This is a genomic window from Maribacter forsetii DSM 18668, assembly GCF_000744105.1.
In the GTDB taxonomy this organism is placed as follows: Bacteria; Bacteroidota; Bacteroidia; order Flavobacteriales; family Flavobacteriaceae; genus Maribacter; species Maribacter forsetii.
In genome coordinates this window covers 1,787,815-1,845,485 of sequence record NZ_JQLH01000001.1, presented here as the reverse complement: position 1 = coordinate 1,845,485, position 57,671 = coordinate 1,787,815, and the positions used below count along the sequence as shown (strand labels likewise).

Below are 57,671 nucleotides of genomic sequence, written 5' to 3'. Positions count from 1 at the left end.
TCTATCTTAAAAGGCTCGCAGGCAACACCAACAGCAACATTTGGATCAGGAGTTGCAGTTAACCAGTTTGGAACAATATCTTCTGTAGAAGCCATCATTTGGGTTGCAATCTGATTTAAAATCTGTCCTTTGTATGGAATTCCCTTGGGCATCACCACATCAAAAGCAGATAACCTATCAGTGGCCACCATGACCAACATATCGTTATCTAAAGTGTATACCGATCTTACTTTGCCTTTATAGACATTTTTCTGACCCGGGAAATTAAATTCAGTTTCGTAAATAGTATTCTTTGACATGTAAATTCTTAATTGTGGTGTTCTATAGTTTTATAAGCTTCAATAACTTTTTTCACAAGTTTATGACGGATTACATCTTTATCATCTAGATAAATAACCTCTATACCTGGCACATTATTTAAAATGAGCAGTGCCTCTTTTAAACCTGAAATTGTTCTTCTAGGCAAGTCAATTTGCCCTGGATCACCCGTAATCAGGAATCGTGCATTTCTACCCATTCTAGTTAAAAACATTTTCATCTGTGCGTGGGTGGTATTCTGTGCCTCATCTAAAATAACAAAAGCGTTATCTAAAGTTCTACCACGCATAAATGCCATTGGTGCAATTTGTATGGTACCGTTTTCAATATAATGCACCAATTTTTCGGCAGGAATCATATCTCTAAGGGCATCATATAAAGGTTGCATATAAGGATCTAGTTTTTCTTTTAAATCGCCAGGTAAAAAACCAAGATTCTCACCAGCCTCAACAGCCGGTCTCGTCAAGATAATTTTCTTTACCTGTTTCTCTTTCAAAGCCTTTACCGCAAGTGCAACCCCAGTGTAGGTTTTACCCGTACCTGCCGGACCAATGGCAAAAACCATATCGTTCTTTTTAGAGGCATCTACCAAACGACGTTGATTAGCAGTTTGTGCTTTTATCAGCCTACCGCTAACACCATGAACCAAAGTTTCTCCACTATTCTTTGATGATTTTAATTCATCATCCTCAGAACTTGTCAAAACTCTTTCTATACTGTTTTCATCTAATTTGTTGTATTTAATGAAATGCTGGGTCAACATATCAAACCGCCTCTCAAACTCTTCCAGTAGTTCTTCATCTCCAAAGGCTTTGATTTTGTTGCCACGGGCTACAATTTTCAACTTCGGAAAGTATTTCTTTAATAAATCAATATGTTCATTTTGCTGCCCAAAAAACTCTCTCGGGCTAATTTCGGTAAGTTCTAGAATTATCTCGTTCAAACAGTCGGTTTTATAATGATTTATAGTTAGCGAAGATTAGTTTCTAGTCGCTATTTTTTGTTTAATTTTGTATATCAAATTTAAGCAAATTTTAAGTTCGACTAACCAAAAACATATCAACATTGCTGTATGGCAATTATCACCCTCACAACAGATTTCGGATTAAAAGATCACTTTGTAGCTGTATTAAAAGGCTCCATATATACAGAATTGCCCGATGCTAAAATTGTTGATATTTCGCATGACATCATGCCCTTCAACATTCACGAATGTGCTTATATACTCTCAAATACTTATAATAGTTTCCCAAAAGGAACCATTCATATTGTTGGTGTAGACTCTGAAGAAACCCCGGATAACAAGCATATTGTAGCATTAGTAAACGGACATTATTTTATTAGCGCAAACACCGGTGTCATTGGACTCATCACCTCTGAAATGACTCCGGAAAAAGTATTTGAAATAAATTTACCAGATTCTATTGCAAACTCATTCCCTGTATTAAATGTTTTCATACAAGTTGCCTGCCATATAGCCCGCGGCGGCACATTAGAACTTGTGGGCAAACCATTTACCGAATTGAACGATTTAAGAGAATTTGCACCGAGAATAGTTGAAGACGGAAAGAAAATAATTGGCAGTGTCATCTATATTGATAACTATGGAAATGTAATTACCAATATTCGTAAAAATTTATTTGACGCTTATCGTAAAGACCGTGATTATACCGTAATGGCCCGTAATCATAAAATAAAAACGATCCATAAAGCTTATAATGAATTTATAGACTATAGTTTAGAGAAGAGTCAACGTAAGAGTGCGGGAGACCTGCTTGCCATATTTAATTCATCCAATTATATAGAACTGGCTATTTACAAAAGTAATTTAACCACAGTAGGTGGTGCTTCTACCTTATTAGGATTGGATTATAGAGATACTATTATGGTAGATTTTGAATAGCATTAGCAAATTCAATTTCAAGAATATTTAAGCGTATTTTTAAAATATAGGAAGAGGTCAAAAGTTAATAACTAATGCCTGAAATTAATTAATATGATCTTAATGTAGTAATACCTAGTATTATACACTACCTTAATAGATAACAAACTGTTAATAAGTTTGTTTCCTTAAAAAGGTCAATTAAAATATCTTTGTTGGTAACGAAAACTGCCAACAATAAGGAGTTTAAACCTATTTTTCTTGATGAATTCAAGGAAAATATCAATAAATATTAAAGAATGAAATTTATAGTTTCAAGTACCTATTTGCTAAAACAACTTCAAATATTAGGAGGTGTAATCAACAACAGTAATACGTTACCTATTCTGGATAATTTTCTGTTCGATTTGCAGAAGGACAAACTAACGGTCTCAGCTTCCGATTTGGAAACCACCATGAGTTCAGTTATAAAAGTAGATTCTGACAACGAAGGTACTATAGCTGTACCAGCAAGATTGCTTTTAGAAACTTTAAAAACTTTCCCTGAACAACCACTGACTTTTGTTGTTGAGGATAACAATACAGTAGAAATCAGTTCTAACCACGGTAAATATGCGCTTGCATATGCTGATGGAGCTGAATTCCCAAAAGCAGTTGAATTAACAAGTCCAAGTTCAACAACATTACTTGGTGATATTTTGGCAACAGCGATTAACAAAACAATATTTGCTGCAGGTAATGATGACTTAAGACCTGTAATGAGCGGAGTATTTTTTCAATTTTCTCCAGAGAACTTAACGTTCGTTGCTACTGACGCACATAAATTGGTGAAATACCAACGAACAGATGTAAGAGCTTCTCAAGTAGCGGAATTCATTATGCCTAAAAAACCTTTGACTTTATTGAAAGGTATTTTAGCTGGTAGTGAGTCTGATGTGCTTATTGAATACAATGAAAGTAATGCAAAATTCAGTTTTGATGAAACTGAATTGATTTGTAGACTAATAGATGGCAAATACCCTAACTACGAAGCGGTAATACCAAAAGAAAACCCGAACAAACTTACTATTGCAAGAAATCAGTTTTTGAGCTCAGTAAAAAGGGTTTCTATTTTCTCTAATAAAACAACACACCAAATACGTTTAAAGATAGCAGGTGCAGAACTAAATATATCTGCTGAAGATCTTGATTATTCTAACAAAGCAGAAGAAAGATTGACATGTGCTTACCAAGGTGATGACATGCAAATTGGTTTCAACTCTAGGTTCTTAACCGAAATGTTGAACAACTTAGGTTCTGATGAAGTTTCTTTAGAAATGAGTTTACCAAACCGTGCAGGTATACTTACCCCAACAGATGGTTTGGATGAAGGTGAATTTGTAACTATGTTAGTAATGCCTGTTATGCTTAACGGATAGTACTAAAAACTATAAATAAAAAAGGGTCAGTTATTCAACTGACCCTTTTTTTTATGCTTTATATCTTGTTTACGATATAAACCGTATGGTTCCAAAATAACTAGGAGATTCTCCGTTACTTGCTTTTATGGCATTTACTGCAGGCATCACAATTGATAAGATACCGGCAAAAATCAGCAATAAGATTCCGAGTCCGAATAATAAGATACCAGGAATACCAATTACTAAATATAAGATCAGGGTTAACTGAAAGTTAATGACAGATTTACCATGCTCATCCATACCAATAACAGAATCTTTGGTTGTTAACCAAATCACCAGCGGCACTATAAGTCCGCCAAATCCTGTTATAAAATCTAAATATTGAGACAAATGAGTAATGACCAACAAATTACGGTCTTCACGAACAACTACTGCGTTTTTATTTACTAGTTCCATTTTTGATTGATTTTAATGATGAATACTATAAATAAGACGCACAAACCCCATAAATGTTACAAAAATTAGAAATTATAATTTTCTATTTAGCTTTTTAAGTTTTTCCTGCTCTTTCATTATCTTCATTTGACTCTTAGCAATCTTATCTTCTTTTTTCTGAATATCAACCGGAGAAAGTGTTCCTTTAACCTTCCCTTTTTCCAACTGACTTTTTAATTTTTCAATTTGTTTCTCTTCGCTGGAAATAGACTTTTCTTTAGACTTAATTTGCTTTTTCAACTTCTCTTCCTTCTTCTTAGCGGCAGCTTCTTTCTTTTCTTTTTTAGCTTTTGCTTCAGCCCTATCAACCTTCTTTTTAACATCATCCATTTCCTTTTCTTGGTCAACCGTAATTTCGGTAGAAGAATTTGGAGTTTCACTTTGAGCAACAGCTAAAGAGCCAACTAACATAAACACTAATAATACAAGTACTTTTTTCATTTTAAGATTACATTTTATAACATGCAAAATTACTATATAATTGAATACTGAAAACAAAAGGTGTTTAAATTAAGAAAACTACAACAGTTATAATTGATTATTTTTGCATGATGATTCAAACCGATACTATAATAGCATTAGCAACTCCAGCAGGCGCAGGAGCAATCGCAGTTATAAGACTTTCAGGACCCGATGCCATTACCATTGCTACTAAACAATTTGAATCGGTTTCAGGTAAAATTCTTGAAAACCAAAAAAGCCATACCATACACTTAGGTTATATTAAGGATGGAGAAAATATACTAGATCAAGCACTCGTTTCCATATTTAAAAATCCATATTCTTATACAGGAGAAAACGTGATAGAAATATCGTGCCACGGTTCACCATATATACAACAGCAAATAATTCAATTGTTTCTTAGAAATGGTTGTAGAACCGCAGATGCAGGTGAGTTTACCCTAAGAGCCTTTTTAAATGGTAAGATGGATTTAAGTCAGGCAGAAGCTGTTGCCGATTTAATCTCTAGTGATAACGCTGCGAGTCATCAAATAGCTGTTCAACAAATGCGTGGGGGTTTCAGTAATGAAATAAAACAATTACGAACAGAGTTGCTGAACTTTGCTTCATTAATAGAACTAGAACTCGATTTTTCTGAAGAAGATGTAGAATTCGCAGACCGTACTCAATTTAAGGAACTACTTACACGCATTCAAAAAGTATTGCAAGGTCTAATAGATTCTTTTGCAGTAGGAAATGTAATTAAAAATGGTATTCCAGTGGCTATTGTAGGCGAACCTAACGTAGGTAAATCTACCCTTTTAAATGCGTTTTTAAATGAAGAGCGCGCATTGGTATCTGATATTGCCGGAACAACCCGAGACACTATAGAAGATGAAATATCTATTGGCGGAATTGGTTTCAGATTCATAGATACCGCAGGAATTCGTGAGACCCAAGATGTTGTAGAAGGCATGGGAATTAAACGAACATTCGAAAAAATAGAACAGGCACAAGTAATTTTACTACTGGTTGATGGATCAAAGATTTTAGCTGACGATAAGAAACTCAAAAATATTGTCATCGATTTTGAGAAAATAAAAAATCAGAATCCGCTAAAACCTTTAGTATTGCTTGTAAATAAAGCCGATACCCTTTCTGAGGATGAGAAGAATAAAATCGGCACCTATTTAGATGATGTAAAATACCTATCTGCAAAAACTGGAGAAGGTGTAGAAGAATTACAAAATAGCCTTTTAGAATTTGTGAATACAGGAGCTCTACGCAATAATGAAACGATAGTTACCAATACCCGCCATTATAACTCCTTACTAAAAGCATTAGAAGAAATAGAAAAAGTTCAATTTGGAATGAAAGCAGAACTTTCAAGCGATCTCATGGCAATTGATGTTAAGGAAGCTCTTTACCATTTAGGAGAAATCACAGGCCAAGTGACCAACGATGAGTTGTTGGGAAATATATTTGCTAATTTTTGTATCGGGAAGTAAAACATCACTTATTTTTATTGATACGTGTAAAACGCTATTTATAATTCTTTGTATTTTAAATAAAAAAATAGGGACAACTATATATCGTTATCCCTATTTGCAATTAAACTAACATGCTCAAATAATATTTTCACATTTAATGGAAAACCCAACTAAAATCATTCGATTATTTGTCCTCTAGACAACAACACCTTTTTCAATTGCGTATAATCAACATTTTGTACTGCAGTATTCTCATCTATTGCCATAACGGCCGCCGCAGCTGCCGATTGTCCTAATATCATGAAAACTGGTTCCATTCTAATAGAGCCAAAAGCTATATGACTTGATGAAACACAGACGGGAACAAGTAAATTTTCACATTCGCTTTTTTTAGGTACCAACGAGCCATAAGAAATAGTATATGGACCGTTAGTTTCTACTCCAATATCTCCTTCGTTTTGTACAAATCCATCGGGTTTTATATAACGTTGTGCATTGTGAGAATCCATAGTATATGAACCTAATCCTATTGGGTTAGGAGTCTTACTCTTTTTTAATAGTTCATTCTCTGTCATTACAAATTCACCTACCATTCGTCTTGCTTCTCGAACATAAATTTGATGTGGCCAGTTACCATTATCCACAAATTCATCTTTAGCTAACCCCCATTTTTGCATTTCCATTTGAATATTTTTTGGCACTCTAGGGTCATTTGCTACAAACCATAAAAGTCCTTTTTGGTATTGCTCGTGTTCTTTTATAATCTCTTTTCTTCTTTCATATGAAGCCTCTGGATAATCATAATTCATACCGATATTGTCGCTACTAAACGGTCCATGATTATTTGTATCTGTCTTATGATTGGGAATGGCATCAAACTTATTGAACCATTCATTCCAACCTGAATCAAATACACGAGCAAGCAATTCATATTGCATTGGGTCATAACCTTCAGGCTTTGGAAAAGGTACTCTATTGGCTTCATGATTAGTCATACAAGTACGAAAACAATATGCTTGAATCTTATGGTCCCCATCATGTTTCTTACCTGGTGCTTTACTGGAAACCCTAGGTAACAAACCACTAGTTGAATCCCCTGGTATTATATAAGGGGATATATTAGATTGAAACCAATGTTTATGATGTAAAACACCTGTCTGCACTCCATTCCATTTTTCTCCATAAACATCTTTGCCTTCCCTACCTACATGATAACTTACTCCAGCAGCAGCCATTAAATCACCTTCGTAGGTTGCATCTAAAAAAACTTTAGCTGAGTATGTTTTACCTGTCAACGTAGAAATTGATTTAATAGTTCCGTCTTCTACAAGTACACCATTCTCCCGATCTAACCATTCATCTCTATAAACCCTAATTTCATTCTCTTTAATTAAGTCTTCAAATACATTTTCTGCAACACGAGGTTCAAAAATCCACATAGTCCTATTTTCTCCATCCATGGCTGGTGTACCTTGTCCTGTATTTCCATATTCACTTTTAGGTTGCCATTTCCAAGCCTCATCAGTATTATAATGCTTATAAATTCTTTGATAAAATTCTCTTGCAAGTCCTCCAATTACACTTTTATCACCAGTATCAGTCCATCCTAATCCTCCAGAGGTCAATCCTCCCAAATGCTTATCTGGAGAAACAACTATAACCGATTTCCCAGAGCGTTTTGCCTCTACTGCTGCCGTTATTGCCGCTGAAGTTCCCCCATAAATAATAATGTCTGCTGTAATTGTTTCTTTTACATCTGTAGATTTATCCTCGCATGAATACAAAATCAAAGTTGAAATCATCAACACTACCATATGAAGTACGAAACGGCTTATACTTTTCATTTGTTTTGATTTTTAGAGTAGGTATTGGATGTTATTTCAAGTAGTTCTTTTTTCATTTCTTCTACCAATTCAAAATGCTCGTTAATTAAATCATTAGATTCAGATTCATCCTCCGCCAGATTATATAATTGACCCTGTAAATCATTCTCGTTTGGCTGAACATATTTCCAGTCCCCTTTCCGCAATCCCATTTGACCATTGGAAGATTGTACTACGACAGTATTTCTAATATTATTTTCCTTTCCCAAAAAGTTTAAAGATTGATCATAACTATCTATCGCAACATTCTCTGGCAAGTCATAATTGACAAGAGCTCCCAAAGTTGCCATTACATCGTTTAAAGCAAAAATCTTATCCGACTTCATACCTGTCGGAATTTTACCTGGCCATTTTGCTATAAATGGCATACGCACCCCGCCTTCCCATATTGTCCATTTAGACCCTTTAAGATTACCATTTGGATGATGCTCTTCTGGGTCATTATGTTTTTCTTTTACACTTGCTAAATCATTACTAGGGTTGGCATTATTTTTATATATACCAGTTCTTTCAAATTGCGACCCATTGTCACTAGCAAAAAGTATTAGGGTATTATCCGCCTGTCCAGAACTCTCAAGTGTATCTAATATTTGACCAATATAAGTATCCAATTCAGCAACATAATCACCATAGGTTCCAGCTTTTGTTTTCCCAATAAACTCATCACTTACCGACAATGGAATGTGTGGTACATAAGGAGCAAAGTATAGAAAAAACGGATTTTTATCTGTTGACCTGAATCTCTGACTTAAAAATGCGATACTTTTTTTAGTAAGTAGTTTTAAATACTCGTTAGATGGAATAATTTCAATATGTTCCTTACCCTTGGCTGCATCTATATTATAAAATTCATGTTGTAAGGCCGCAACTATATTATTACCTTCCATTACCCAGCATTCACTCGCACAGCTAAACCCGTACCAATTTTCAAAACCTTTATCCACTGGACCATTTTCAATTGGTTTGCTCAAATCGATATTTTTACCATTATTTTCTGATTTAAACTGACCGTATCCCGCTGGTTTAAGTCCGTCCAATGTTGGAAAATTTGCTCCTAAATGCCATTTTCCAAAACCTGCCGTCATATAACCCGCTTCCTTTAGCATTTTAGGAAGTGTTAATTGACCATCGCTTATCATGGAAGGTTCATAATTTGCAAGTACACCGGATTTCTTCCAACTTCTAAAAGGATATGTACCGGTCATCAACGCATATCTTGATGGTGTGCAAACCGAGACAGGACAATAAGCATTGGTAAAACTGATACCTTCAGATGCCAATTTATCCAAATTGGGCGTAGGCACTAAAGACTGATCATTATATGAACCCAAATCTCCGTAACCAAGATCATCGGCTAATATTAAGATAATGTTTGGCAATTTACTTGATTCCACTTTTTCCTCTTTACAAGATGTAAAAACCAATATACATAACGCTAAAACACTACTAAAGCAATACTTTCTTAACCAAAATTTGGTGGCTTTTTCATTAACAATTTCTTTTAATGGCTTCATAATTAAAACAATTATAATTTGATTAATTATTTAAGGTGTTGACCATTTTTTAGTAGAATGGATTTCAAACTTTCATAGGGTACATTCTGAACTGAATTGTTTGAATCAATTGCCAACGATGCAGCAGTAGCCGCTGATTCACCTAAAACCATAAATACCGGTTCCATTCTAATAGAACCAAAAGCTATATGGGTGGAGCTTAGGCAGACCGGTACAATTAGATTTTTACATTCTTCCTTTTTTGGTGTCAAAGATTTGTAGCTTATAGGGTATGGATCAAAGCCATGCGCTTCAACGTTACCTTCATTTTGAACAAAACCGTTAGCATCTACGTAACGTTGTACATTATGCGAATCCATTGTATATGCGGCTAGCCCAATGACATCCTCTACCACTTCAAGCCCCTCACAATTACGCTGTGTCATAACATAATCGCTTACCATACGTCTTGCTTCACGTATATATAGTTGTTGCTGCCAACCATCTTCTCTCTCAAATTCATCTTTGGTTGTCCCCCATTTTGAAGCTTCATCACGAACCTCTTTAGGAATTCTGGGGTGATTGGCCAACGTCCACATTAAGCCCATTTGGTAATTGCGGTGATCTTCTACTATTCTTTCTCTTTCAGCGTATGAAGCCTCTGGATAGTTATAGTTCTTTCCGATATAATCGGTAGAAAATCCAAATCTGTTATTCGAATCGGTCTTACGATTTGGCATACTAGAATTTATTAATGGCAATAGAGGTCCACCTTTATAGTACATATCTCGTACTGACCCTTCTCTAGCTTCATAATTGCGAAATAACAGTTCATAGTTCAACTCATTATAATTATCTGGTTTTATAAAAGAAATTCTATTCTCAGGATGGTCGGTCAAACACATTCTAAAACAATAAGCTTGAACCTTATCATCTCCATTTCCGTCGACCCCGGGTTTTTCATTTATATTCGGTAAAAGTCCGCTCTTAGGATCCCCTTTAATAATATAAGGATCTACTTTTGGTATAAAATTATGATTAGCTGCATTTTTAGAAATTAATTTGGTCAATGAAACATTGTAATTATTGGCCTGAACACCGTTCAAAGTTTCACCGTATTCCTCATTACTCTCACGACCAACAGTATAGCTAACACCAGCGGTAGCCATTAAATCCCCTTCATAAGTAGCATCAAGAAACATTTTACCGACGAATTTCTTTCCACTTTCCATTGTAATAGAAATGATTTTACCATGTTCCATTTCTACACCAGAATCTCTATTCAATCTTTCATTGTATACTAGTTTTACCTTCTCTTTTTTTAACATCTGATCATAAACCGATAATGCTGCTGAAGGTTCAAAAGTCCACATGGTAGGTTCCCCTTCTTGCGTTCGTGTTTGTCCGCCATCCTTGTAATCGGATTTATCTTCCCATTTCCAATTACTTGAATTGTCATAGTACTTTTTAATGTTCTCATAAAACTCTCTAGAAATTCCTCCTATTGCCTGCTTGTTACCAATATCCGTCTGTCCTAAGCCTCCTGTAGTTAAACCTCCAATTCGGCTTGTTGGTTCAATAAGTACGACTGATTTATTCATTCTACTCGATTGAATTGCTGCAGCGATACCAGCTGAAGTACCCCCATAAATAACTATATCATATTTTTTTGTTTGTGCGTTCAAGCCTTGAAACATTAATATGAGTGTGAAAAATTTTATTAGTTTGGTCATATTCTTTATTAATTAGTAGTATTCTATATGTTATTTTCAAAAATCTTATTCGATTAGAAATTTTTGGTTTTAATTTAAGAGCTGAGCACTCTTTTATAGTCCAGCTTTTCAATTACAAATTAATAATTGACTAAAAAGCGGATCAACAGCTTTGAGTGACCCATCATATTTAAAATATATTTGAACAATTAGAGATAAAGAATACAGGCCGGACTAAAGACCTGTATTCCTAACCCTATTTAAATATTAGTAACCTGGATTTTGATCAGCTTGATTAATTGCCGGGTTGTTATTGATTTCATTTTCAGGAATAGGCCATAAAAAACGCTCATCAATAATATTCTTACCAGCTGCCGTAAAAGCTTCCTTAACAGATCCAGTACGTTTTAAATCAAACCAGCGTCTACGTTCTAACAAAAACTCATATGCACGTTCTTGTAAGACCGCATTTCTAAAATCAATGGAACCCATACTAGAAGAATAATCTTCTGAAGAAACTGTGTTCAAATCCAAACCATAAGCTCGTCTTTTTATAATGTTCAATCTCTCCGTAGCAAGCACTGTTGGACCTCCATTTGCATTATTTGCCGCTTCTGCATAAATTAAATAAGCTTCTGCAAACCTATAAATAGGCACACTATATACATTTTGTCCAGAAGAGTTAGAAATGAATTTCTTGAAAAGTACCGGTAACGTTTCTGGTAAAGAAACCCATGACCCATCAAAATTCTGATACTCTGTATATAAATTAAATTCCTTTCGTAAATCGTTATCGTCCCAACTATCACCAATAAAAGAATTTGTATCGGGAAGCCATGCAAAGTAACCTGTAGATGAATAATTATATGGCAATGCCTGACCTCTATGTATATAAGTTGGAATGCCAGAAGTTTTTGTTTCAGAATGATGTACTGACATAATATCTTCTGTACTTGAATCTACAGCAAACACCTTATAAAAATCATCTGGGCTTTCAACTTCAACAAGGCTAAAAGGACCATTGACAATTACATCATCAGCCTTTTCAGCTGCTGCTTCCCAATTTTCCAAAGTCAAATAAACGTGGGCCAACAACATCTTTGCCCCCCATTTAGATGCCCTACCTGTTTGTGATCCTATTTCACCAAGGCTGTTTTCAGCAGCCAAGGCATCAGCAACAATTAATTCATACACCTTACTTTCTGACTCCCTTGCAGCTTCTACAGTACTCAAATCTACACTTTCACTAGTCTTAATAGGGACTGCACCCCAACCACGTACCAATTCAAAATAACATAAAGCTCTCAAGAAATGTGCTTCTCCAAGGATCTGCTCTTTTGCATCGGCATCTATATCTTCGATTTGCGAAACATTATCTAAAACCGCATTCGCTCGATTGATTGTAGTATACAGGGATGACCAATTTGAAGCACACCTTCCAATACTCGTTTGATCTAATATTTGATCCCAAATAGTAATGGGAGCTTGTGACCCTCTACCCAAAATAAAATCACCATGAAGCTCTGTCATCAAATAATGATTCATTCCAAAAAAGTCACTTTGCAAGCCAGCGTAAACACCAACAATTGCAGCTTGTGCATCTTCTTCTGTATTGTAGAAGTTTGCCTTAGATACAAAATCTTTAGGTACTTCCTCCAATGTCTTTTCACAAGCAGAGAAAGACATGATTATTATTAATCCTAAAACTATATTTTTCATAATGTTATGTCTTTTTAATTAAAATCTAAATTTCAGACCAATCGCATAAATTTTGGCGCTAGGATAACTACTTTGATCATGACCAAAACGTAATCGATCGCTAATATTACTTGAATCCGTCCCTCTTGAGTTAGCTTCTGGATCAATACCAGAGTAATTTGTAAAAGTGAATAGATTTGTACCAGAAATATATAATTGAAGCATATCAAAATCACTAAGCCCTATTTTAGAAACAGGAAAGTTATATGCCAACCTCATCGATTTTACTCGCAGATAACTAGCATCTTCAATAAATCTATCTGAAACTGTTATTTGAGTAGCACTACTAATTTTTGGGTATTTTGCGTTGGGATCAGGATTTTCCGCAGTCCAATAATTTCCAATAATATCTCTAAATTGATTGTTACCTCTTTGGAAAGAATTTAAATGTGTTCCGTTAGTTGCATTGAATAATTCATTTCCTTGAACTCCCTCTAGCATCACATTCAATTCGATACCCTTATAACTAAAGTTAGAAGTTAATCCGTATATAAAATCTGGATGATAACTACCCAAAATCACACGATCCAATGAATTTATCATCCCATCAGGAACACCATCAGCACCACTAACATCTTGATATTTTATAAAACCATTCTCATCCAAACCATCTTCAAGAAGTCCGTAAAAAACACCTAATGGTTCCCCTTCTCGCGCAATATTCGCACTTGGCCATACCGAAGCTTGAGCAGCCCCAAAAATATCACTGTCACCAGCAAGCTCAATCACTTTATTTCTATTAGCAGAAATTTGTGCAGACACATCCCATTTAAATTCTTTTCTCAAAATATCTGCATCAACACTAAACTCAACTCCCGAGTTTTGGATTTCTCCCAGATTTCTAAGAATAGAGCCAAACCCGACACTTGATGGAAGTGGTACCGAAGCAAGCAAGTCTTTTGTATTCTTTTTGTAATAATCAAATACAAACCTTAATTGATTATTGAATAGATTCAAATCAAAACCAACATCTAGTTGCCCTGTAGTTTCCCATTTCAATTCACTATTAGAAATACCGGCAGGGTAAAACCCGATAACGTCTGCTTGATTTTCAAAGATGAACTTTGCTGAATTCAACCTATCTAGCGATTGATAAGGACTGAGCGCGGTGTTACCTGTAATACCGTAACTAGCTCTTAATTTCAAGTTTGAAATAGTTGAACTATTTTCAAGAAAGGCTTCATCTGAAACACGCCAAGCTAAAGCAGCTGATGGAAAATATCCCCATTTATTATTTGCGCCAAACCTAGAGGAGCCATCAGCCCTAATACTAGCGGTAAACATATATTTTCCATCATAAGAATAATTTACCCTAGATAGAAACGAAGCTAATGTCCAATCAAAATACCCAGACCAAGGATTCCCAATAGTTTCAGCAGCAGCCAAATTATAATTCTCGGTAATATTATTAGAAAAGCCACTTACATAAATACCAGAGTACCTGTTCATCTGCGTTTGATAGGTAGTACCACCTATTATGTTCAAACTATGTTTTTCATTAAATGTCTTTGAATACGTTAAAACATTCTCTGTTAAAAAAGAATTGAAATAATTATTACCTTCTTGAGCAGAACCTCTATCGTTTTCATACACCGTTGGTGTAAATAACTCACTACGTGTATTTCTATATTGTAAGCCTAATAAAGTCTTAAAAGAAAGGTTAGGCGTAATTTGAAAATCGAAAGTAGCGTTTGCTAATACACTATTAGCGAAACTAAGATTCTTATTTAGTGTAGATAATAAAGGGTTTCTCATATCAGCAGATCCAAAATTATAAATCTGACCAATTTGAGTAGGAAGTCCATCTTCATCATATAAAGGTAATGTAGGTGGTGCCGAAGCAGCAGCAGAAAGCATTGATGTACCTCGATATCCATTGTCTACATTAACCGATTGAGTCTCACTTCTTGACAACTGAAGATTAATACCCATTTTTAACCAGCTTTTCAATTCTTGATCCAAATTAACTCTAACAGAGCCTCGTGTAACTCCTGAATTTTTTATGATTCCTTCTTGATCATAATAATTACCAGAAATAGAATATCTACCTTTATCTGAACTACCAGAAAAAGTGATTGTATGGTTCTGTACAGGTGAAGTTCTAAAAATGGCATCTAACCAATCAGTTCCTGGGTTTTGAATTTCATCAATATTAAAATTTGGCTCTAAGCCTTCATTTTTTAACCATTCATTTGCTATAACGGCATATTCCTTTGCATTGAGTACATCATATTGATTTATAGTTTGTTGCATACCAAAGTAATTATTTACTTCAATTTTACTTTCTTGATTTTTTACACCTCTTTTAGAAGTAATTATTACTACACCATTAGCGCCACGTGAACCATAAATTGCGGTAGCAGATGCATCCTTTAAGATATCAACCGATTCTATATCTGCTGGATTCAAGTAGTCTATACCACTGGTAACAGGAAATCCATCCACTACATATAACGGTTGATTGTTACCTATTAATGAATTCCCTCCTCTAATACGTACCTCAATTCTAGAACCAGGAGTACCTGAGTTTTGAGTAACCCTTACACCAGATGCACCTACTTTAAGCGCCTGTGCCATATTGAAAACGGGAACCGATTCTAGGGTTTCAGTTTTTACCTGAGAAACCGACCCAGTTAGGTCTGCCTTTTTCATTGTACCATAACCAACCACAACAACCTCTTCTAAGCCCGCTGCACTTTCTTGAAGTACAATATCAACATTACCTTTCCCTTCTAAAGCAACCTCTCTAGTTGCATAGCCTAAATATGAAAATATTAAGGTTGCGTTTTGATCAGAAACCAAAATGGAAAAATTACCATCAAAGTCTGCCGTTACACCATTGGTAGTTCCTTTCTCAACAATGTTAGCACCTGGTAAAGGAACACCATCAGAATCTACAATGGAACCGGTCACCGTTTTTTGATAGGCTTCGACTTTTTCGTCTTGTCCCCTAACCCTATTTAGCTTTGAATCTTTTTTCAAAAATATTTTACGATCTTTTATTTCGTAAGTAATGTTTTGATCGGTAAAGAGACTTTTAAGAATGTCATCAATTGGAACACGTTTAAACTTTACAGTTACCTTTCTATTTAAATCAACGGTATTTGTCTTAAATAAAAATTTAAACTCACTAAGGCTTTCGATTTCATCTAATACCTCACGAACAGTTGAATTTTCTTTCGCTATAGAAATTTTTGTTTTTTGAGAGTAGGTATTGGCCTGCATCAAAAAACTTATTGTCAAGAAAAAAAGAAGCGATAACTTCATTTTTAGGTCATAATTTAAGCGCCGAGAGAGAAACCCCTTCGACATTGGTGGTTTTTTCATAATTTTGAGTGTTTATTTGTGATTACGCTTTAAGTGTGATCATTTTTATAATCGGGAAATGTTCCAGCATTTTCCGATTTTTTTTCGTCCTCTCGAAATATTAAAATGATCTAATGATGTTTGTTGATTTTAGCTCATTGTATTTAAGTTTTAATTGATTATTATTTTATTCTCTACTATTTGATATTCAATTTGATAGACTTTATTGAAATAACTAAACACTTCTTCTATTGTCTCGTGTTTAGTTTCAATTGTTGCATTAAATTTCTCGTTAGCTAGCACTACATTATTGTTAATTATGACCACATTATAATGTCGTTCTAGTTTTTGGATTATATTTTCGAAAGAAACATTTCGAAAAACAAGATTTCCCTTCATCCAAGAGGTATAAAGCGCTGTATTAACTTTTTGATTGATTATATTTTTATCCGTTTTATTGAATACGCCCATATAACCCGGTTCTAAAAAGACTTCTTCTATATCTTTCTTACTTTCTTTAGAAAACAAACCAACAGAACCTTCAACAAGAACAACCTCCGTCTGCTTATCTTCGTCATAATTGGTCACATTGAATTTGGTACCATATACCTTAACATCTAAATCTTGAACATTTACTACAAACTGTCTATTGTTTTCGTGTATTACATCAAAAAAAGCTTCCCCTCTCAGAACAACTCGTCTAATAGCATCTTTTTCGAAAACAGTAGGATATGTTATTGAACTGCCTGCATTTAAATGCACCCTAGTACCATCTGACAATACAATTCCAAATTGTTTACCATTAGGAACACTCAATGTATTATATTCTAATATTTGGTTTTCCTGCGGTTCATAAATTAATTGATCATCTTTCTTGTTGCCGATAACCTCACCCGAAGTTCCTACAATTTTAGCAGTACCTGTCTCCGTTATTACCTGCTGTTCACCGTTGCCCAACTCTAGTACTATAGAATCTTCTCTTGGTACAACAACATCAGCTGTTTCATTGACCAATAATTTATTTTTCATTAAAAATCCAAGTCCTAAAAACAAAACCGCAATAGCAGCATACTTAAAAAAAGATAACATTCTAATTTTAGTACTTTGCTTTTTGTCCTTATTAATTTCCTCTAAGAGTTTTTCTTTTACTTTATCAAATTCAGAATTGTTCATAGCCAAGTTTATAGAGAAATGGGTTTTAACATATGATTTAAAAATCTTTTGATTCTTATCATCTAATAACCAATTATTAAGAATATCCAAATCTTCTACATCAGCTGACTGAGTAAAATATTTAATGATTCGATTTTCAATATCTTTTGATATCATTGATTGCTTCTCTTTTAATTAATACAAGTGAAATTCTCAATACCCTAACTTTTTTTTGATATTTTTTTCATAATCTCATAATATTTACCGTTTATTTGTTAAATAATCATTTATTATGGATGCTGAAGAAAATAGAAGATTAATTAAAAAACTTATTTCCGGAGAAGAAAAAGCCTACATTTTACTTCTAGAAAAATATCATCAACAACTAAATGCCTATGCGGTAACCTTAACCCATGATCAATCAACCGCACAAGACATTGTTCAAAATGTATTTCTAAAGACTTGGAAATCAAGAAAAAAACTTAATCCAGAATTCTCTATCCGTAATTTTCTTTACAAATGCGTTTTTAATGAATTTCTAAATTCTTATCAGAAAAATAAGAGCGTTGTTTTATTAAATCAAAAGTATATTGAATACTCTCATGAAGTTGCCATAGAAATGGAAAACAATATGATGAGCAAAATGATGGAAATTGTTAACAGAGAAATAAATAAGTTACCTCCAAAATGCCAAAAAGTTTTTGTACTTAGTAAAAAAGAAGGACTAACCAATAGTGAAATTGCAGATTATTTAGACGTTTCAATTAAAACTGTTGAAGCACAAATAACCAAGGCATTTAAAATATTGAAAGATAAATTAGGTGATAAATATGAAACTATTTTGATGATTATTTTTAACAAGAGAATAGTTTAAAATACTATACCAAATTTACCCCATTACTTTTGTAAGGTTTTAAGATTTCCGCATCTGGATCAAGCTCAGTCACTAAGTCGTTCAATGCATTAATCTCACAAATTTTATAACGATTTACTGTATTTAATTTTTTACTAATTGTTAAAGCAATTAATCGTTTAGATGAATTGATCATAGCTTTTTTCATCTGTGCGATTTCCCAATCAGTCTCAGTTATCCCTTTTTCATAATCTAAATATCCAGTACCTAAAAAACAGATATCTACAGTAATATCCGTTAAGCTATTTATAGAAACCCCACCAGTTACCAACTGAGACTCCTTTGACAACTTACCTCCTATTAAATAAACTTCGTGGTGATTAGACATATTGTTCAAAAGTTCAACTGCCATGGGTAAACTAGGTGTGAAAAAAGTTAAATCCATTTTTTTTGGAATAAGTTTTGCAAGCTCAAGATTAGTTGAACCACCACTAATCATCACTACATCACCATTTTGCAGAAGTGAAACTCCCTTTCTGGCAATTTTTACTTTGCTATCTTGTTCAAATATATCCTTTGATCGATCTGAGTAGGTATTGAATCCATTAGAAATAGCACCTCCATGTACTTTACGTAATTTGCTTAATTCATCAAGTTCTTTAATATCTCTTCTAACTGTATCCATAGATACAGTTAAGATGTTTGCTAAATCTGTCAGCAATACCCTATTATGTAATTGAACTTCCTCTAAAATTATTTGGTGCCTATCACTTTTTTGCAAAATATTTTCTTTAAAACTATTACAAGGATATCAAATTAATAATAAACAACTAGTATTTGCAACAAAATACTGCAAATAATATACTTGATTTTAGAATACAATAAATATTTCGAGAATACATTGCTTAATTGCTATAAAATATTGCAAAACATGAAATATTCTGCTACGTTTGTTAGCACAACAAGCTAAAACTTTTTATTATGACGAAAACCTATCATGTTCTCTCGGTGCTGTTGCTGACACTATTTTCCCTCGGCACATATGCACAATCCTCAACAGTATCAGGTACTATTATTGCCGAAGACGGTCTACCCTTACCAGGTGCTACAATTCTATTGAAAGGAACTTCTACCGGAGCTTCTACCGATTTCGATGGTAATTTCAGCATCCAATTAACTGATGCTACAAACAAGACTTTAGTAATTAGCTACATCGGATACAAAACTGAAGAAGTAATTTTAACTGATATGAATCAAGTTATCAACGTAACTTTATTAGAAGATTCAAATGCTTTAGATGAAGTTATACTGGTTGGATCTTCTGTCACCCAATCAAGGAAAAAACTTGGTAACGCCATTACTACTGTTAAGTCGGTAGAATTGGTAAAAGCTGCACCTGTCAATATTACTAGTTCTCTACAAGGTAAAGTACCTGGTGCCCAAATAACACAAAACTCCGGTGATCCAGCAGGTGGTTTTTCCATAAGGTTAAGAGGTCCTAGTACAATTAAAGGTTCGTCAGAACCACTTTATGTAGTTGATGGTGTTATTACCAGTAACCTTACAACCAACGTAACCAACCTAAATGTTGATGCCGGTGATGCATCTCCAGGTCAAAACAGAATGGTTGATATCAATCCTAATGATATTGAAAACGTGAATATCCTTAATGGTGCCGCTGCAGCAGCAATTTATGGTTCTCGAGCATCTAACGGTGTTGTTGTTATTACAACCAAAAAAGGTGGAATTTATGAAGATGGACCTGAATTTAATTTCAAAACTACTTTTAGTGTTAATACGATACGTAAGAAATTGGATTTAAACCTTATTGGTGAAGAATTTGAAACTGTACCTAATAGCGCATTATCTGGAAGACTATGGCCAATTTTCGGTTTCGACGCTAATGACAATAATGCCTTAACAACATATAGAAATTTATCTACGGACAAGTTCGAAACTACCAGATACGATTATCAAGATGAAATATTTCAAACTGGTTTTGGCAGCGACAATTATTTCTCTGCAAAAGGTGGAAATGAAAAAATGGGTTATATGGCTTCTATTGGTTATTTAAGCAATGAAGGTATTATTAAGAATACAAAGTTTGATAGATTTTCTGCAAGAGTTAATTTTAATCATAGAGTAACTGATTGGATGTCATATGATCTTGGACTTTATTATGCCAACAGTAAATCTGATGAAAAACCAGATGGGAATGTCTTTTGGAGTCCTATCAACTCTATAAATATAACCAATAACACTTTCGATATAACTCAAAGGGACGCCAACGGCAATTTAATGGCTGTAGAAAACACCAGAGTAAACCCATTGACAATTATAGAAACTTTCGACATTACTCAAGATGTAAATCACTTCATCCCAAATTTGCACTTGAAAATTAAACCTACCGAAGAATTAAGCATTGATCAAATTATAGGTGTTGACACATACAATCAAAATGGAAATATCTACATACCGGTATATCCTTATGAAAATGTAAATCCTGCATACTATGATGATGGTTACATTGGTAGTGCCGAGGCGAAGGTATTCAATTGGAACTATGACATTAACATGGCATATAACACCAATATTACAGACAAATTAAATTCGGTTACTACAGCTGGTTACAGCTTTCAAAGTAGTGAACTTTCTTTTGAAGGTACCCAAGGAAGAGGTTTAGACAGTAATAACGAACCAACTATTCCGCTACAAACCCAACCAATTGACACCAATTTGGATATTTACGGATTCTTTTTACAGGAAACATTATCATGGGACAACAAGCTCTTTTTAACATTAGCCGGTAGAATTGATGGTGCAACAAATTTTGATGTTGACGAGAGATCAAACTTTTACCCTAAAATTTCCGGTTCGTACGTATTATCAAATGAACCGTTTTGGAATACCGAAAGTTTTTTGAATTCCGCAAGGTTAAGAGCATCATACGGTGAAGCCGGTAACTTAACTGCAATAAGTCCTTACGAAAGATATGGAAGCTACACCTCTAATGATTATTTAGGTTCTTCTACTTTACAACAAAATAATAGATTAGGTAATGAAGGTCTTAAACCAGAACGTACAAAAGAATTTGAAATAGGTACAGACTTAAGTTTCTTTAATAACAGAGCTTCATTATTATTCACCTATTACCGTCAAAACATTGAAGACTTAATTGTAAGTCGTGTATTGGCTCCTTCATTGGGTGGATCAACAAGAACTGAAAATGTTGGTACCATGCGAAACAACGGCATAGAACTTTATGCCAAAATTACCCCTGTAAAAACTGACGATCTAACATGGGATCTTAATTTCAACTATAGTAGTAATAGAAACAAGGTACTAAGCACTGTAGGTGGCGATATTACTATTGAAAGTGTTACCGGTGCTCCGCCAATTGTAAGAGAAGGTGAAGCTCTAGGCGTATTCTATGGTACTTACTATGCTACAGATGACAATGGCGAATTAATATTATCAGGTGAATCTACAGATGGTAGTCCGGTTGGGGTTCCTCAACAAGAAAGAGGTGACCTTACAACCAATACACCACAGCGTGATGCAGACGGACAACCGACTGGAGATGTTTTAAGAAAAGTTATTGGTGACCCTAATCCAGATTACATCCTTGGAATTGGGACTGACCTTACATACAAGAATTTCAATTTCAGTATGCTTTGGGAAGCAGTTCAAGGTTTTGATGTTTTTGATGCCGATAAAAGAACAAGACAAGGTGTTGGTGTTGGTCAGTTGGCAGCACAAGAGTTGACAGGAGAGCTACCTAGAGGATATATTGCCGGTATATACCCTATAGAAGAATTTAGAATAGAAGATGGTTCTTTTGTTAAACTAAGAGAGGTTTCTTTAGGGTATGAATTCCCTTCTCTATTCAATTCTAGTTTAGAAAATGTAAGACTTTCATTGATCGGAAGAAACCTTATTTCTTTTGACAAATTCTTCAGTTATGACCCTGAGACCAATGCCGGAGGACAATCAAACTTATTGCGTTCAGTAAACTTTGGTAATGTACCGATCCCAATGACAATCTCATTATCATTAAGCGCTAACTTCTAAAAAGACAAATATGAAAAATATATTAAAAACTATAGCTATCACATTGCTCATTGCTACCACGTCTTGTGATACTGAATATTTGGACCCAAACTCTACATTAGAACCAGATGTAGTAAATAATACTGACAACCTGGTGCGCCTAATTAATGGTGTGCAACAAAGATGGAGTACCGAAAGAACCGGACTAATTTATACAAGTACACATATTTCTGGATTAAATACCGATGAATTAAGATTACTGAACCCTGGTAACCTAGGAGAGAATGAAATTCTTTTAGGCGGTGATGATGTTAGCGGCAGTAATGAACTTTTAATTAATATGTGGACAAATGCATTATTGACCCGAAAGGAAGCAACTACAGTAATCGATGCAGCTGATGATGTTAGCGAAAGTACTTCCGTTTCGGGTTCTTTAAAAGCTTATGGTCTTTTCTACAGAGCTCTTGCCCATGGTACACTTATTCAATATTTTGAAAGCATACCATTGGAAATTGTTGAGAATGCAGAATTTATAGAACGTTCAGCTGTTTTAGAAAATGTAATATCAGATTTAAACGAAGCCAAAGATTATATTGACGCTGGTTTAGATGCTTCTATAACTGCTGACATTTTTACTTCTGTAGATATAGAAAATTCAGTAAACGCTTTACTCGCAAGATTTAATTTAATGGCTGATAATTATGACGCAGCAATTACCGCTGCCAATAATGTTAACCTATCCGTAAAATCTACATGGGAGTATGATGCATCAATACCGAATCCATTGGCTTTTTGGTTTGGCTCACAAAATGTTACCCAAGCAAAAGATTTAACTTTTGGTTTACCTACGGAGTTGTTACCTAATCAAGATGATGAAAGAATTCCGTTCTATATTACCGCAGAAGATTTAGAATCTGAAATACCAAACTACCAAGTAGTAGGCTTCTGGAGCGATAATACAGATGAAATCCCAGTTTATCTACCCGGTGAAATTTCACTAATAAAAGCAGAGGCATATGCAAGAAATAATGACCTTGCCAATGCAGTAGCCGAACTGAATACGGTATTAACCAAAACATCTACAACAGACATTTTCGGTTTAGGAGCAAATTTACCTGAATATGATGGTACGATGGAGCAATCTGCTATTCTAGATGAAATTTATAAGAACAGAAGAGTTGAGCTATACTTAACCGGACTTTCTTTAGAGGATAGTAGAAGGTTTGATAGACCAGGCGCAACCGAAACAGATGCGGAAAGAAACAGGGACTATTACCCTTATCCTAACTCTGAAAGAGACAACAATACCAACACCCCCGCAAACCCTACTTCTTAGGAAGTTAAATTCAACAACCACTATCTAAATTGGGACAGTTTCTATACTGTCCCAATTTTTAAATGATAATACCTATTGAAACCAACAACGATCATTTTTATAATTGCTTTTTACTTTGGTCTACTTATGATGATATCATACTTCACATCAAAGAAAAATAGCGATGATACATTCTTTACTGGCGACAAAAAATCTCCTTGGTATTTGGTCGCATTCGGCATGGTAGGCGCAGGCCTATCTGGAGTCACCTTTGTTTCTCTGCCCGGTATGGTAGCCAATAATAACTTTTACTTCTATCAATTTATACTTGGTAATATCGTAGGTTATTTTTTTATCGCCTTCATATTAACTCCTTTATACTACAAACTTAAACTTGTTTCCATTTATACCTTTCTCAAAGTGAGATTTGGAAATAACACGTATAAAACGGGATCACTATTCTTTCTGGTATCTCAATCTTTTGGTGCGGCATTACGATTAATGTTAGCCGCCAAAATTCTACAATATGCAGTTTTTGACTATTTCAATGTCCCATTTTATGTAACCATCATCATTATCCTAATACTGGTATGGCTATACACTAACAAATCCGGTATTAAAACCATTGTATGGACCGATACTATGCAAACCATATTTTTAATATTGGGAGCTTCAATTACAATATATACGATAATAAATACATTAGATTTGAGTATCAGCGAATCTTTTGAACGTATTACCACACACGATTATTTTAAAGTATTCAATTGGGAACCTGAATCAGGAAATAATTTTTACAAACAGTTTATTGCCGGTATTTTGGTAGCAATTGCCATGATCGGTCTTGATCAAAATATGATGCAAAAAACCCTAACCTGTAAAAATGTTTGGGATGCTCAAAAAAACACCTTGACCTACAGTATCATTTTAGCAATGACACAGTTTCTATTTATGGGGCTTGGTGTGTTAATGTACATCTATGCAAGCGAAATGGGCATACTATTACCCAAGGGCAAAAATGGATTATTTTTAAATACCGACAACCTTTTTCCTAACCTTGCTCTAAACCATCTTGGTACTTTAGCGGGTATATTCTTTATTCTAGGGATTATAGCAGCTTCATTTTCTAGTGTTGATTCTGCGCTTACCGCTTTAACCACATCATTCACTTACGATTTTTTAGATATTTCAAACAAATCGAGCAAAAGAAAAAAGCAATTAAAAAATTTAGTCATTGTACTATTCTCCTGCATCATATTTGTCATCATACTATCTTTTTCAAATAGTAAAGGAGATGTAATCTCATTAATTTTTAAAGTTGCCGGTTATACCTACGGACCATTACTAGGACTATACCTTCTAGGCATGTTTTCCAAAAAAAAATTAAAAGACAAATGGGTTCCTATTGTATGCTTATCCGCACCGATAATCACTTACCTATTGGGTCAATATTCTATAAATACATTCAACTTCGATTTCGGATTTATAAACATAGCAGTCAATGCAAGCTTAACCGTAATGGGCTTATTGCTCATAAAAAAATAAAATTATGAATACGCTTAAACCAACAACAGAACAATCATCAAATTATGATGACTTAGAAAAAATGACCGTTAACGAATTACTTGTTAGCATGAATCAAGAAGACAAGTCCGTTCCGTTAGCTATTGAAAGAGCCATTCCCTCCATTCAAAACTTTGTAGAACAAACATTAGTTAGAATGAAAAAAGGAGGTAGATTATTTTACATTGGTGCCGGTACAAGTGGTAGACTTGGAGTTTTAGACGCCTCTGAATGTCCACCAACATTTGGGGTTTCAGATGATTGGATTATTGGTTTAATCGCCGGCGGAGACAGGGCATTAAGAAAAGCTGTTGAAAATGCAGAGGATGATGAAACTATGGCTTGGAAAGATCTTGAAGTTTATAAGATTAATGAAAACGATGTATTACTAGGTATAGCAGCATCGGGCTCAACACCCTATGTGATTGGAGGATTAAAAGCTGCTAATGCCAATGGCGTACTTACAGGAAGCATATCATGCAACACAAATTCATTAGTTTCCAAAATAGCAACATGCCCTATCGAATTAATTGTAGGTCCAGAATTTGTAACAGGAAGTACAAGAATGAAAGCGGGTACGGCCCAAAAGTTAGCACTAAACATGATTTCCACATCTATCATGATAAATCTAGGTAGAGTTAAAGGAAACAAAATGGTAGACATGCAACTATCCAATAAAAAGCTGATTGATCGTGGCACAAAAATGATAATGGAAGAATTAGAAATAGATGAGAATCTTGCTAAATCTTTATTATTGGAACATGGTAGCGTAAGAAAATCGATTAAGTACTATAAACAATAAAATAAACACATTTAGAATTAAAATAGAACGTAGATTGCACGCTTAGGTGAATTAGAGGTGATTACTTAATTTTACCATGTCAAAATGCAATTATGCTAATTTCCGTATACTTTTCATTACATATTGTACCTCAATTTACCTGAGATACCATATGTATTGATTTTACAATTCCTGTATCGGCAAATAACTAAAATAAAAGTATCAACCATGAATAGTTTCATCCTTTCCATAATTTTGAATCACTTGTGCTTCAAACTCAACTAACTCTTGCCAGCGTTTATCCACATCAACGCCTTGACCATATTTACGAGCAAAGCCAATAAATGTAGTATAATGACCTGCTTCACTAATCATTAAGTCCCTATAAAATTTAGATAATTCCGGATCTTTAATTTCTTCTGACAGTAATTTAAAACGTTCGCAGCTTCTTGCTTCTATCATTGCAGAAAACAACAATCTATCTACCATAGATTGTAACCTGTTACCACCTTTATTCATGAATTTATATAATTCATTCACATAACTATCCTTACGTTCTCTACCTAAAGTATAACCCCGCTCTTTAATAATATCATGCACCATTTGAAAATGCACCAATTCTTCTTGCGCCAGTAGAAGTAAATCTGTTACTAAATCCGGGTATTCAGAATTTAGGGTAATTATGGTAATGGCATTAGTTGCAGCCTTTTGTTCGCACCATGCATGATCCGTTAGAATCTCTTCAAGATTCTTCTCAACAATGTTGACCCAACGTGGATCAGTAGCTAATTTTAGATGCAACATGGTATTCTTTTTTGTAAATGTAGGCGTCAGTACACGAAATACAATAATGAAAGTCACATATAATTATAAATATGAGGCTGAAACAATCTATAATCCTAAAATCTACTATAATTACAGGCAAAGCATCATAATGCTATTTATGCTTACATGTTTCTTCTATACTGCCCTCCTACCTCAAACATGGCATGCGTAATTTGCCCTAATGAACAGTATTTTGTCGTCTCCATTAATTGCTCAAAAGTATTTTCATTATGTAATGCAACTTCTTGCAAAGCTTTTAATGACTTTTCTGCACTGGTACTGTTTCTTTGCTGTAAATCTTTAAGGTTCCTGATTTGTACTTTCTTCTCATCTTCGGTTGCCCTAATAACTTCATCTGGTATTACAGTAGGTGATCCTTTTGAAGATAAAAAAGTATTAACTCCTATTATTGGTAGTTCTCCTGTGTGCTTCTTTGTTTCGTAATACAAACTCTCTTCTTGAACCTTACTACGTTGGTACATACTTTCCATAGCACCAAGCACGCCGCCACGATCGGTAATTCTATCAAACTCTACCATAACGGCTTCTTCAACCAAATCGGTCAACTCTTCGGTAATAAAAGATCCTTGCATCGGGTTTTCATTTTTAGCCAGTCCAAGCTCTTTATTAATAATCAACTGTATAGCCATCGCCCTTCTTACAGAATGCTCTGTAGGTGTGGTAATTGCCTCGTCATACGCATTGGTATGTAAAGAATTGCAATTATCATAGATAGCATAAAGTGCCTGTAACGTGGTTCTAATATCATTAAAATCAATCTCTTGTGCATGTAAAGAGCGACCCGATGTCTGAATATGATATTTCAATTTTTGTGAACGTTCATTTCCGTTATATTTTAACTTCATGGCTTTTGCCCAAATTCTTCTTGCCACCCTACCAATTACGGCATATTCAGGATCAAGTCCGTTACTAAAGAAAAAAGAAAGGTTGGGCGCAAATTCATCAATATGCATACCTCTAGACAGGTAATATTCTACAAAAGTGAAGCCATTGGCAAGAGTAAATGCTAACTGACTAATTGGGTTCGCCCCTGCTTCGGCAATGTGGTATCCAGAAATAGACACCGAATAGAAATTACGCACCTTCTGATCTATAAAATACTGTTGTACATCACCCATTAATCGCAATGAAAATTCAGTAGAAAAAATACACGTATTCTGTGCCTGGTCCTCTTTTAAAATATCTGCCTGTACCGTTCCTCTTACTTTCGATAATGCATCTGACTTTAGTTCGGCATATACATCTGCAGTTAAAACTTGATCACCTGTTACACCTAACAGAAATAATCCAAGACCATCATTACCTTCTGGTAACTCACCTGCATAGGTTGGACGCTTAGCACCTAATTTTTTATAAATCGCCTTGATTTTAGCATTTACTTCATTTTCTAATCCGTTGGCTTTAATATATTTTTCACATTGCTGATCTATGGCCGCATTCATAAAAAACGCTGCAATAGTAGCAGCAGGACCATTAATAGTCATGGAAACCGAAGTAGTCGGCGAACAAAGATCAAATCCAGAATATAGTTTTTTGGCATCATCCAAACAACAAATACTCACACCACTATTCCCGATTTTACCATAAATATCTGGTCGATCGCCCGGGTCTTCACCATAAAGTGTCACCGAATCAAATGCCGTTGACAAGCGCGCTGCCGGCAATCCTTTAGACACATAATGAAAACGTTTATTCGTTCTTTCAGGTCCGCCTTCTCCCGCAAACATTCTGGTAGGGTCTTCTCCTTGTCTCTTAAAAGGAAAAACGCCTGCCGTAAACGGGAACTCTCCCGGTACGTTTTCTTGCAAAGACCATTTTAAAATATCTCCCCAGCCTTCATATTTTGGTAAAATTACTTTTGGTATTTGTGTTTGTGATAAAGATTTTGATGTTGTTTCCACCTTCACTTCCTTACCTCTAACTACATAAGTGAAAAAATCACCCTCGTAATTCGCTTTCTTTGCGTTCCACTCGTCTATTATTTTCTTATTATGTGGGTCTAGGTCTAATTGTAATTCCTCTTTTGCAGCTTCAATAGCTTCTAATGCCTCTTCCTTATCTTTTAATATTATAGAAGATTCTTTTAAACTAAAAAGCTTTTGGGCGATTACTTTTTGATGTTCTGCTCTTTCGTTATAATCACGAATAGTATCCGTTATTTCAGAAAGATATCTTGTTCTCTTTGGCGGAATAATATAAATCTTCTCGGACATTTCTCGAGAACTTTCAAATGTTGACTTTAAGTCCTCAGCTCCCGTTTTGTTTACTAAAGTATCAATAACCGCCCTGTATAATTGATTCATACCTGGGTCATTAAATTGAGAAGCAATAGTACCATAAGCAGGTAGCTCCTCTGCCGGAGTATCCCACAACTGGTGATTACGCTGGTATTGCTTTTTTACATCTCGCAAAGCATCTAAAGCCCCTCTTTTATCAAACTTATTTAGAGCAATTAAATCGGCAAAGTCAAGCATGTCGATTTTTTCTAGCTGAGTTGCTGCGCCATATTCAGGAGTCATAACATATAAGGACACATCTGAATGTTCGGTAATCTCAGTATCTGACTGCCCAATACCCGAGGTTTCCAAAATAATGAGGTCAAAACCGACAGCCTTGGTAATATCTACGGCATCTTTTACATATTTTGATAAGGCTAAGTTTGACTGCCTAGTAGCTAATGAACGCATGTAAACCCTATCATTAAAAATAGCATTCATACGAATACGGTCTCCCAACAAAGCTCCACCAGTTTTTCTTTTGGAAGGGTCTACGGAAATTACGGCGATTTTCTTATGCTCAAAATCCGTTAAAAAACGACGTACCAATTCATCAACCAAAGATGACTTACCAGAACCACCCGTTCCTGTAATACCTAATACGGGAGCTACCTTTTTCGTTTCAACCTTTTTTCTTATATTGTTCAGAACCTCTTCATGCTTTTTAGGAAAGTTCTCTGCAGACGAAATCAATCTTGCAATATCCGAATAGCCAAGTTCATCTACCTTGCCAAATTCACCATTTAGTTGTTCACCTACCGGAAAATCACTTTTTTGAATCAAGTCATTGATCATACCTTGAAGCCCCATTTCACGACCATCATCGGGTGAATATATTCTCTCTATACCATAAGCATGTAATTCATCTATTTCTTCTGGAAGAATGGTACCACCGCCACCGCCGAACAATTTAATTTGTGATGCACCTTTTTCCTTCAACAAATCATACATGTATTTAAAGTATTCTACATGTCCCCCTTGATATGAAGTAATAGCAATTGCTTGAACATCTTCTTGAATTGCACAATCAACAATTTCCTGTACTGATCGGTTATGACCTAAATGAATAACCTCACAACCTGTAGATTGAATAATTCTACGCATTATATTAATTGCCGCATCATGACCATCAAAAAGAGAAGCCGCGGTAACAATACGAATATGATTTTGAGGTTTATAAGGAGTATGTATGATATGGTTCATTTTAAATGCTCAATTTAATTTTTAGCAATCCATTTTTTTCGAGTGATGAATCATTTGTTTTTCAAAAAATTGCCGTTCAACACATTACACTGGTCACTAATATTGATGCTGCAACAACAATTTTAGACCGATACGAAAATAAAGATTTTAATTAGTAATATTTCATTTTTATTCGATTTCAACGGCATTAAATGATCTATTAATAAATATTTACCTGAATTTTAACGAATTGCTATTTTTAAGAACATGAATTACGTTTCTATAATCATCTCTTCAATTAAAAAAAGCCTAGATTTACGACTATTTTCATTGCTTTACCTATGATTTATTTAGACCAATTAGGAAATCAATTAGACATAGACCATACGCCTTCTCGTATTATTTCTGTTGTTCCCTCTATCACAGAATTGTTGTTCGATTTGGGATTAGGCGATAAAATTGTTGGTTGTACCAAATTCTGCGTACACCCTAACAAACCGTATCTCACGAAAAGCATGATTGGTGGTACAAAGGATTTAAATTTAGAAAAGATTGTAAAATTAAATCCTGATTTAATTCTGGCTAACAAAGAAGAAAACATTAAAACACAAATTAAATTTTTAAGTGAATCCACACCTGTATGGATTAGTGATGTTAAGACTTTTGACGATAGTTTAAAAATGATTGAGCAAATCAGTTTGATTACTGGTAGCACTTTTCGAGCAAATGAAATCATCAACCAATTAAACAACTATCTAAAACCCAAAGCTCCTCTTAAAAAAGCTGTATATCTCATCTGGAAAGATCCATATATGACCATTGGTGGTGACACCTATATCAATGACATTCTAAACCGTTGCGGTTATATTAATCTATTTTCAGAGCAAAACCGCTACCCTATCGTTACCTTACAAGAAATAAGTGATTATAAACCTGATGTAGTGCTATTATCATCTGAGCCTTATCCATTTAAAGAAGAACATCTAAAAACTATTCAGGATTTTCTAAAAAATACGGATGTAAAATTAGTTGACGGAGAATTCTATTCTTGGTATGGATCTAGACAAATCCATATTACAGCTAAAAACACCTAAACTATATTTTTCATTGATACATCTAAAATAATAAAGCCCTTTTATAGTTATCAACTTTGAGTATATACTATTATACAAGTTATAAAAGTAAAGCCATTCCACATTGTAAATTTCATAAAAACTTATAATGGTAATAAACAGTAACTTTGATGTATTACTAATCCTCAGATAACTAAAACCTAATTTCAGTTTATGTTCAGCTTTTTCTCCAAAAAACATTTCTTAATTGACCATTTAGACGGATTTATAGATATTCATAATCACATCTTACCAGGAATAGATGACGGAGCAAAAACTATTGAGGATTCTATTGAACTTATTAAAGGTTTTAATGAGTTTGGAGTAACAGATTTTATCTGTACGCCACATATTATGGAGAATTATTACCCTAATAATCCTAGTACCATTGCCAGCTCGTTATCATTACTCCAAAATGCTTTAAAAATGAACAATTTGGAGCATATAAATATAGAGGCTGCAGCGGAACACATGATCGATTCTGGTTTTGAAAAAATTCTTGAAGACAAACAATTCATGCCTTTGGCTAAAAACTACTTATTAATAGAAATGTCTTATTTACAGGCTTCGATTAATTTTGATAGTTCGGTAGATAAAATCAAAAGCTCAGGTTTATTTCCAATTTTTGCTCATCCTGAGCGGTATGCCTATTTACACAAAAATCTAAAAGCTTATTCTAAATATAAGAACGACGGTTTATTGTTTCAAATGAATATTTTATCACTAGGTGATTACTATGGTAAAGAAGTTAAACAAACAGCTTTATACTTACTAAAGAACAATCTAATAGATTTTGTTGCTAGTGATGTTCATAAAATTACGCAACTGAATTACCTCAAAAAAATAAGCATCAATGAAAAAACATTGATGCTTATTAAGCCTATTATCGAAAAGACTATTTATAATTTTAAGTAAGCTAATGGTTTAGAATTTCCACCATTTTTTACTTGTTTTACTATATCCGTAACCATATTTACCTCCATATCCCAACTCGTCTAAAGTAACATCATTGACAACAAAGGATATACCTTTTAATTTACCTTCATCCCGTAGATTTATAGGGAATTTTACAGCGGCCTCATCAGTAACCCCTGCTCTAGTAACATATATAATATGATTAGCATAAGGAGCAATTAATAAAGTATCACTTACCACCATCATAGGTGCCGTATCCACTATTACATAATCATATAATTCCGAAACTTCATCTAATAATCCCTCTACTTTGGAGCTCATAAGAAGCTCAGCTGGATTTGGCGGAATTTTTCCTGAGTAGATTACATCTATTGTATTATGATGAACTAACATAGGTCTAATGATGTCCTTAACCTCTATTGAATCATCTAAAAGGTATTCAGTTAAGCCGGCATCCTTATTTCTTGAAGGTGTCTTCAACTTATCTATTGAATCTCCAGAAAAGAATGAGTACAATTTAGGGTTTCGTATATCAGCCCCAATTAGTAAAACTTTTTTATCTGTACTAGCTAATATCATTGAGAGATTAGTAGAAACAAAAGTCTTTCCTTCTCCGGGTGTACTAGAGGTAATAAAAACTATGTTATTCTTACTACTATTTGTCGCATTTTTAGTTTTAATTAAAAAGTCAAGATTTGTTCTTATGATACGTAGAGCTTCCGCTAAAACCGATCTATCATCATTAATTATAATTTTGTCATCTTTTTTCGATAACCTAGGTAATTCTCCTAATACCGGAACATCGTTTGTATATACTTCCAAACTATGCTTATTATGTATTTTAGTATCTAGCAAATCTTTTGCATAAATAATACCGAAAGGAACAAGTAACCCTAAAATAAACGAGGCTAAATAAACAATAGCGTTCTTTGGTTTTACCGGCTCTTGTTGTACTAGATGAGCACTATCAATAACTTTCGATTTAGGCGCACTAGAAGCCATTGCTATTTGAGATTCCTCTCGCTTCTGTAATAAATACAAAAACAAAGATTCAGTCGTTTGCTGTTGTCTTTCTATATCTCTTAACTGTCTAGAATTACTTGGTGCAGAATAAATTTTTGAATTTATTCGAGATAGTTGACCACTTAAATTGTTGACCTGCATACCAAGATTTCTCTCCATACCAGACAAACTACTTTTAATATTTCCTTTTAGTCCAGCTAACTGCTCATCTAAGTTTACAATAATTGGGTTTTGCTCATCCGCGCTTTTCAACAAACGCTTTCGCTCCAAGGCCAACTCATTGTATTTTGCCGTAGTATTGGCTATGCTAGGATCAGAAAGACCAACATTTGACGGTAGAACATCATACCCATTCTCATCTGAGATGATTTGATTCATTCCACTCGCAATATTCAACTGAGTTCTAGCATTCTCTAATTCTTGTCTATTCGCAGCACTTAAATTTAAAGCGATATTGGACTCATTGGCTATATCGGTTACACCCTTTGATGTTTTAAAATCTTGAGCATCTTGATCTACAGAACTTAATTCAACAGATATTTCCTCTATTCGTTCATTTATAAAGTTAGAAGTTCTATCTGCTATAATTTTCTTATCCTCAATACCATTTTGGTTATATTCCGATATAAGACCATTTAAAAGATCTATACTTTTTTCCGGTACAGGATCCGTTAATTCAATATTTATAATATTAGATTTTTCCCCAATAGCACTAATTAATGTATTAGCTTGATAAGCTTCTGCCACTCTAAAAACAGGCATTATTTCGATTAAAAATCGCTTTCCTACATATTGTTTTAAAAACTCTGAATTAGGGGTAAGTACAATATCACCAATAGGCGTTTCTATATTCTTACCATAAGAGTAAATTTTTACAGGACCATCTTCTAAAAAATTAAAACCAAAGTTATTTGAATCTTGTATATCTACATAAAAAACTAACTCAGAACTATTAACGACAGAGTCATTGGCAATAAAATTTATATTAAAAGGTCTACTCCTGTATACCTCAGAAGACTTGACGTTTCCTAAGACATTGTAGCGAATATTTAATTTTAAATTTTTAACAACTTCTATAAAATTAGACCTTGAGTTTAAAACCTCAATTTCGTCTTCTACTTTATTAGTTCCACCAACTCCTAAAATATCCAGATCATTAAAAGCTGCCAATTCAGAAGATGCGTTCTTTTCCTCAATTATATGAATTTTTGCTTGTCCGGCATATTGCGGTGTAGCATATCTTAAATATACTGTAGCCAATAATATTGCTATAATAGCTCCAATTAAAAACCATTTCCACTTTTTGGTATAAATTTTAAGTATATCACTCAAATTTTGACCGTTATTCAAATTTTCACTCATAAAACAATTTGTAAAATTTCAATTCGTAAATACTAATTAGTTTCTAGTTAAAATTAGAACTGACGATGTAATCAACACTGAAGCTATTGAGACCCAGATGGTAGCCCTATTATCTAAAGAGGAAGAAGTAATCGCAGAATTATTAGGTTCTACATAAACCACATCGTTCTGTGTTAAGTAATAAACAGGTGAATCCAAAGCTTCTTTACTTGTAAGATTTATTCTATGATAAACTTTGGTTCCGTCAAAATCACGAATTACCAAAACATTATCTCTCTTACCTTTTATGGTTAAGTCATTAGCTAGACCTAGTGCTTCTAAAATTGTAATTTGTTCTCCAATTACCGGATATGTTCCCGGAGCCTTTACTTCTCCTAAAATCGTTACTGTAAAGTTTTTTAAACGAATATTAATAATCGGGTCTTTTAGGTAATTACTTAACTTTTGTTTCAGTAGTTCTTTTGCTTTTTCAGCTGTTAAACCTGCTATTTTCACTTGACCAATTACCGGAAAATCAATATTACCACTTTTATCCACAATGTAATCCAATTGCTCTGCTCTCATACCACTTTCATCCATACCTTTAACCAGGTTAAATGGCATACTAGCTTGTGGATCCAACGTTGAAACATTTATAGATACAACGTCATCTACCTTATAGGTTTGAGAGTGATTATTTTCACCTACCTTAGTTTCATAATCCCCAACACCTTGAAAATAAACTACATCTTTTGGAGAAGCACAAGAATGCAACAATAATACAGTCAAAGAAAAGTAAAAAAACTTAGATAATTTTGTTGTCAAATGATTCATTTAATTTTTAATTTAAGGTTGAATTTAAGATTTTACTATTTTAAGTTTTTGTTCTGAATCTTTTTTTGACTCAACGTTATCTAAGTCACATAAGTCAGAGTTTTTAGATATATATTCAGGAACTATCTCTTTCATTAGTTTCACTGTATTACCACTAAAAAACATGTTGGTAATACAAAGTTCATCAATTTTAGATCTTACCTTCGCATATTCAACGTCGCGCACCTTACTAATTTTAATTTTCTGATGATAGGTTGGTAAGGTATTTTCTCCGTTAGCCAACAATTCTTCATATAATTTCTCACCAGGTCGTAAACCGGTAATCTTAATATCAATATCTTCAGGATAACGTAAACCAGAAAGCTTAATCATATTTTTGGCTAAATCGTATATCTTGACAGACTCGCCCATGTCAAAAATAAATATCTCTCCACCTTCACCCATTGCCCCTGCTTCCAAAACTAATTGAGAAGCTTCTGGTATGGTCATAAAATAACGTGTAATATCTTTATGGGTTAATGTTAAAGGACCTCCCTTTTCTATTTGTTTTCTAAACAAAGGTATTACGGAACCATTTGACCCAAGAACATTACCAAATCGGGTAGTAATAAATTTTGTCTTATTTTCTTTTTGCATGCAACTAATATACATTTCTGCAATTCGTTTAGTTGCTCCCATTACATTTGTTGGGTTTACTGCTTTATCAGTTGATACAAAGACAAATTTCTCAACTCCATGTAATATAGATAAATCTGCTACGTTCTTTGTACCACCAACATTAATTTTTATAGCCTCATAAGAGTTATACCCCATTAAAGGAACATGCTTATATGCTGCGGCATGAAAAACAACATTAGGTCTATGTTCGCTAAATAAAGCGTTCATTCTATTCTTATCCCTAATATCTGTCACAATCGGAATAAAATTATGAAATCCATTTTGTTTTAATTCCTGTTGCAAATCATACAATGCCGATTCTGCAGAATCAATAACAATCAAAGATTTGTAATCATAATTACATATTTGACGAACAATTTCACTACCAATAGATCCAGCACCACCCGTTACCATAACAGTTTTGTTCATTAACTCCATCGCAATTTTACTATTCTTAATAGTTATAGGAGCGCGATCAAGTAAATCTTCAATTTGCACTTGTTTTATTTGTGAAACTTTTAGTTCACCGTTTATCCAATCTTCAATAGGAGGTACAATTTTTACTACGATAGGTAAATCAACAAGACCTTCTACTGTTTTCCTTAATTTAACCGAATCAATATTTTGTATAGAAAAAATAATCTCAGAAATATTATTTTTAACAATAAATGCTTCTGTTAATGTTCTTCTTGCAAAAACAGGAACTCCATTAATATTTTTTCCGATTTTTTTAACGTCTCTATCAATATATCCAATTACTTTATAGCGACTTTTACTGTTATTACCTATAGCACTATGCGTTAGCACACCAGAATCACCTGCTCCGTATATCAATATATTTTTAGTCACCTTTATGGAACTATTCATTTTGTTATAAAAAGATTTAAAAACAAAACGAGAAGCAGCAAGACCAATAAAAGTAATTAAGCTATTAATAATGATGATAGACAATGGAATTGTAAATTGACTTAAAATATCCAATTGCCTGTTAATCATTACAACAAAAATAACGAGTATACTAAAGAAACACACTGCATTAAAAATATTGTACACATCCCTAACACCTGTATGGCGTACTACCCCCTTATAAGACCCTACTATTAAAAAAGCAATTAATGAAGCCGTGGCTACCAGTGGAATTTGAACCAAAAAATTATGAATATCAAAATTTAATGTCAAATTGAATCGAATAAAATATGATAGTATAAACGAGAAAACTACCGTGATTAAATCTATACTCAACACAAGCCACTTTGAGGCATATCGTTGTGCACTATAATTAAGGTATTTCTGTATCATGATAAAACGTTTTTGATAGTTGTTACTACGCGATCTAAATCGTCTTTGGTCAAGTTAGACCCACTAGGTAAACAAAGCCCTCTTTCAAATAATGATTCTGAGGTTCCATCAACAAAATGTTTGGAAGTCCTAAAAATTGGTTGTAAGTGTAATGGTTTCCATAAAGGTCTAGATTCTATATTCTCATCTAATAAAGCCAGCCTAAGCTTTTCTCTTATCTCAAATGACGGCGTTAAGATACAACTTAGCCATCTATTCGAAAAATATCCGTCAGGCTCAATTAAAAATTCAATTTCTTCAAATTGACCTATTTTGTCTTTATAATATTGATGATTGGCTCTACGTGCATTTACACGATCATTTAAAACTTCCATCTGACCACGTCCAATACCGGCCAAAACATTACTCATTCTGTAATTATAACCTATATTAGAATGTTGATAGTGCGGTGCATCGTCCCTAGCTTGGGTTGCCAAAAACACAGCTCTTTCCACAAACTCTTTGTTCTTGGAAACCAAGGCTCCTCCACCTGAAGTTGTAATAATTTTATTCCCGTTAAAAGATAGAATACCTATATCACCAAAAGTACCACAAGGTGTTTCCTTATAGCTGCTTCCCAATGCTTCAGCACTATCCTCAATAATTGGAATTTCAAACTCTTTGGCTATAGTTCCAATCTCAGAAATTTTATAAGGCATTCCATATAAATGAACTGCAATAATGGCTTTTGGTTTTTTTCCTTTAGCAATACCATCCTCTATTGCTTTACGCAATAAAACAGGTGATATGTTCCAAGTATCCAATTCACTATCTACAAAAACGGGAGAAGCTCCTAAATATGTTATTGGATTTGCAGAAGCTGAAAAAGTAAAACTTTGACAGATTACTTCATCTCCATGACCTACCCCCAAAAGTTCCAAACTTAAATGAATAGCCGCCGTGCCTGCACTTAATGCAGCAACATGAACATTATTTCCAAGTTTTTGCTTAATAGATTGCTCAAAAGCATTAACATTGGGTCCCAAAGGTGCGATCCAATTAGTATCAAAGGCTTCATTAACATAGTTTTGCTCTGTCCCTCCCATGTGCGGTGAAGAAAGCCATATTTTAGCAGGTGTTGAAACGGTTTTCAATAGTTGTCAATTTAGGATTACAAATATAAGCTTCAAAATTAACTATACATTTAACCAAATTACCGAATTAACATTATAATTCGTTTAATACATGTAAAATATCGGTTAAAGGAAATGGCATTTACCATTTATCGTACGTACAGGTGTTTGAACCCTGTAAATAACGACTTGGTCTAAAATATATTTCCTAATCGGGCGTTATTTTTTAATCTTTGCATTTTAATCCCATTTAGATATAATGAAAAAAATTACGAAAATATGTTGCATTGGTGCTGGTTACGTAGGCGGTCCTACCATGTCCGTTATAGCAAAACAGTGTCCAGAAATACAAGTAACGGTAGTAGACATCAATCAAGACCGTATTGATCAATGGAATACCGATGATTTGGATAAACTTCCAATTTATGAGCCGGGACTAAAGGAAATTGTTGGTGAAAGACGCGGAAAAAATCTATTTTTCTCTACAGAAGTAGATAAGGCTATAGATGAAGCCCAAATGATATTCATTTCTGTGAACACCCCTACTAAAACATATGGTAAAGGTAAAGGTCAAGCGGCTGATTTAAAATTCATAGAACTTTGCGCAAGAAATATTGCAAAAGTGGCAAAAGACGACAAAATAGTTGTTGAAAAGTCTACACTTCCTGTAAGAACCGCACAAGCAATTCAAAATATTTTAGATAATACCGGTAACTCGGTTAAGTTTGAAATTTTATCCAATCCAGAATTTTTGGCAGAAGGTACCGCCATTGAAGATTTAATACATGCAGATCGTGTATTGATCGGTGGTAATGATACACCCAGTGGACAAGCTGCTAAAGACGCACTTAGTGCTGTTTATGAACATTGGCTTCCAAAAGAACGTATTTTACAAACCAATGTTTGGTCATCTGAATTATCTAAGCTAGTGGCCAATGCATTTTTAGCGCAACGCGTTTCATCTATAAATACAATTTCGGCTCTTTGTGAAAAAACAGATGCTAATATTCAAGAAATATCAAGAGCTATTGGTTTTGATAGCCGTATTGGACCAAAATTTCTAAATGCATCTGTAGGTTTCGGTGGATCTTGTTTTCAAAAAGATATTTTAAATTTAGTTTACATTGCTAGATCATACGGTTTAAGCGAAGTTGCCGATTATTGGGAACAAGTCATTATCGCCAATGACTATCAAAAAAATCGTTTTGCAGAAAATATAATTTCTACGCTGTATAATACCATATCTGGAAAAAAAATCATCATTTACGGGTGGGCATTTAAAAAGGACACCAATGACACCAGGGAGTCCGCCGCCATTGCAGTTGCAGACGCCTTACTAGAAGAGCAGGCTGAAATAATTGTCTATGATCCAAAAGTATCGGAAGAACGTATCTATGCTGATTTAGATTATTTAAACACTAGAGCTCCTGAAGAAAACAGACGATTGTTAAAAGTCACTAAAAACCCTATGGAAGCCACTAAAAATGCTCATGCAATAGCGATTTTAACAGAATGGGATGAGTTTAAAAGTTACGATTGGCAAACTATTTATAACCAGATGCTAAAACCAGCATTTGTATTCGACGGAAGAAGATTACTAGATACAGAGACTATGGAAGCTATTGGCTTTAACTATTACAAAATAGGACAATCATGAAAGTTTTAGTAACTGGCGCTGCTGGTTTTATTGGTTTTTTTGTTTCTAAAAAATTAGCAGAAAAAGGTCATGAGGTCGTAGGTCTAGACAACATAAACGACTATTATGACGTAAATCTTAAATATGCCAGATTAAACGAACTCGGTATCAAAAAAGATGATGCCGAACAGTTTAATGTATTGACCAAAAGCACAACAAGCACCTCCTTTTCATTTATAAGACTTGCACTAGAGGATCGTGAAAATCTACCAAACTTATTTAAAGCACAAAATTTTGATGTAGTCTGTAATTTAGCAGCCCAAGCTGGGGTTCGTTACAGTTTAGAAAACCCAGAAGCTTATGTGGATAGTAATTTAGTAGGTTTTTTAAATATATTGGAATGCTGCCGTAACTATAAGATCAAACATTTAACATATGCCAGTAGTTCTAGCGTATACGGTTTAAATGAGCAAGTCCCCTTTAAAACTTCAGACCAGGTTGACCACCCAGTTAGCTTGTATGCCGCAACTAAAAAAAGTAATGAGCTTATGGCTCACACTTATAGTCATCTTTATAAATTTCAATGTACAGGACTCCGTTTTTTTACAGTTTACGGTCCTTGGGGTCGTCCAGATATGGCCTACTATTCTTTTACCAACAACATTTTAGCCAACAAACCTATAAACGTTTATAATAATGGTAAATTAGCAAGAGACTTTACCTATATTGACGACATTGTTGATGGTATTTCATTAATAATAGAAAAAGGATATATACCCAATTCAAACACCAAAAGTAATGCTTCAGTATATAATATTGGTAGAGGGAAACCAATCAAATTAATGGATTTCATTAAAACTATTGAACTGAACTTAAATAAAAAGGCTGATTTAATTATGATGCCTATGCAAGATGGAGATGTTTTTAAAACTTGGGCAGACACTACCGAGCTTAGTGAAAATTACAATTATTCACCTAAAATAAATTTAGAAGAAGGCGTTGGTAATTTTACGAAATGGTATTTACGGTACCAAAATCAGTAAACATATTACCCCCATATATCTTGAACAATGAACATTAATCTCACTTTATAAAAATGAAAATAGGAATTATAGGGTTAGGGTATGTTGGTCTACCTTTAGCTGTTCTTTTTGCTAAGAAATACAATGTCGTAGGGTTCGATATCAACGAAAAAAGAGTTAGTGAAATAAACCAAGGAAACGACACTACTCTTGAATTAACAGATCTTGATTTAGACAATGTGTTAAACTCAAAATCCGAGAACAAAGACAGTGGTTTATTTTGCACCTCTAATATTGAGGATATAAAAGAATGCGACTATTATATCATTACCGTGCCAACTCCTGTTGATGACACAAAGAGACCTGTTTTCACGCCCCTTATTAAAGCAAGTGAAACAGTAGGAAAAGTTCTTAAGGAAAACGACATAGTCATATATGAATCAACGGTTTATCCAGGTGCAACAGAAGAGATTTGCGTACCTGTTCTAGAAAAAACAAGTGGATTAACATTCAACAAGGATTTCTACGTTGGTTATTCTCCCGAAAGAATAAACCCTGGTGACAAATTACATACCGTAGAGAAAATATTGAAAGTAACGGCTGGCTCTACTCCTGAAGTAGCTAAAAAAGTAGATGATTTATATTCCTCAGTTATTACTGCCGGCACCCATTTAGCACCTACTATTAAGGTAGCGGAAGCTTCAAAAGTAATAGAGAATACCCAAAGGGATATTAACATCGCCTTCATGAATGAATTAGCAAAAATATTCCACTTATTGGATATTGACACTAATGATGTTTTAAAAGCTGCAGGCACCAAATGGAACTTCCTTCCTTTCAAGCCAGGGTTAGTAGGTGGCCATTGTATTGGTGTGGACCCTTATTATTTAGCTCAAAAAGCACAAGAAAATGGATATAACCCAGATTTAATTTTAGCAAGTAGACGCATAAACGATGGTATGGGCGAATATCTAAGTCTACAGATCATTAAATTGATGTTAAAGCATGATTTAAAAGTTAAAGATTCAAAAATTTTGATCATGGGAATAACATTTAAAGAAGACTGTCCAGATATTAGAAATACCAAAGTTGTAGATATGATTAAAAACCTTAATGAATATAAGGTACAAACTACAATATACGACCCTTGGGCCGAGCCATTAGAAGTAAAAAATGAATACGGATTAACAACTACACAAGAAAAACCAACCGACAAATATGATGTTGTTGTTTTATCCGTAGCACATCAAAAATTCCAAACTCTAGATATAAATGATTTATTAAATGAAAATGGAATTATTTACGATGTAAAAGGTGCATTACCCGGCAAGGTGCACGGAAGATTATAACAAATCATTAGATATTATATTAAAAATATGTAAATAAAATTAATTCTATAAAAAAAGTACCTCTGAAAAGCAGAAGATTAATTTTCTAATCATCTGCTTTTCTTGCGTTTGAACTAATTTTTAATTTCGTATTAAAATTACTACATAGCTTTACGTAAAACTTAAATATATACTTAAGAAATATCATCGTTACTTTACTAAAATAAACCGTAGCTTATTTAATTTGTATTTATTAAACCCAATTCAATGAACAATACTAAATCATCCGAAGCATTGACATTAAGTCCTTCTGAATCAGCAAAGAATATTCAAGCATTGGCAATATCACATAGGGAAGAAACAGAATCTGCAAGAAAACTGGCTCCACCCATTGTTGAAACTCTCAAAGACAACCAGCTTTTTAAATTAGCACTTCCAAAGTATTTGGGTGGCTGGGAAGACAATCCAGTAGAAACCTTAAAAGTTTACGAAACCTTGGCTAGTGCTGAAACCTCTGTGGCTTGGATTGTATGGAACAACCATTTAGCTTGTACCTTTGGGAGGTTCTTAAGTAAAGATAGTTTAAATGAAATCTACAAAAACCCAAATGACGTATATGCTAACTCCACTAGACCAGAAGGAGTTGCTAAAATAGTTGAAAACGGATATATGGTATCTGGCAGATGGAGTCTAGTTTCTGGGTGTGAACTTGCAGATTGGTTCGTTTTACGTTGTTTAGTTACTGGTGGGGATCTTCCTACAAAATTAGGGCCGGGAGCCAAACTAAAATTAATGTACGTTCCTAAGGAGAAAGTAAAAGTAATAGACACTTGGAACGTTGGCGGATTAAGAGGCACAGGAAGCCATGATATAGAAATAGCCGAAACTTTTGTAAAAGACAGTTTTGCCGTTGATTTTGAGAGCAATGTAGAAAATAACTCTGCATATAACAGACTACCTATAGGCGCAATAAATGCTTCTGGTTGTGCTGCTATGACCTTAGGTTTACTTGGTGGTGCTATAGATGAGTTAACCAACATGTGTATGGAAAGAATAACTCCAGGCAAAAACCCAGACTTACGTGATAGACTTACAGTACAAACTACATTAGCTAAGGCTAAAACCATTTTAAATGCCCATAGAACACAATTACATAACTCGGTAAATATGTTATGGGAAGAATCGGAAAAAGAAAACACCTTTACAGATATTCAATTAGCAGATGTTTGGGCAGCTTCCTGCGAAGCTGCAACTTCTGCAAGATCTATGATTTCTGAAATTTATGCCGTAGCCGGCACATCTTCTTTATATTCCAGATTTAGAATAGAAAGAATTCATAGAGATGTACATGCAGTGCTTCAACACGGTATCATTCAACCACATTGGATGAATCAAGCCGGTATGGCTTATGTTGGTTTAAAACCTACAGCAGCAATGTTTAGAATTTAAACCGTAAAAACAATTTTTAAATAAAATATCTGTGATTTTAAGGGGCATCGTATTAAAATAGAAACCTTATAATCTTATTAATTCAAAATACACAGCTAATGATAGAGACAATTGAACTTAAAAAAGAATGGGTTGAACAATTGGCTAAGATTGAAAATACTGATTTTTACTTTACCTATGATTATCATCATTTATCTAAAAACGAAGATGAACAGCCGGTTCTGTTAAAATATACTCACAAAGACCAAAGTATCTTATTACCTCTACTTCTAAGAAATATTCCAGGCACAACATATAAGGACGCAATTTCTGTTTATGGTTATGCCGGCCTCTTAACTAATAGCAAAAATTCAGATTTTAATGTATCAGAATTTCAAAAGAGTCTTAAAGCTTATTTTGTTGAGCAAAATATAGTATCGGTATTTTCCAGGTTACATCCATTTATGGATACACAAGAAGATTTACTTAAAGGATTAGGAGAAATTACAGAACAAGGTATGGTAGTTTATGTAGACCTTACATTACCTATAGATGTTCAAAGAGCTAATTTCAATAGAAGATTAAAGACTTATTTAAATAAAGCAAGAAAAGTTTGTACCGTTATTGAAGGTAATCATAATGAAGATTTAAAAAAGTTTATTGAACTATATCATGAAAACATGCGTAGAGTAGACGCTACCGATAGTTATTTTTTTAACGAAGCATACTTTGAGCGCATAATGGCTAGCAAGGACTACACCCCTCAATTAATAATCTGTAAGGACAATGAAACTCAAAAAACTATAGGTGGAGCAATTTTCATAAAAAAAGACAATATAGTTCAATATCATTTATCTGGCTTAGATGCCGACTTTTTTGACTTAAATCCCATAAAACTAATTATAGATGAAATGCGTTTAAAATCAGTTGAAGAAGGGTATTCTTATCTAAACCTAGGTGGCGGTAGAGGTGGCAGCAATGAAGATTCCTTATTTCGCTTTAAAAGTGGATTTTCTAAAGATTTTAAAAATTTTAGATTGTGGAAGTTTGTCGTAAACCAAAATATTTATGATAAATTGACAAATAACCACTTAGCCAAATATCCAGAAATTAATAAAGAACAGGTAAGCTTCTTTCCAAAATATAGAGCACCAGCTCCAACAAGCCTAAATAATGTGGTAGCCTAATTTTTTCGAATTATTCTAAAAGGTGCTGTTTATATTTATAAAACAGCACCTTTTATATTTCTATTATTTAATGAAATTTTCTTGAACTTAGGGCGTTAATGGTTGTAAGTTTTTAACTATTAATACATTAGAAACAAACGACCTTGAACTTAAAGAAAATGAAAATAACATTCAAAACACTTCTATGTCTTACGGGATGAAGTAAGGTATAAAACCTATAAATGTTAAAAAAAAGTGTTTTTTATCGAATAAAAATTTTTTTTTAATCCAAAAGATATACTACATCCGTATAATTGAATAATAAAACATGTATTTCAACGAAAAAAACTGTTATTTCATCGTTACTCTAAAAAAAAGAAATATTTTTAAACTCCTAAATCTTAAGAAATTAAACACATTTAACCCATTATGCGAAACCTACACATCCCTGCACGCATGACATCCCTACTATGTCTTGTATTCATTTTTCACTCTTGTAGTAAAGATGCCGATTTATTATCTGAGTATGTTGTCAACAAAGAGACAAGTCTCGATATTGAAACTCTTGTTGTTAATGATGTTTTTTATATAACAGACTCCAATAGCACAATTTTAGATGTATTAAATAACGACAATTTTGTAAATATTGAAAATGTCACCATTACCAATGTTTCCAGTGCAAAACTTGGAGAAGTTATCATTAATGATGACAACACGCTTACTTATACGCCAACTGCAGAAACAGAGCCAGAATCAACTACAGAAACAGCACATACTGGAGATCCAGAACAAACAGGAGAACCGGAACAACCTGGAGAACCAGAACAAACCGGGGAACCTGAACAAACCTCAGAGCCAGAACAAACACAGGAAGTGGAAGAAGAAGAATTTGAAGATTCTTTTACCTACACCGCAGAAGAAGTTAATGAAGATGGATCAGTTACCCAACAAGATGGTACAGTTACTCTCACTAATAATGAAAATTCAGAAGAAGAACAGCGTAACACTCCATATATAATTAGTGAAAGAGTTCTACAGTGGAAAAATAAATTTGATGCTGAATGGGTAGATATAGATGAACAAATAGATTCTGAAGATGCTTTGAGAAGAGCTCAAAGTAAAAATGTTAATCAAGAATATTATTATTTAGGATATTATATTGAAGGACTTGTAAAAATGTGGCAAGCTACTGGTGATAACAGCTATTTAGACGAAGCCTTAAATCTAATTAATATTACTGTTGATGATGCCGTTAACGTTGGAAATGGATATTTAGGATGGCCAAACAATGATAATGAAGGTCACGCTCTATGGGATAGTTTTTATTGGAGACATGTTTCATCACTTTTAAGAATTATGTACCAATCCCCTAATCTAAGAGCTACAGATAACTATCAAAATCAATTTGATACACTCCTGGCTTTTTCCGAAGAACATATCTGGAATCGTTATGAGTCTTTGGGATTGAGTAAATTCTATAGAGTAAATACTCACATGACTTCTCATTGGGCAAGAATAGGCATGGAATTATATATTATTACTGGTAAAGACAAATACAATACTGTATATGAAAACGTATCTTTTGGCACCATGATAGGTCGACCATCTAATTTAAAAAATCAATTTAAACCTAATAATAATGTCCCTAGCGCCTATACATGGAGCCAACGTTGGGATATTGACCAAATACAGGACACTAGTCATGCCAGTGCTATTGTAAGTTTTATTGTTACTGCATATGAAAATAATATGTATTGGTCCGAAGAAGATATCTCAGCACTATTATCTACAGTAAATAACGTAGTTTGGAAAGAAGAATTTGGTCAACAATTTACATATAATGTAGATGGAACAGGGGGTTACGATTTACCAGGAAGACTTCATGGTTGGTTAAACTTGGGTAAATACGATGAAGGTTTACAACAAAGAATTAAAAATGATTATATTGGTAAAAACCTTACGTTTTACGGTATACAACCATTAGGAATTGCTGCATTAAATGCCAAGATACTTGAAGATGGCTATCCAGTCTATCCCGAAGAATATTAAAAAATAAATAAGATAAAAAGCCCTTCTAGAAGGGCTTTTTTATGAATAAAAATTAGATTACAATTACACATCGTAGATAAATACAAAGACAACGAATATTCTTCATTTAAAAAGCAAGAACTACCTATTTTTGCAAATTCCGTATATAACAAAAATATATTCTGTTGAATAAAAGCTTACACCAAGAAATAAACATTGACAACTTAGCGCTAATAAGGGTTTTTGCCCTAGTACTAGTAGTTCTTAGGCATTCTTTTGCCCCATTTATGGGTTTATGGAATTTACCTGACATTTATCCAAATAGTGAAATTACACAAATTATTGGCAAATACATATCTACAATATCAATGCCCTTATATGTTTTCATATCCGGGGTACTGTTTAGCTTCTTAAGAAATAAACTACACAAATATGAAACATTTCAAATCTTAATTAAGAAAAAAACAAAAAGGCTAGTGATACCTTATTTGTTTTTTGCTCCAATCTATATTTACCTTTTTATTCCTTTTAAAACTACAAATGAATTTTTATTCTCATTTTTTCAAGGTGCTGGTCATCTTTGGTTTCTACTAATGATATTTATAGTTTTTATCATATTTTATTTGTTAGAAAATATTTTTAAGAAGTATCCTATAAAAAGTTTTCTAATAATAACTGCTTGTTTTTTCCTTTTTCCTGGCCTATACTATTTACAGTTAGATCCATTAGCTAAGGCCTTTCAGTATATGCCCTATTTTTATTTCGGATATTTCTTTTATTACAATAGTGCAACTATTTTTAATTATCTTAAAAATAAAACACCTATTCTTATCTTAATACATTCTCTAGTTTTTTTATTATCTGTTTGGTTCCCTTCACAGCTGTCTTCAGCTTTATACAAAGCACTATTTAAAGGTTATATTATATTGCCTATGGGTTTACTTTCTGTTTCATTTATATTTATAATCTTTTACAATATAAGTATAGCTAGATATAACTGGCTCAACATTACTATTACTAATATCAATAAAACAAGTTATTATATTTATATACTACATCAACCTTTATTAATTTATTTATATCAAGAAGGTTATTTAAAATATTGGTCTCCTATTGCAATAATAATAACATCTTTTACCGTTGTATTTTTGATATCCTTAATTTTATCAAACTTTATAATGAAATTAAAATTGGGTAGAAAATTAATAGGAGCAGCATAATTAACTAGTATGAAAAAAGTTAAACAACCAAAATTAGTTCTAGGAGTTTTTATAATTTTAGTAATTGTATTTTTAAATGCATTAGGTCCCTATTTTCAACAACAGCAAATAGCTACATTAGGTTTGTTACCCATGCTAGCTGGTGTCGCATTTTTATACGATGCAAAAAAATTTCATTCCAACAAAAAAGAATTCTTCATATTCTTATTTTTATTTTTTCTTAGTTTAATAACTGTTTATTATTATAAAGGTTATGACGAATATATTACGAGCTTAAGTTTGTTATTTGGAGCCGTTATTGCAGGATATACAGCAATCGGTCTAAATAAAAAGACTGATTTTAGTCATTTTTTCCATATTGGATATATACTCTCTATTATTTTTCTTTTTTTTATAATGATAATCAAGGGAAACATTAGCTCTAACTTTGCCTCTGCTATCGCCTATCGTGACAGATTTATGTTAAATGCTAATGCATATTCTTATTTCTGTGTATTTGCCAATTTCTCCTTATTTCATTTATACTTAAAAAACAAAAACAAACTTTTACTTGGCATGTTAATTATACTGCCGCTACTTTTTTTAGTTATAGCATTTACTACACAATCTAGAGCTGGTCTGCTTTTAATAACAATTATAAACATCTGCTTTTGGCTGTTTGTAAATAAACCAAATAATCCTAGTAAGTTAACGAAACTAATTAGGAAGCTAACTATTGCCTCGGTCATGGTTTTATTAACATTTCAATTCATAAAGGTTTATGAAGGATCAAGAATTCAAAATAGAGTTGCTAAAAAAGAGAATACACAAGATTCAAGAGAATTATTAATAGAAGAAGGTATTGAGGTATTTAAACAATACCCGATATTGGGTGTTGGTTTGGGGCAATTCCCATTATATAGTAAATATGGTTTATTTACGCATAATTCCTATACCGAAATTTTAGCGGAACAAGGAATTATAGGTGGAATGTTACTTATAATGCTATTTTTAATACCTCTTTTCAAGAGTTATAAAAATTACAAGCAAGACAAGAATAATGAATATTATAAATTCTATTTATTATTTTTTACAATATTTTTAATCTATAACAACTTTTACGTTTTTTATAAATTCCCCTTTTCTATGATGTATTTCTTTTTAATGGTAACATTACAAAAAAATGACAGTCCAAAGAAAATACAAGAATAACAACTCTTAATTTCCAAACAACTTAATTAAACCATTGTGTCTTTAAAACAAAAAGCAATAAAGGGCTTTAGCTGGACTATTTTTGAAGGAATTTTTAGTCAAGGTGCTATATTCATTGTTGGTATAATACTCGCACGATTATTAACGCCAGAAGACTTTGGGGTTGTTGGTATTATCACAGCAATAATAACAGTAACCAATTCTGTTGTAGAAGCCGGCTTTGGCAGTGCTTTAATTCGTAAAGTTGATGCAAATGAAAAGGATTACAATACTGTATTTTACACCAATCTAATATCTGCAATATGTCTTTATTTGTTATTGTGGGTCTTAGCCCCTGTTATTGCAGATTTTTTTGAAACCGAAATACTTATAAACCTAATAAAAGTCTCGGGCTTAATTTTAGTCGTGAACGGTATCGTTATCATACAAAGAACCTTATTAACAAAACAACTAGATTTTAAAAAACTCGGTATTTTTGCTGTAATTTCTTCCTTGTTAGCAGGAGGGGCTGCAATATACCTAGCATACCAAAATTATGGCGTTTGGAGTTTAATTGCATTTTCAGTTTTAAGACCTTTATTAAACAGCATTATGCTATGGTTGAGTTCTAATTGGAAACCTAAGCTTCAATTTTCAAAAAACAGCTTTACAGAATTATTCAATTTCGGGTACAAGCTACTCATAACCAACCTAGTCAACACCGTATATAAAAATATTTATTATTTTGTTATTGGTAAACATTTTACACCATCGGCTCTAGGCTTTTACACAAGGGCTGATCAATTTCAAACACCTTTTTCTACTAATATAACATTTGCCATAAGACGAATAAGTTTCCCTATTTTATCTAATTTTCAAAATGACAAGCAAAATTTAAAAATTAAATTTATACAGTTTATTCGTTATAGCATGTTTTTAAATTTCACTATAATGCTTGTAATTGCTGCAGTTGCAAAGCCATTAGTACTTATTACTATTGGTGAAAAATGGGAAACATCAATTATCTATTTACAATTATTATGTATACCAGGTATGTTATATCCTTTACAAATATTGCATTTAAATCTTTTATTAATTAAAGGGTATTCAAACTTAAATCTTAGGTTAGAAATTATAAAAAAAATTATACTTATACCTATAATCTTTATCACTGTAAATTATGGCATCGTATATATGATATATGGGCTTATATTATTCTCCATAATAGAATATTTTATTAATAGTTTTTATACCAAAAAAATTATAAGCTACACATTAAAAGACCAGTTTAAAGACTTTCTACCATTCTTTATACTATCATTTATTCCTTTTATTGCTATGATATCCGTAACGTTTACAGATTTAAATGTATTTATTATGCTACCCACGCAACTTATTACAGGCATTGTCGTTTTTATTTTAATGAATGAAATTTTACAACAAAAAGAATATAAAATGGCGAAAGAGAAATTAATGTCATTATTAAAAAAACGCATTAATGAAAAGTAAGTTAAAAATAGCTTTTCTCTTAAGTATTATAACGGAAAGAGGTGGTATTGGTAGAGTTACTTCTATAATCTCAAATGAATTAAATAATCATCCAGATTTTGATATTCATATCATAAGCTATGCAAGAAAAAAAGAAAATTCTTATGATTGGAATAACAAATTACCTTACCATTATTTATTAGAAGAACAAATACCTATGAAAAAGGGTATTATAACCGCATCTAAAAAATTAAAAAATATTTTATCGACTAATAATATTGATATTTTAATTTCAAGCGGTGCAATTGTAGGTCCATTAGGTGTCTTAGGCACAGTTTTCAATAAGACAAAGCTTATTTACTGGTCACATTCTAGTTTTAAAGGAACTTCTAAAAAGCAATTTCGAATGTTCAATGAACATTTTACGGCACTTTTCGCAAAATGTATAGTAAGCCTTACTAAAACGGATGAAGTCAATTATGCAAAGGAGACAAGGGCAAAAAAAGTTGTGCAAATCTACAACCCAATTGACAGTAAATTAGAGAACAATGATAAAGAATACAGCAGCACATCTAAAAAAATAGTAAGTGTAGGTAGACTTACTGCTCAGAAAAATTTTGAAACTTTAATTGATGTTGCCGCAATTGTACTTTCTGAACATAAAGATTTCACTTGGGACATATATGGTTCTGGAGAAGAAGAAGACTTACTTCAAAAAAAGATAAAGACCAATAATTTAATTGGTAAAGTGAATTTAATGGGGCAAAGTAGTAATCTTTATGAATTATATAATGAATATGCTTTGATGGTTATGACATCTAAATATGAAGGTTTCCCTATGAGTCTAATTGAAGGTTTGGCAAGCAACCTACCTTTAGTAAGTTTTGACATACCAACTGGACCTAATGAAATAATTCATGAAGGTACAAATGGCTTTTTAATTGAACCATTTGATGTAGCTGATATGGCCAAGAAAATCTCAATTTTGATTAATGATGAAGATTTAAGAATTTCTTTTTCTAAGAAAAACCCTAAATTAATTAATGAATTTAATTTATCTACCATTACCAAGAAATGGATTACTTTATTGAACAAATTATAATTTTTTTTTATCATGATTTAAACTGAAATTCAACCAAAAAAATCTAGTACAACCCGAAATCTAAAGTTAAAATAAATGAGAATCACCAAATTAGATGGTTTAAGAGGTGTCTTTAGCATAATGATTGTTTTTTTTCATTATAGAGAAGCATTTCTTCCTGAGTATTTACATCAATTTTTCTTCATTAGAGAAGCATATACTTTTGTAGATTTTTTCTTCGTATTATCTGGTTATGTTATTGCTTATAATTATCACTCATTAGCCACATGGGATGAATTTAAGCTTTATCTTAAAAAGCGATTCATACGTCTTTTTCCTTTATTATTTTTTACAGCCACACTAGCTTTAGGATTAGACATTATAGGCAATTATTTCTTTCCATCAATGGTTGACAATGTAGATACCCTACCGGTATTATTATTGAGATATATGGATACCCTTTGCTTCACTAACTCAAGCCCAATATTAGGTTCTACATCTGGCATGAATGGTGTTTCATGGTCTATTTCTTCTGAAATGATTTCATATATTGTTTTTGGCTTAATATCAATTATAGCTATAAAGAAAAATAACAGAGGCTTGTTGTTAGGTATTGTCATCATCACTTCTATTCTATTTGCTGTATACAATGGCAGCTATATAAATACCGGAGATTATGGATTTATTAGAGGACTAATATCATTTAACTTAGGTTACTTCGTTTGGAAAATTTCACGTTTAAATTTTAATGTACCAAATATTTTTGAATATCTTATTCCTATATTATTATTGGTTATATTTTACGTCTTAAATAAATTAATATTTGGTTTTCAAAAAGAGATGCTTATTCTGGCAATAGTACCTATATTTTTCGCTAGTGCTATACTTGTATTATTAAAAACAAATGGTTTATTAAGTAAAATTTTAAGTTCAAAACCACTTGTTTTTCTAGGTGACATTTCATATTCAATATACCTTAATCATTTCCTTTTAGTACTTATATTACCTAGACTTTTCTTTGGAATGTTTAAACTTCCTCAAAATAATTTTACCCAATTAGGTTTATTCATTTTAATAATAGCTTTCGTCATCATTTTCAGTAATCTAACCTATAAGTATATTGAAAAAAAAGGTAGTAGGTTATTACGTGACATTATTTTAAAGTAAAAATAGAAACCTTAATTATACAAAACAGTATTAAGTTAATAATTTACAATGAACATTCTACACATTTGTAATGATTATTTCGGAAGTAAGGTTCATAGAAATCTTTATAAATCTCTGGATGAATTAGGAGTTAATCAAACAATCTATTGTCCTGTTCGACAAGCCACATTAGTTAAACCTAATTTAGTAGAGTATAATTACACAAAGGTTATAATTTCTGAATCGATGAATAATTTTCATCGTATTTTATTCAATAAAAAAATTAAATTTTTATATCAAGATTTAACTAGTAAAATAAATTTAACTAACATAAGCTTGACCCACGCAACTAATCTTTTTAGTGATGGAGCAATTGCTTACCGTATATTTAAAGAGAAAAATATTCCCTATATCATAGCTGTTCGTTCTACAGACATTGAAGTTTTTTTAACTTATAGACCTGATTTAATACAATTAGCATGGAATATTTTAAAAAATGCAAGAAAAATTATTTTTATTAGTGAAGCTCTAAAAATGAATTTTCTAAATCACTATTTAATTGCCAAAAAATCTTCTTACTTTAAAAATAACTGCCATGTACAATTTAATGGCATTGATAATTTTTGGCTTAATAATATTCAACCACAAAGAAAAATAGAACCTACACAAATTCTTTACGTAGGGAGATTACTAAAACGAAAAAATGTAATAGCTGTAGCAAATACAGTGATTAAGCTAAATATTTCTGGAGTTAATTGCAAGTTCAATATTGTTGGTGAAGGTGGAGGTGATGAAAAGAAACTTATAGAACTAACTTCAAAACACCCAGAATATATTAACTATATTGGCGCAATAAAAGATAAAGAAAAACTTAAATCAATTTATAACGAAAATCAAATATTTACCATGCCTTCTAAGGGTGAAACGTTTGGGTTGGTTTATATTGAAGCTTTAAGTCAAGGCTTGCCAGTTTTGTTCTCTAAAAATGATGGAATATACGGTGTATTCCAGGAAAATATTGGAGAATACTGTAACCCAGATAATCATAATGACATTTACCAAGCTCTTCAAAGCTTAATTATAAACTACCAAACTTATGAAATTGATAAAATAGATTTTAAACAATTTCAATGGAAAAACATTGCTTTTAATTATAAAAATATTTACGAAGCATTAAAAGCTTAAATTATTAATTTATGAACATTCTATACCTACATCAATACTTCACAACACCTGATCAACCTGGTGGTACCCGATCTTATTGGAACAGCTTAGAACTTCTTAAAAATGGTCATAAGGTTACTGTTATATCATTAGGTAAAGAAAACAAAAAAAGGTTTGAGCGTAAAACAGTAGATGGCATAGACGTCATCTATGTTAGAGTACCATATTCACAAACCATGAGTATTGCGTCGCGTTTAAAATCTTTTTTACACTTTATGTTTTTTTCTACCTATTTGGCACTAAAAGAAAAAAATATAGATTTTGTCATAGCCACCTCTACTCCATTAACAATTGGTTTTCCTGCATTGGTTTTGAAAAAACTAAAAAAAATTCCTTATCTATTCGAAGTAAGAGATTTATGGCCAGAGGTACCCATTCAAATGGGTGGACTAAACAATAAAACAGCCATTAAGCTTGCTAAATGGTTCGAACGCAGCATTTACAAAAATGCTTCTCACGTTATTGCCTTATCACCAGGTATGCAAGAAGGTGTTTTAAAAGAAGGCACTCCTAATAGCAAAGTTAGTATGATACCTAACATGGCTAAAATTGATGCTTTTTGGGCTAGAGAACCGAATATGGCTCTTATGCAAGAACTAAACCTAGATAAAAATACTTTTAAAATAATTTATTTTGGTGCCTTTGGTCAAGCCAATGCTATAGAATACATTTTAGAAACAGCTCTTCTTTTAAAAGAAAATAAAACAATTGAGTTTTTATTTATAGGTAGTGGTCCTGGTAAAGAATTAATTGAAAATTACAATGTTAAAGATGGTTGTAACAATGTAACGTACTTAGGCTTTTTTAATATGGAGAAAACCTCTGAAATCGTTAATTTCTGTGATATCTCATTAGTTACATTTAGTAACCTACCTATTTTAGCAACCAACTCGCCTAACAAACTATTTGATTCTTTATCAGCCGAAAAACCAATTATTGTGAATTCTGCTGGTTGGACAAAAGACTTAGTAGAAAATCACAATTGCGGCATTTTTGTTGACCCAGAATCTCCTCAAGATTTTGCCAATAAAATCATTACCCTTAAAAATGACCCGGATAAACTAACTCTAATGGGTAAGAATTCTAGAAAATTAGCGGAAACAGTATATGACAAATCGTTACTATGCGAGCAATTTGCAACTGTCGTTAATAATATTAAAATTTAAGTTTTTACTCCATATTTTATTACAAAATAATTATGTATTTATATATTAAACGTTTTTTTGACTTTATTTTATCATTAATAGGTCTGCTTATTTTAGCACCTATATTATTAATTGTGGCTATCATACTTGCAATTGACTTTAAAGACACTCCATTTTTTACACAAAGTAGACCGGGTAAAAATGAAAAAATCTTTAAGGTTTTAAAATTTAAAACCATGAACAATAAAAAAGATGAAAATGGAGAGCTATTAAGTGATACAGAAAGATTAACTCCACTTGGTATTTTTATAAGGAAAACATCTATAGACGAGCTACCACAATTGTTCAACGTATTTATTGGAGACATGAGTCTTATTGGTCCGAGACCATTATTGGTCAAATACCTCCCTTTTTATAAACCCGAAGAAAGAATACGATTTTCAGTTAGACCTGGTATTACCGGTTTAGCCCAAATAACCGGTCGTAATTACATGAGTTGGGACGAAAAATTTCAAAAAGATATTTATTATGTAAAAAACATGGGGTTGAAACAAGATGTTCAAATATTTTATAAAACATTGATAAAAATATTTAAAACTTCTGATGTTGAGCTGGATCAAAGTTCCTACATGGCAGATTTAGACATTGAACGAAAAAATTATAAGCCAACTTCTTAAAATAAATACTATTTTTGAGCAACTGTTAAAGTTTTATTAAAGAGAATATTAGCTATTCTAATAAATCAGCCAAGATTACTAAATGAATAATATATTAATAACTTCTATAGGTCGTAGAGTTTCTCTAGCCAATTTTTTCAAAAGTGAATTAAAATCTATTTTCCCCGAAGCAAAAGTTTATGGTTCAGACATGAATCCTAAATTATCTGCAGCATGTAGAGTAGCTGACGGAAGTTTTACAATGCCTAAAGCAAGTGATAAAGAGTATATATCATTGTTAATTGAAAAATGTACCAGCTTAGGTATAAAATTAATAATACCTACCATAGATCCATCACTTCTACCCCTATCACAAAATAAGGAATTATTAGCACAAAACGGAATTCAGGTAGTTGTGCCCGATGAGAATTTTGTTGCAAAGTGCAGGGATAAACGAATGATCCATGATTTTTTCGAATCTAAAGGGGTTAATGTAGCCGAAGAATATTGTAAAAATACTTTTCAATTACCACTTTATATTAAACCCTACGACGGCAGTAGCAGTATTGACAACTTCGTCATTAAGAATAAAGATGAATTGACCGAATATCATTATGAAAACAAAAAATTGATGTTCTTGGAATATTTGGATCATGACCTTTATGATGAATTTACATGTGATCTTTATTACACTAAAAATGGTGATTTAAGATGTGCGGTACCAAGACAGCGACTTTATGTAAGGGCTGGCGAAGTAAATAAGGGCATTACTAAAAAGAATGAATTGGTACCCTTTATAAAAAAACAACTTGCCCATTTAGATGGCATCAGGGGATGTTTGACCGTGCAATTTTTTATGCACAAAGAAACCAAAAACATTTATGGTATAGAAGTCAACCCAAGATTTGGAGGTGGTTATCCATTAACCCATAATGCCGGTGCAAACTATGTAAAATGGATTTTGCAAGAATATTTATTAGGAGAAGAATTAACAGGTTATTTCGATGATTGGAAAGAAGATTTACTTATGCTTCGATATGACGGTGAAGTTTTAGTGCATGGATATAAAGATTGATACATCTACAGCTCTGGTATTTGATTTAGATGATACCTTATATAATGAAATAGATTATTTAAAATCTGCCTATTGGCATATTTGTTCAGAGCTTAGTGAGAAAGAAACAGAAATTCTCTATAACCATGTATTTTCAATTTATAGAAATGGAGATAATCCCTTTTTATATTTATCTGACAAATACGATGTTTCAATAGAATATCTATTATTCCAATATAGAAATCATTTTCCTCAAATAAAGCCTTTTCCAGGCGTTTTGGAACTCATTCAAGATATTAAGAACAAACAAGGTAAAATTGGAATTATCACTGACGGCAGAACCGTTACACAATCAAATAAGTTAAAGGCACTAGGCATTTGGAAATATAT

General features: G+C 33.0%; 43 protein-coding genes (2 of these 43 only partly in view). 26 read left to right on the top strand and 17 right to left on the bottom strand.

The genetic code is table 11. The annotated features are described in order from the left end of the window. A protein-coding gene (locus P177_RS07725) for a phosphoribosylaminoimidazolesuccinocarboxamide synthase (RefSeq protein ID WP_036153608.1) crosses the window boundary here: on the bottom strand, positions 1-299 show its 5' portion. The gene continues 658 nt to the left of window position 1, outside the view; 299 of the gene's 957 nt are visible here — the first part of the coding sequence; the start codon lies at positions 297-299; the stop codon falls past the left edge of the window. An 8-nt stretch (positions 300-307) separates the two neighbouring features. Further along, positions 308-1,261 (bottom strand): PhoH family protein, encoded by a 954-nt coding sequence (locus tag P177_RS07720; RefSeq protein ID WP_036153605.1) that lies wholly within the window; start codon positions 1,259-1,261, stop codon positions 308-310. A 129-nt stretch (positions 1,262-1,390) separates the two neighbouring features. Here P177_RS07720 and P177_RS07715 point away from each other — a divergent pair, with 129 nt between their 5' ends. Then, positions 1,391-2,221: an SAM hydrolase/SAM-dependent halogenase family protein gene (locus P177_RS07715; RefSeq protein WP_036153604.1), complete on the top strand. Its 831-nt coding sequence runs from the start codon at positions 1,391-1,393 to the stop codon at positions 2,219-2,221. A 278-nt stretch (positions 2,222-2,499) separates the two neighbouring features. Continuing rightward, the gene (gene dnaN / locus P177_RS07710; protein ID WP_036153600.1) at positions 2,500-3,618 is read left to right on the top strand and encodes a DNA polymerase III subunit beta; all 1,119 of its coding nucleotides are present in this window, start codon (positions 2,500-2,502) and stop codon (positions 3,616-3,618) included. 69 nt (positions 3,619-3,687) lie between these two features. On the opposite strand, the gene P177_RS07705 is transcribed toward dnaN, so the two are convergent. Both P177_RS07705 and P177_RS07700 read right to left on the bottom strand, forming a co-directional pair. Further along, on the bottom strand, positions 3,688-4,056 hold the full coding sequence (locus tag P177_RS07705; protein ID WP_036153598.1) for a DUF4870 domain-containing protein: 369 nt from the start codon (positions 4,054-4,056) through the stop codon (positions 3,688-3,690). A gap of 72 nt (positions 4,057-4,128) precedes the next feature. Then, on the bottom strand, positions 4,129-4,536 hold the full coding sequence (locus P177_RS07700) for a hypothetical protein (protein ID WP_036153596.1): 408 nt from the start codon (positions 4,534-4,536) through the stop codon (positions 4,129-4,131). Between the two features lie 110 nt (positions 4,537-4,646). On the opposite strand from P177_RS07700, the gene mnmE reads away from it, so the two are divergent. Further along, positions 4,647-6,044 (top strand): tRNA uridine-5-carboxymethylaminomethyl(34) synthesis GTPase MnmE, encoded by a 1,398-nt coding sequence (mnmE, locus tag P177_RS07695; RefSeq protein ID WP_036153593.1) that lies wholly within the window; start codon positions 4,647-4,649, stop codon positions 6,042-6,044. A gap of 158 nt (positions 6,045-6,202) precedes the next feature. Here the strand turns inward: mnmE and P177_RS07690 are convergent, their stop codons facing one another. The 6 genes from P177_RS07690 to P177_RS07665 all read right to left on the bottom strand — a co-directional run bounded on the left by P177_RS07690 (position 6,203) and on the right by P177_RS07665 (position 17,507). After that, complete coding sequence (locus P177_RS07690; RefSeq protein ID WP_036153590.1) at positions 6,203-7,870, bottom strand: FAD-dependent oxidoreductase; 1,668 nt, start codon at positions 7,868-7,870, stop codon at positions 6,203-6,205. Next, entirely contained in the window at positions 7,867-9,423 is a 1,557-nt protein-coding gene (locus P177_RS07685; RefSeq protein ID WP_051941756.1) for a sulfatase family protein, read from the bottom strand. The genes P177_RS07690 and P177_RS07685 overlap by 4 nt, the downstream gene beginning before the upstream one ends. A 26-nt stretch (positions 9,424-9,449) precedes the next feature. Then, positions 9,450-11,135, bottom strand: a complete 1,686-nt coding sequence (locus P177_RS07680; RefSeq protein WP_036153587.1) for an FAD-dependent oxidoreductase — start codon at positions 11,133-11,135, stop codon at positions 9,450-9,452. Between the two features lie 246 nt (positions 11,136-11,381). Beyond that, the gene (locus P177_RS07675) at positions 11,382-12,833 is read right to left on the bottom strand and encodes a RagB/SusD family nutrient uptake outer membrane protein (RefSeq protein ID WP_036153584.1); all 1,452 of its coding nucleotides are present in this window, start codon (positions 12,831-12,833) and stop codon (positions 11,382-11,384) included. Positions 12,834-12,851: 18 nt separating this feature from the next. Then, the gene (locus tag P177_RS07670) at positions 12,852-16,139 is read right to left on the bottom strand and encodes a TonB-dependent receptor (RefSeq protein WP_036153582.1); all 3,288 of its coding nucleotides are present in this window, start codon (positions 16,137-16,139) and stop codon (positions 12,852-12,854) included. Between the two features lie 210 nt (positions 16,140-16,349). Beyond that, a complete protein-coding gene (locus P177_RS07665; RefSeq protein WP_051941754.1) occupies positions 16,350-17,507 on the bottom strand; it encodes a FecR family protein in 1,158 nt (385 codons plus the stop codon). Between the two features lie 115 nt (positions 17,508-17,622). Between P177_RS07665 and P177_RS07660 the strand changes: the two genes are divergently transcribed. Next, positions 17,623-18,204, top strand: coding sequence for an RNA polymerase sigma factor (locus P177_RS07660; protein ID WP_036153578.1), 582 nt, complete (start codon positions 17,623-17,625; stop codon positions 18,202-18,204). A gap of 4 nt (positions 18,205-18,208) precedes the next feature. Here the strand turns inward: P177_RS07660 and P177_RS07655 are convergent, their stop codons facing one another. Beyond that, complete coding sequence (locus P177_RS07655; RefSeq protein WP_036153575.1) at positions 18,209-18,964, bottom strand: DeoR/GlpR family DNA-binding transcription regulator; 756 nt, start codon at positions 18,962-18,964, stop codon at positions 18,209-18,211. 200 nt (positions 18,965-19,164) lie between these two features. Here P177_RS07655 and P177_RS07650 point away from each other — a divergent pair, with 200 nt between their 5' ends. The 4 genes from P177_RS07650 to murQ all read left to right on the top strand — a co-directional run bounded on the left by P177_RS07650 (position 19,165) and on the right by murQ (position 25,913). Beyond that, a complete protein-coding gene (locus tag P177_RS07650) occupies positions 19,165-22,254 on the top strand; it encodes a SusC/RagA family TonB-linked outer membrane protein (RefSeq protein WP_036153573.1) in 3,090 nt (1,029 codons plus the stop codon). A 10-nt stretch (positions 22,255-22,264) separates the two neighbouring features. After that, positions 22,265-23,569 (top strand): RagB/SusD family nutrient uptake outer membrane protein, encoded by a 1,305-nt coding sequence (locus tag P177_RS07645; protein ID WP_036153571.1) that lies wholly within the window; start codon positions 22,265-22,267, stop codon positions 23,567-23,569. 126 nt (positions 23,570-23,695) lie between these two features. Beyond that, complete coding sequence (locus tag P177_RS07640; RefSeq protein ID WP_051941753.1) at positions 23,696-25,093, top strand: sodium:solute symporter; 1,398 nt, start codon at positions 23,696-23,698, stop codon at positions 25,091-25,093. A 4-nt stretch (positions 25,094-25,097) separates the two neighbouring features. Then, a complete protein-coding gene (murQ, locus tag P177_RS07635) occupies positions 25,098-25,913 on the top strand; it encodes an N-acetylmuramic acid 6-phosphate etherase (RefSeq protein ID WP_036153568.1) in 816 nt (271 codons plus the stop codon). Positions 25,914-26,114: 201 nt separating this feature from the next. Here the strand turns inward: murQ and miaE are convergent, their stop codons facing one another. Together miaE and P177_RS07625 are read right to left on the bottom strand one after the other, a co-directional pair. After that, positions 26,115-26,696, bottom strand: coding sequence for a tRNA-(ms[2]io[6]A)-hydroxylase (gene miaE, locus P177_RS07630; protein ID WP_036153566.1), 582 nt, complete (start codon positions 26,694-26,696; stop codon positions 26,115-26,117). Positions 26,697-26,839: 143 nt separating this feature from the next. Then, positions 26,840-30,217, bottom strand: a complete 3,378-nt coding sequence (locus P177_RS07625) for a methylmalonyl-CoA mutase family protein (protein ID WP_036153564.1) — start codon at positions 30,215-30,217, stop codon at positions 26,840-26,842. Positions 30,218-30,537: 320 nt separating this feature from the next. On the opposite strand from P177_RS07625, the gene P177_RS07620 reads away from it, so the two are divergent. Together P177_RS07620 and P177_RS07615 are read left to right on the top strand one after the other, a co-directional pair. After that, positions 30,538-31,290, top strand: a complete 753-nt coding sequence (locus P177_RS07620) for a helical backbone metal receptor (RefSeq protein WP_036153563.1) — start codon at positions 30,538-30,540, stop codon at positions 31,288-31,290. Between the two features lie 192 nt (positions 31,291-31,482). Beyond that, the gene (locus tag P177_RS07615; protein ID WP_036153560.1) at positions 31,483-32,223 is read left to right on the top strand and encodes a tyrosine-protein phosphatase; all 741 of its coding nucleotides are present in this window, start codon (positions 31,483-31,485) and stop codon (positions 32,221-32,223) included. 9 nt (positions 32,224-32,232) lie between these two features. Here the strand turns inward: P177_RS07615 and P177_RS07610 are convergent, their stop codons facing one another. From P177_RS07610 to P177_RS07595, 4 genes are read right to left on the bottom strand one after another with little or no spacing between them, the layout of a single operon-like run. Next, positions 32,233-34,608, bottom strand: coding sequence for a GumC family protein (locus P177_RS07610; protein ID WP_036153558.1), 2,376 nt, complete (start codon positions 34,606-34,608; stop codon positions 32,233-32,235). Between the two features lie 36 nt (positions 34,609-34,644). Continuing rightward, positions 34,645-35,421: a polysaccharide biosynthesis/export family protein gene (locus tag P177_RS07605; protein ID WP_036153556.1), complete on the bottom strand. Its 777-nt coding sequence runs from the start codon at positions 35,419-35,421 to the stop codon at positions 34,645-34,647. Positions 35,422-35,445: 24 nt separating this feature from the next. Next, on the bottom strand, positions 35,446-37,377 hold the full coding sequence (locus P177_RS07600) for a polysaccharide biosynthesis protein (RefSeq protein WP_036153554.1): 1,932 nt from the start codon (positions 37,375-37,377) through the stop codon (positions 35,446-35,448). After that, positions 37,374-38,462: a DegT/DnrJ/EryC1/StrS family aminotransferase gene (locus tag P177_RS07595; protein ID WP_036153552.1), complete on the bottom strand. Its 1,089-nt coding sequence runs from the start codon at positions 38,460-38,462 to the stop codon at positions 37,374-37,376. Before P177_RS07595 ends, P177_RS07600 begins: the two co-directional genes overlap by 4 nt. A gap of 286 nt (positions 38,463-38,748) precedes the next feature. Here P177_RS07595 and P177_RS07590 point away from each other — a divergent pair, with 286 nt between their 5' ends. The 16 genes from P177_RS07590 to P177_RS07515 all read left to right on the top strand — a co-directional run. Continuing rightward, the gene (locus P177_RS07590; RefSeq protein WP_036153550.1) at positions 38,749-40,146 is read left to right on the top strand and encodes a nucleotide sugar dehydrogenase; all 1,398 of its coding nucleotides are present in this window, start codon (positions 38,749-38,751) and stop codon (positions 40,144-40,146) included. Next, on the top strand, positions 40,143-41,168 hold the full coding sequence (locus tag P177_RS07585; RefSeq protein WP_036153548.1) for an NAD-dependent epimerase/dehydratase family protein: 1,026 nt from the start codon (positions 40,143-40,145) through the stop codon (positions 41,166-41,168). The genes P177_RS07590 and P177_RS07585 overlap by 4 nt, the downstream gene beginning before the upstream one ends. A 53-nt stretch (positions 41,169-41,221) precedes the next feature. After that, positions 41,222-42,496: a nucleotide sugar dehydrogenase gene (locus P177_RS07580; protein WP_036153547.1), complete on the top strand. Its 1,275-nt coding sequence runs from the start codon at positions 41,222-41,224 to the stop codon at positions 42,494-42,496. Positions 42,497-42,742: 246 nt separating this feature from the next. Continuing rightward, positions 42,743-43,924 carry an acyl-CoA dehydrogenase family protein gene (locus tag P177_RS07575; protein ID WP_036153546.1) on the top strand — a complete coding sequence of 394 codons (1,182 nt, stop codon included), beginning with the start codon at positions 42,743-42,745 and terminating at the stop codon, positions 43,922-43,924. Positions 43,925-44,022: 98 nt separating this feature from the next. Beyond that, the gene (locus tag P177_RS07570) at positions 44,023-45,090 is read left to right on the top strand and encodes a peptidoglycan bridge formation glycyltransferase FemA/FemB family protein (protein ID WP_051941752.1); all 1,068 of its coding nucleotides are present in this window, start codon (positions 44,023-44,025) and stop codon (positions 45,088-45,090) included. Between the two features lie 408 nt (positions 45,091-45,498). Beyond that, on the top strand, positions 45,499-47,118 hold the full coding sequence (locus P177_RS07565) for an Ig-like domain-containing protein (RefSeq protein WP_157486487.1): 1,620 nt from the start codon (positions 45,499-45,501) through the stop codon (positions 47,116-47,118). 164 nt (positions 47,119-47,282) lie between these two features. Next, a complete protein-coding gene (locus P177_RS07560; protein ID WP_036153544.1) occupies positions 47,283-48,317 on the top strand; it encodes an acyltransferase family protein in 1,035 nt (344 codons plus the stop codon). Positions 48,318-48,326: 9 nt separating this feature from the next. After that, positions 48,327-49,508, top strand: coding sequence for an O-antigen ligase family protein (locus tag P177_RS07555; protein WP_036153543.1), 1,182 nt, complete (start codon positions 48,327-48,329; stop codon positions 49,506-49,508). 36 nt (positions 49,509-49,544) lie between these two features. Then, positions 49,545-50,996, top strand: coding sequence for a lipopolysaccharide biosynthesis protein (locus tag P177_RS07550; RefSeq protein ID WP_036153542.1), 1,452 nt, complete (start codon positions 49,545-49,547; stop codon positions 50,994-50,996). Next, positions 50,986-52,077, top strand: a complete 1,092-nt coding sequence (locus P177_RS07545; RefSeq protein WP_036153541.1) for a glycosyltransferase family 4 protein — start codon at positions 50,986-50,988, stop codon at positions 52,075-52,077. The genes P177_RS07550 and P177_RS07545 overlap by 11 nt, the downstream gene beginning before the upstream one ends. Positions 52,078-52,152: 75 nt before the next feature. Next, complete coding sequence (locus P177_RS07540) at positions 52,153-53,223, top strand: acyltransferase family protein (RefSeq protein WP_036153540.1); 1,071 nt, start codon at positions 52,153-52,155, stop codon at positions 53,221-53,223. A gap of 48 nt (positions 53,224-53,271) precedes the next feature. Continuing rightward, on the top strand, positions 53,272-54,387 hold the full coding sequence (locus P177_RS07535) for a glycosyltransferase family 4 protein (protein ID WP_036153538.1): 1,116 nt from the start codon (positions 53,272-53,274) through the stop codon (positions 54,385-54,387). Between the two features lie 11 nt (positions 54,388-54,398). Further along, positions 54,399-55,592 carry a glycosyltransferase family 4 protein gene (locus P177_RS07530; RefSeq protein ID WP_036153536.1) on the top strand — a complete coding sequence of 398 codons (1,194 nt, stop codon included), beginning with the start codon at positions 54,399-54,401 and terminating at the stop codon, positions 55,590-55,592. A gap of 32 nt (positions 55,593-55,624) precedes the next feature. Further along, positions 55,625-56,248: a sugar transferase gene (locus tag P177_RS07525; RefSeq protein ID WP_036153534.1), complete on the top strand. Its 624-nt coding sequence runs from the start codon at positions 55,625-55,627 to the stop codon at positions 56,246-56,248. A gap of 82 nt (positions 56,249-56,330) precedes the next feature. Then, positions 56,331-57,302, top strand: a complete 972-nt coding sequence (locus P177_RS07520; protein WP_036153532.1) for an ATP-grasp domain-containing protein — start codon at positions 56,331-56,333, stop codon at positions 57,300-57,302. Then, positions 57,286-57,671, top strand: partial view of an HAD family hydrolase gene (locus tag P177_RS07515; protein ID WP_051941751.1) — the 5' portion only. It continues 265 nt past the right edge of the window; only the first 386 of its 651 coding nucleotides appear in the window; its start codon is at positions 57,286-57,288; its stop codon lies beyond the right edge, outside the window. Before P177_RS07520 ends, P177_RS07515 begins: the two co-directional genes overlap by 17 nt.

What these genes read in the sequence shown, in the direction of transcription:
- P177_RS07610 (WP_036153558.1), bottom strand. Translation starts at nt 34,608, where the DNA reads ATGAGTGAAAATTTGAATAACGGTCAAAATTTGAGTGATATACTTAAA.
- P177_RS07595 (WP_036153552.1), bottom strand. Translation starts at nt 38,462, where the DNA reads ATGGGAGGGACAGAGCAAAACTATGTTAATGAAGCCTTTGATACTAAT.
- P177_RS07545 (WP_036153541.1), top strand. Translation starts at nt 50,986, where the DNA reads ATGAAAAGTAAGTTAAAAATAGCTTTTCTCTTAAGTATTATAACGGAA.
- murQ (WP_036153568.1), top strand. Translation starts at nt 25,098, where the DNA reads ATGAATACGCTTAAACCAACAACAGAACAATCATCAAATTATGATGAC.
- P177_RS07670 (WP_036153582.1), bottom strand. Translation starts at nt 16,139, where the DNA reads ATGAAGTTATCGCTTCTTTTTTTCTTGACAATAAGTTTTTTGATGCAG.
- P177_RS07575 (WP_036153546.1), top strand. Translation starts at nt 42,743, where the DNA reads ATGAACAATACTAAATCATCCGAAGCATTGACATTAAGTCCTTCTGAA.
- P177_RS07700 (WP_036153596.1), bottom strand. Translation starts at nt 4,536, where the DNA reads ATGAAAAAAGTACTTGTATTATTAGTGTTTATGTTAGTTGGCTCTTTA.
- P177_RS07535 (WP_036153538.1), top strand. Translation starts at nt 53,272, where the DNA reads ATGAACATTCTACACATTTGTAATGATTATTTCGGAAGTAAGGTTCAT.
- P177_RS07660 (WP_036153578.1), top strand. Translation starts at nt 17,623, where the DNA reads ATGGATGCTGAAGAAAATAGAAGATTAATTAAAAAACTTATTTCCGGA.
- P177_RS07715 (WP_036153604.1), top strand. Translation starts at nt 1,391, where the DNA reads ATGGCAATTATCACCCTCACAACAGATTTCGGATTAAAAGATCACTTT.
- P177_RS07605 (WP_036153556.1), bottom strand. Translation starts at nt 35,421, where the DNA reads ATGAATCATTTGACAACAAAATTATCTAAGTTTTTTTACTTTTCTTTG.
- P177_RS07580 (WP_036153547.1), top strand. Translation starts at nt 41,222, where the DNA reads ATGAAAATAGGAATTATAGGGTTAGGGTATGTTGGTCTACCTTTAGCT.
- dnaN (WP_036153600.1), top strand. Translation starts at nt 2,500, where the DNA reads ATGAAATTTATAGTTTCAAGTACCTATTTGCTAAAACAACTTCAAATA.
- P177_RS07625 (WP_036153564.1), bottom strand. Translation starts at nt 30,217, where the DNA reads ATGAACCATATCATACATACTCCTTATAAACCTCAAAATCATATTCGT.
- P177_RS07590 (WP_036153550.1), top strand. Translation starts at nt 38,749, where the DNA reads ATGAAAAAAATTACGAAAATATGTTGCATTGGTGCTGGTTACGTAGGC.
- P177_RS07665 (WP_051941754.1), bottom strand. Translation starts at nt 17,507, where the DNA reads ATGATATCAAAAGATATTGAAAATCGAATCATTAAATATTTTACTCAG.
- P177_RS07645 (WP_036153571.1), top strand. Translation starts at nt 22,265, where the DNA reads ATGAAAAATATATTAAAAACTATAGCTATCACATTGCTCATTGCTACC.
- P177_RS07555 (WP_036153543.1), top strand. Translation starts at nt 48,327, where the DNA reads ATGAAAAAAGTTAAACAACCAAAATTAGTTCTAGGAGTTTTTATAATT.
- P177_RS07565 (WP_157486487.1), top strand. Translation starts at nt 45,499, where the DNA reads ATGCGAAACCTACACATCCCTGCACGCATGACATCCCTACTATGTCTT.
- mnmE (WP_036153593.1), top strand. Translation starts at nt 4,647, where the DNA reads ATGATTCAAACCGATACTATAATAGCATTAGCAACTCCAGCAGGCGCA.
- P177_RS07530 (WP_036153536.1), top strand. Translation starts at nt 54,399, where the DNA reads ATGAACATTCTATACCTACATCAATACTTCACAACACCTGATCAACCT.
- P177_RS07600 (WP_036153554.1), bottom strand. Translation starts at nt 37,377, where the DNA reads ATGATACAGAAATACCTTAATTATAGTGCACAACGATATGCCTCAAAG.
- miaE (WP_036153566.1), bottom strand. Translation starts at nt 26,696, where the DNA reads ATGTTGCATCTAAAATTAGCTACTGATCCACGTTGGGTCAACATTGTT.
- P177_RS07615 (WP_036153560.1), top strand. Translation starts at nt 31,483, where the DNA reads ATGTTCAGCTTTTTCTCCAAAAAACATTTCTTAATTGACCATTTAGAC.
- P177_RS07680 (WP_036153587.1), bottom strand. Translation starts at nt 11,135, where the DNA reads ATGACCAAACTAATAAAATTTTTCACACTCATATTAATGTTTCAAGGC.
- P177_RS07640 (WP_051941753.1), top strand. Translation starts at nt 23,696, where the DNA reads ATGATGATATCATACTTCACATCAAAGAAAAATAGCGATGATACATTC.
- P177_RS07620 (WP_036153563.1), top strand. Translation starts at nt 30,538, where the DNA reads ATGATTTATTTAGACCAATTAGGAAATCAATTAGACATAGACCATACG.
- P177_RS07525 (WP_036153534.1), top strand. Translation starts at nt 55,625, where the DNA reads ATGTATTTATATATTAAACGTTTTTTTGACTTTATTTTATCATTAATA.
- P177_RS07675 (WP_036153584.1), bottom strand. Translation starts at nt 12,833, where the DNA reads ATGAAAAATATAGTTTTAGGATTAATAATAATCATGTCTTTCTCTGCT.
- P177_RS07540 (WP_036153540.1), top strand. Translation starts at nt 52,153, where the DNA reads ATGAGAATCACCAAATTAGATGGTTTAAGAGGTGTCTTTAGCATAATG.
- P177_RS07520 (WP_036153532.1), top strand. Translation starts at nt 56,331, where the DNA reads ATGAATAATATATTAATAACTTCTATAGGTCGTAGAGTTTCTCTAGCC.
- P177_RS07690 (WP_036153590.1), bottom strand. Translation starts at nt 7,870, where the DNA reads ATGAAAAGTATAAGCCGTTTCGTACTTCATATGGTAGTGTTGATGATT.
- P177_RS07705 (WP_036153598.1), bottom strand. Translation starts at nt 4,056, where the DNA reads ATGGAACTAGTAAATAAAAACGCAGTAGTTGTTCGTGAAGACCGTAAT.
- P177_RS07650 (WP_036153573.1), top strand. Translation starts at nt 19,165, where the DNA reads ATGACGAAAACCTATCATGTTCTCTCGGTGCTGTTGCTGACACTATTT.
- P177_RS07685 (WP_051941756.1), bottom strand. Translation starts at nt 9,423, where the DNA reads ATGAAGCCATTAAAAGAAATTGTTAATGAAAAAGCCACCAAATTTTGG.
- P177_RS07585 (WP_036153548.1), top strand. Translation starts at nt 40,143, where the DNA reads ATGAAAGTTTTAGTAACTGGCGCTGCTGGTTTTATTGGTTTTTTTGTT.
- P177_RS07570 (WP_051941752.1), top strand. Translation starts at nt 44,023, where the DNA reads ATGATAGAGACAATTGAACTTAAAAAAGAATGGGTTGAACAATTGGCT.